Annotated in this window: 55 protein-coding genes (2 of these 55 cut by a window edge); 25 read left to right on the top strand and 30 right to left on the bottom strand. The window is 74.8% G+C overall.

What is annotated here, in order from left to right:
- A protein-coding gene (gene egtA / locus AQJ30_RS13510; protein ID WP_067233118.1) for an ergothioneine biosynthesis glutamate--cysteine ligase EgtA crosses the window boundary here: on the bottom strand, positions 1-1094 show its 5' portion. 229 nt of this gene lie to the left of the window's left edge; 1094 of the gene's 1323 nt are visible here — the first part of the coding sequence; it begins with the start codon at positions 1092-1094; the stop codon falls past the left edge of the window.
- Positions 1095-1364: 270 nt separating this feature from the next.
- Here egtA and AQJ30_RS13505 point away from each other — a divergent pair, with 270 nt between their 5' ends.
- Complete coding sequence (locus AQJ30_RS13505; protein WP_067233116.1) at positions 1365-2192, top strand: TIGR02452 family protein; 828 nt, start codon at positions 1365-1367, stop codon at positions 2190-2192.
- On the opposite strand, the gene AQJ30_RS13500 is transcribed toward AQJ30_RS13505, so the two are convergent.
- Complete coding sequence (locus AQJ30_RS13500; protein ID WP_067233114.1) at positions 2177-2623, bottom strand: type II toxin-antitoxin system PemK/MazF family toxin; 447 nt, start codon at positions 2621-2623, stop codon at positions 2177-2179. The genes AQJ30_RS13505 and AQJ30_RS13500 overlap by 16 nt on opposite strands.
- Before the next feature lie 43 nt (positions 2624-2666).
- Positions 2667-4169: an SPFH domain-containing protein gene (locus AQJ30_RS13495; RefSeq protein WP_067233112.1), complete on the bottom strand. Its 1503-nt coding sequence runs from the start codon at positions 4167-4169 to the stop codon at positions 2667-2669.
- Positions 4170-4470: 301 nt separating this feature from the next.
- On the opposite strand from AQJ30_RS13495, the gene AQJ30_RS13490 reads away from it, so the two are divergent.
- The gene (locus AQJ30_RS13490; protein WP_067233110.1) at positions 4471-5196 is read left to right on the top strand and encodes a hypothetical protein; all 726 of its coding nucleotides are present in this window, start codon (positions 4471-4473) and stop codon (positions 5194-5196) included.
- A gap of 17 nt (positions 5197-5213) precedes the next feature.
- Here the strand turns inward: AQJ30_RS13490 and AQJ30_RS13485 are convergent, their stop codons facing one another.
- From AQJ30_RS13485 to AQJ30_RS13470, 4 genes are all read right to left on the bottom strand, one after another.
- Positions 5214-5432, bottom strand: a complete 219-nt coding sequence (locus tag AQJ30_RS13485; RefSeq protein ID WP_174867886.1) for a hypothetical protein — start codon at positions 5430-5432, stop codon at positions 5214-5216.
- 25 nt (positions 5433-5457) lie between these two features.
- Positions 5458-6879, bottom strand: coding sequence for an amidase (locus AQJ30_RS13480; protein ID WP_067233109.1), 1422 nt, complete (start codon positions 6877-6879; stop codon positions 5458-5460).
- 212 nt (positions 6880-7091) lie between these two features.
- Positions 7092-7961: a dioxygenase family protein gene (locus AQJ30_RS13475; protein WP_107119576.1), complete on the bottom strand. Its 870-nt coding sequence runs from the start codon at positions 7959-7961 to the stop codon at positions 7092-7094.
- A gap of 34 nt (positions 7962-7995) precedes the next feature.
- The gene (locus AQJ30_RS13470) at positions 7996-8946 is read right to left on the bottom strand and encodes an AraC family transcriptional regulator (RefSeq protein WP_067233108.1); all 951 of its coding nucleotides are present in this window, start codon (positions 8944-8946) and stop codon (positions 7996-7998) included.
- Positions 8947-9052: 106 nt separating this feature from the next.
- Here AQJ30_RS13470 and AQJ30_RS13465 point away from each other — a divergent pair, with 106 nt between their 5' ends.
- The gene (locus tag AQJ30_RS13465; RefSeq protein WP_079084008.1) at positions 9053-10075 is read left to right on the top strand and encodes a LysR family transcriptional regulator; all 1023 of its coding nucleotides are present in this window, start codon (positions 9053-9055) and stop codon (positions 10073-10075) included.
- 68 nt (positions 10076-10143) lie between these two features.
- Complete coding sequence (locus AQJ30_RS13460; protein ID WP_067233106.1) at positions 10144-11511, top strand: carbohydrate-binding protein; 1368 nt, start codon at positions 10144-10146, stop codon at positions 11509-11511.
- Positions 11512-11594: 83 nt separating this feature from the next.
- Here the strand turns inward: AQJ30_RS13460 and AQJ30_RS13455 are convergent, their stop codons facing one another.
- Complete coding sequence (locus tag AQJ30_RS13455; RefSeq protein WP_245726924.1) at positions 11595-11951, bottom strand: polysaccharide deacetylase family protein; 357 nt, start codon at positions 11949-11951, stop codon at positions 11595-11597.
- The gene (locus AQJ30_RS13450) at positions 11873-12658 is read right to left on the bottom strand and encodes an SDR family oxidoreductase (RefSeq protein ID WP_079084006.1); all 786 of its coding nucleotides are present in this window, start codon (positions 12656-12658) and stop codon (positions 11873-11875) included. Before AQJ30_RS13450 ends, AQJ30_RS13455 begins: the two co-directional genes overlap by 79 nt.
- Positions 12659-12880: 222 nt before the next feature.
- On the opposite strand from AQJ30_RS13450, the gene AQJ30_RS13445 reads away from it, so the two are divergent.
- A complete protein-coding gene (locus tag AQJ30_RS13445) occupies positions 12881-13945 on the top strand; it encodes an MGDG synthase family glycosyltransferase (protein ID WP_067233567.1) in 1065 nt (354 codons plus the stop codon).
- 12 nt (positions 13946-13957) lie between these two features.
- Here AQJ30_RS13445 and AQJ30_RS13440 read toward each other — a convergent pair whose 3' ends face one another.
- Positions 13958-14779, bottom strand: coding sequence for a ribonuclease BN (locus AQJ30_RS13440; protein WP_107119587.1), 822 nt, complete (start codon positions 14777-14779; stop codon positions 13958-13960).
- 342 nt (positions 14780-15121) lie between these two features.
- Between AQJ30_RS13440 and AQJ30_RS13435 the strand changes: the two genes are divergently transcribed.
- Both AQJ30_RS13435 and AQJ30_RS13430 read left to right on the top strand, forming a co-directional pair.
- The gene (locus AQJ30_RS13435) at positions 15122-16306 is read left to right on the top strand and encodes a serine hydrolase domain-containing protein (protein ID WP_067233105.1); all 1185 of its coding nucleotides are present in this window, start codon (positions 15122-15124) and stop codon (positions 16304-16306) included.
- A 133-nt stretch (positions 16307-16439) separates the two neighbouring features.
- Entirely contained in the window at positions 16440-16967 is a 528-nt protein-coding gene (locus AQJ30_RS13430; RefSeq protein ID WP_067233563.1) for a hypothetical protein, read from the top strand.
- Between the two features lie 95 nt (positions 16968-17062).
- On the opposite strand, the gene AQJ30_RS13425 is transcribed toward AQJ30_RS13430, so the two are convergent.
- The 5 genes from AQJ30_RS13425 to AQJ30_RS13405 form a co-directional block, all read right to left on the bottom strand.
- A complete protein-coding gene (locus AQJ30_RS13425) occupies positions 17063-18412 on the bottom strand; it encodes an MFS transporter (RefSeq protein ID WP_079084005.1) in 1350 nt (449 codons plus the stop codon).
- A 298-nt stretch (positions 18413-18710) separates the two neighbouring features.
- A complete protein-coding gene (locus AQJ30_RS13420) occupies positions 18711-19274 on the bottom strand; it encodes a hemerythrin domain-containing protein (protein ID WP_067233101.1) in 564 nt (187 codons plus the stop codon).
- A gap of 95 nt (positions 19275-19369) precedes the next feature.
- Positions 19370-19915 carry a DUF1360 domain-containing protein gene (locus AQJ30_RS13415; RefSeq protein ID WP_079084004.1) on the bottom strand — a complete coding sequence of 182 codons (546 nt, stop codon included), beginning with the start codon at positions 19913-19915 and terminating at the stop codon, positions 19370-19372.
- Positions 19916-19985: 70 nt separating this feature from the next.
- Positions 19986-21872, bottom strand: a complete 1887-nt coding sequence (locus AQJ30_RS13410) for a protein kinase domain-containing protein (RefSeq protein ID WP_067233099.1) — start codon at positions 21870-21872, stop codon at positions 19986-19988.
- Between the two features lie 105 nt (positions 21873-21977).
- Positions 21978-22433 carry a MarR family winged helix-turn-helix transcriptional regulator gene (locus AQJ30_RS13405; protein WP_067233097.1) on the bottom strand — a complete coding sequence of 152 codons (456 nt, stop codon included), beginning with the start codon at positions 22431-22433 and terminating at the stop codon, positions 21978-21980.
- A gap of 184 nt (positions 22434-22617) precedes the next feature.
- Here AQJ30_RS13405 and AQJ30_RS13400 point away from each other — a divergent pair, with 184 nt between their 5' ends.
- On the top strand, positions 22618-24075 hold the full coding sequence (locus tag AQJ30_RS13400) for an MFS transporter (RefSeq protein WP_067233096.1): 1458 nt from the start codon (positions 22618-22620) through the stop codon (positions 24073-24075).
- An 85-nt stretch (positions 24076-24160) separates the two neighbouring features.
- Here the strand turns inward: AQJ30_RS13400 and AQJ30_RS13395 are convergent, their stop codons facing one another.
- Positions 24161-24724: an NADPH-dependent FMN reductase gene (locus AQJ30_RS13395; RefSeq protein ID WP_067233094.1), complete on the bottom strand. Its 564-nt coding sequence runs from the start codon at positions 24722-24724 to the stop codon at positions 24161-24163.
- 120 nt (positions 24725-24844) lie between these two features.
- Here AQJ30_RS13395 and AQJ30_RS13390 point away from each other — a divergent pair, with 120 nt between their 5' ends.
- Both AQJ30_RS13390 and AQJ30_RS13385 read left to right on the top strand, forming a co-directional pair.
- Positions 24845-25567, top strand: a complete 723-nt coding sequence (locus AQJ30_RS13390; protein ID WP_067233093.1) for a TetR/AcrR family transcriptional regulator — start codon at positions 24845-24847, stop codon at positions 25565-25567.
- 70 nt (positions 25568-25637) lie between these two features.
- A complete protein-coding gene (locus tag AQJ30_RS13385; protein ID WP_067233092.1) occupies positions 25638-26687 on the top strand; it encodes a LacI family DNA-binding transcriptional regulator in 1050 nt (349 codons plus the stop codon).
- A 218-nt stretch (positions 26688-26905) separates the two neighbouring features.
- On the opposite strand, the gene AQJ30_RS13380 is transcribed toward AQJ30_RS13385, so the two are convergent.
- Positions 26906-27757 (bottom strand): alpha/beta fold hydrolase, encoded by an 852-nt coding sequence (locus AQJ30_RS13380; protein ID WP_067233090.1) that lies wholly within the window; start codon positions 27755-27757, stop codon positions 26906-26908.
- 100 nt (positions 27758-27857) lie between these two features.
- On the opposite strand from AQJ30_RS13380, the gene AQJ30_RS13375 reads away from it, so the two are divergent.
- Both AQJ30_RS13375 and AQJ30_RS13365 read left to right on the top strand, forming a co-directional pair.
- Positions 27858-28277: a winged helix-turn-helix transcriptional regulator gene (locus AQJ30_RS13375; protein WP_067233088.1), complete on the top strand. Its 420-nt coding sequence runs from the start codon at positions 27858-27860 to the stop codon at positions 28275-28277.
- A 255-nt stretch (positions 28278-28532) separates the two neighbouring features.
- Complete coding sequence (locus AQJ30_RS13365; protein WP_067233085.1) at positions 28533-28955, top strand: hypothetical protein; 423 nt, start codon at positions 28533-28535, stop codon at positions 28953-28955.
- 101 nt (positions 28956-29056) lie between these two features.
- Here the strand turns inward: AQJ30_RS13365 and trxA are convergent, their stop codons facing one another.
- Complete coding sequence (trxA, locus tag AQJ30_RS13360; protein ID WP_067233084.1) at positions 29057-29458, bottom strand: thioredoxin; 402 nt, start codon at positions 29456-29458, stop codon at positions 29057-29059.
- Positions 29459-29600: 142 nt separating this feature from the next.
- Here trxA and AQJ30_RS13355 point away from each other — a divergent pair, with 142 nt between their 5' ends.
- The gene (locus AQJ30_RS13355; RefSeq protein ID WP_067233082.1) at positions 29601-31019 is read left to right on the top strand and encodes a dihydrolipoyl dehydrogenase family protein; all 1419 of its coding nucleotides are present in this window, start codon (positions 29601-29603) and stop codon (positions 31017-31019) included.
- Positions 31020-31120: 101 nt separating this feature from the next.
- Here the strand turns inward: AQJ30_RS13355 and AQJ30_RS13350 are convergent, their stop codons facing one another.
- The gene (locus tag AQJ30_RS13350; protein ID WP_067233080.1) at positions 31121-31765 is read right to left on the bottom strand and encodes a peptide deformylase; all 645 of its coding nucleotides are present in this window, start codon (positions 31763-31765) and stop codon (positions 31121-31123) included.
- A gap of 109 nt (positions 31766-31874) precedes the next feature.
- On the bottom strand, positions 31875-32240 hold the full coding sequence (locus AQJ30_RS13345) for a tetratricopeptide repeat protein (RefSeq protein WP_067233560.1): 366 nt from the start codon (positions 32238-32240) through the stop codon (positions 31875-31877).
- A gap of 121 nt (positions 32241-32361) precedes the next feature.
- Here AQJ30_RS13345 and AQJ30_RS13340 point away from each other — a divergent pair, with 121 nt between their 5' ends.
- Positions 32362-33327 carry a pirin family protein gene (locus AQJ30_RS13340; protein WP_067233559.1) on the top strand — a complete coding sequence of 322 codons (966 nt, stop codon included), beginning with the start codon at positions 32362-32364 and terminating at the stop codon, positions 33325-33327.
- A gap of 24 nt (positions 33328-33351) precedes the next feature.
- Here AQJ30_RS13340 and AQJ30_RS13335 read toward each other — a convergent pair whose 3' ends face one another.
- Positions 33352-33753, bottom strand: a complete 402-nt coding sequence (locus tag AQJ30_RS13335; protein ID WP_079084003.1) for an STAS domain-containing protein — start codon at positions 33751-33753, stop codon at positions 33352-33354.
- A 108-nt stretch (positions 33754-33861) separates the two neighbouring features.
- On the opposite strand from AQJ30_RS13335, the gene AQJ30_RS13330 reads away from it, so the two are divergent.
- Complete coding sequence (locus AQJ30_RS13330; RefSeq protein WP_067233555.1) at positions 33862-34194, top strand: helix-turn-helix transcriptional regulator; 333 nt, start codon at positions 33862-33864, stop codon at positions 34192-34194.
- A gap of 19 nt (positions 34195-34213) precedes the next feature.
- Here AQJ30_RS13330 and AQJ30_RS13325 read toward each other — a convergent pair whose 3' ends face one another.
- On the bottom strand, positions 34214-34597 hold the full coding sequence (locus tag AQJ30_RS13325) for a hypothetical protein (protein WP_067233079.1): 384 nt from the start codon (positions 34595-34597) through the stop codon (positions 34214-34216).
- Positions 34598-34709: 112 nt separating this feature from the next.
- Between AQJ30_RS13325 and AQJ30_RS13320 the strand changes: the two genes are divergently transcribed.
- Positions 34710-35321, top strand: a complete 612-nt coding sequence (locus AQJ30_RS13320; RefSeq protein WP_067233077.1) for a flavodoxin family protein — start codon at positions 34710-34712, stop codon at positions 35319-35321.
- Positions 35322-35465: 144 nt separating this feature from the next.
- Entirely contained in the window at positions 35466-36767 is a 1302-nt protein-coding gene (locus tag AQJ30_RS13315) for a zinc-dependent alcohol dehydrogenase (protein WP_067233076.1), read from the top strand.
- A gap of 131 nt (positions 36768-36898) precedes the next feature.
- On the opposite strand, the gene AQJ30_RS13310 is transcribed toward AQJ30_RS13315, so the two are convergent.
- Together AQJ30_RS13310 and AQJ30_RS13305 are read right to left on the bottom strand one after the other, a co-directional pair.
- On the bottom strand, positions 36899-37264 hold the full coding sequence (locus AQJ30_RS13310) for a gas vesicle structural protein GvpA (RefSeq protein ID WP_391879243.1): 366 nt from the start codon (positions 37262-37264) through the stop codon (positions 36899-36901).
- Between the two features lie 310 nt (positions 37265-37574).
- Entirely contained in the window at positions 37575-38435 is an 861-nt protein-coding gene (locus AQJ30_RS13305; RefSeq protein ID WP_067233073.1) for a GntR family transcriptional regulator, read from the bottom strand.
- Between the two features lie 319 nt (positions 38436-38754).
- On the opposite strand from AQJ30_RS13305, the gene AQJ30_RS13300 reads away from it, so the two are divergent.
- From AQJ30_RS13300 to AQJ30_RS13280, 5 genes are all read left to right on the top strand, one after another.
- Positions 38755-40029 (top strand): extracellular solute-binding protein, encoded by a 1275-nt coding sequence (locus tag AQJ30_RS13300; protein ID WP_067233071.1) that lies wholly within the window; start codon positions 38755-38757, stop codon positions 40027-40029.
- A 72-nt stretch (positions 40030-40101) separates the two neighbouring features.
- Positions 40102-41082, top strand: a complete 981-nt coding sequence (locus AQJ30_RS13295; protein WP_067233069.1) for a carbohydrate ABC transporter permease — start codon at positions 40102-40104, stop codon at positions 41080-41082.
- Positions 41079-41921 (top strand): carbohydrate ABC transporter permease, encoded by an 843-nt coding sequence (locus tag AQJ30_RS13290; protein WP_067233068.1) that lies wholly within the window; start codon positions 41079-41081, stop codon positions 41919-41921. Before AQJ30_RS13295 ends, AQJ30_RS13290 begins: the two co-directional genes overlap by 4 nt.
- A gap of 181 nt (positions 41922-42102) precedes the next feature.
- Positions 42103-43764 carry a beta-N-acetylhexosaminidase gene (locus AQJ30_RS13285; protein WP_067233066.1) on the top strand — a complete coding sequence of 554 codons (1662 nt, stop codon included), beginning with the start codon at positions 42103-42105 and terminating at the stop codon, positions 43762-43764.
- Between the two features lie 110 nt (positions 43765-43874).
- Positions 43875-45335 carry a cellulose binding domain-containing protein gene (locus tag AQJ30_RS13280; protein WP_067233065.1) on the top strand — a complete coding sequence of 487 codons (1461 nt, stop codon included), beginning with the start codon at positions 43875-43877 and terminating at the stop codon, positions 45333-45335.
- An 83-nt stretch (positions 45336-45418) separates the two neighbouring features.
- On the opposite strand, the gene AQJ30_RS13275 is transcribed toward AQJ30_RS13280, so the two are convergent.
- Together AQJ30_RS13275 and AQJ30_RS13270 are read right to left on the bottom strand one after the other, a co-directional pair.
- Positions 45419-45943: a hypothetical protein gene (locus tag AQJ30_RS13275; RefSeq protein ID WP_245726913.1), complete on the bottom strand. Its 525-nt coding sequence runs from the start codon at positions 45941-45943 to the stop codon at positions 45419-45421.
- A gap of 54 nt (positions 45944-45997) precedes the next feature.
- Positions 45998-46957, bottom strand: coding sequence for a DMT family transporter (locus AQJ30_RS13270; RefSeq protein WP_079084002.1), 960 nt, complete (start codon positions 46955-46957; stop codon positions 45998-46000).
- Between the two features lie 29 nt (positions 46958-46986).
- Here AQJ30_RS13270 and pdxR point away from each other — a divergent pair, with 29 nt between their 5' ends.
- A complete protein-coding gene (gene pdxR, locus AQJ30_RS13265; RefSeq protein ID WP_079084047.1) occupies positions 46987-48606 on the top strand; it encodes a MocR-like pyridoxine biosynthesis transcription factor PdxR in 1620 nt (539 codons plus the stop codon).
- A 44-nt stretch (positions 48607-48650) separates the two neighbouring features.
- Here pdxR and AQJ30_RS13260 read toward each other — a convergent pair whose 3' ends face one another.
- From AQJ30_RS13260 to AQJ30_RS13250, 3 genes are all read right to left on the bottom strand, one after another.
- Positions 48651-49499, bottom strand: coding sequence for an endo alpha-1,4 polygalactosaminidase (locus AQJ30_RS13260; RefSeq protein WP_067233063.1), 849 nt, complete (start codon positions 49497-49499; stop codon positions 48651-48653).
- A gap of 61 nt (positions 49500-49560) precedes the next feature.
- Positions 49561-50892 (bottom strand): sensor histidine kinase, encoded by a 1332-nt coding sequence (locus AQJ30_RS13255; protein WP_067233062.1) that lies wholly within the window; start codon positions 50890-50892, stop codon positions 49561-49563.
- On the bottom strand, positions 50889-51563 hold the full coding sequence (locus AQJ30_RS13250; protein ID WP_067233060.1) for a response regulator transcription factor: 675 nt from the start codon (positions 51561-51563) through the stop codon (positions 50889-50891). The genes AQJ30_RS13255 and AQJ30_RS13250 overlap by 4 nt, the downstream gene beginning before the upstream one ends.
- A 244-nt stretch (positions 51564-51807) precedes the next feature.
- Here AQJ30_RS13250 and AQJ30_RS13245 point away from each other — a divergent pair, with 244 nt between their 5' ends.
- On the top strand, positions 51808-54045 hold the full coding sequence (locus AQJ30_RS13245) for an ATP-binding SpoIIE family protein phosphatase (RefSeq protein ID WP_067233058.1): 2238 nt from the start codon (positions 51808-51810) through the stop codon (positions 54043-54045).
- 7 nt (positions 54046-54052) lie between these two features.
- Here AQJ30_RS13245 and AQJ30_RS13240 read toward each other — a convergent pair whose 3' ends face one another.
- Entirely contained in the window at positions 54053-55207 is a 1155-nt protein-coding gene (locus tag AQJ30_RS13240; protein ID WP_067233057.1) for a Gfo/Idh/MocA family protein, read from the bottom strand.
- A gap of 163 nt (positions 55208-55370) precedes the next feature.
- On the opposite strand from AQJ30_RS13240, the gene AQJ30_RS13235 reads away from it, so the two are divergent.
- Positions 55371-55494 carry the start of a LacI family DNA-binding transcriptional regulator gene (locus tag AQJ30_RS13235; protein ID WP_067233055.1) on the top strand. The gene runs 878 nt beyond the window's last position, so the window shows 124 of its 1002 coding nt (coding positions 1-124); the start codon lies at positions 55371-55373; its stop codon lies off the right edge, out of view.

The raw sequence follows: 55494 nt of genomic DNA, 5'->3' as shown, positions 1-55494 counted from the left end.
AGCCCCGCGCGGGCCGCGTCCAGCCACAGCGGGTTGTGCGGGGCGGGGCGGGGCCGGGCCCGCTCGGCGAGCGGCTTGACCGCCCGGTAGGCCGTCTCGGCGGCCTCCGGATCGTCGAACAGGGCGGTCGTCACCGCCAGCGGCACGATCCAGCCGTCCTCGCCGGGCTGCGCGTCGATCATGCGCAGTTCCAGGTGGCCGCGCGGCCTGACCGGCGGGAACAGCGTCGAGACGTGGTAGTCGAGGTCGTCACGGGTGGGGGCCCCGGTGCGGGTCCACTCCCGGAACGTCAGCCCGTCCGGCACGTCCCACGGGCCGGAGTCCCGGCGCCGGCACATCACCGGCGCGTCCAGGACATGCCGTGCCCAGGCGGTGCGGGGCTCCTCCTCCAGGGGCGGGGCGCCCGCCCGGCCGGGGCCGATCGCCGTCCACAGCAGCTGCCGCGTGGAACGCCAGCCGGTCGGCCGGTTGTCCAGCACCGGGGAGTTCGCGAAGGCGGCCACCAGGACCGCGCCCAGGGTGTGCGCCAGCCACCAGCGCCGCCCGTGCCCCAGCGGGCCGGGCTCCTCGTGCCCGGCGTCCAGGCACACCTGCACCGAGGCCGAGCTGCACATCATGGCGCGGCCGGCCGGCCCGGCGCGGTCGAGGTGGGTCTCCATCGCGTCGTAGCGGCGCTCGTGCAGGAAGCGGCGGGGCGGGTGCCAGGGATCGGTGCCTAGTCCGGCGAGGGCGAGGCCCTGGCCGCGAAGCACGGACCGGACGGCGGCCAGATCGGCCGAGACGGTCTCCACGCAGGCGGTGAGGGAGGCGGCGGGCGGCGAGCTGAGCTCCAGCTGGCCGCCGGGCTCGACGGTGAGCGCCGACTCCAGGGGCACCGTGCGCAGTGCGGCGTAGGCCGCCGCGAGTCGTTCGGGTGTGACGGGGAGCCGCGGATCACGCAGCTCCTGGACCAGCCATTCCAGTTCCACCCCGACGGTGCGGGGCGGGCCGGTCTTGAAACAGATGCCCCGGATGAGGGCCTCCACATCGGCCTCGGTGAGGACTGTGCGGTGCTCCGTACAGTCGCCCGCCGAGTCAGTCGACGCGTCGGACATGTCAGGATCCTCCTGTGGTCGCGACATGTCGCCGGCCCCCGGTCGGGGCACGGCACACTCGTCCCACCCAAACCCCTCGCGCCCGTTCGCACAAGGGTGCACAACCGCATGTTCCGGACCCGTCACCTCTGCCGGTGTCCGCCACCCGCTCGGGACGTGGACCCGAAAAACCGCGTTGCGATCCAGGACCAGCATCGCTCACGATGCGTTCATGAGCACGACGGGGGAACGGACGGCCGGGGCGCTCATGGCGTGCACGGGGGTGACGCCATGAGCGCCCGGCTCCGGAACATCGCGCAGGAGACCGAACGGATCGTGGCGGCGGGCGCCTACCGCCTGCCCGACGGGCGCGAGGTGCCCCTGCGGGCCCGGATCGAGGCGGCCCGGCACGGTACGGCCGTCTCGGGCCCGCTCCCGGTGCCCGTGCCGAAGACCGAGCCCACCGAGACGGTCGTCGAGGTCACCGGCGAGAGCAGCCTCGCCGCCGCCCGCCGGCTCGCCGACCGGCCGGTCGCGGTGCTGAACTTCGCCTCGGCCCGCAACCCGGGCGGCGGCTTCCTCAACGGGGCGCAGGCCCAGGAGGAGGCCCTGTGCCGGGCCTCCGCGCTGTACACGTGCCTGCTGCGGGTCCCGGAGTTCTACGCCCACCACCGTGCCCACCGCGACCCGTTCTACTCGGACCGGGTCGTGCACTCGCCGGCCGTGCCGGTCTTCCGCGACGACCGCGGCCGACTGCTGGAGCAGCCGTACGAGGCGGGTTTCCTGACTGCGGCCGCGCCCAACGCGGGCGTGGTGCTGCGCACGGCCCCGGAGCGGGCGGGCGACCTTCCCGGCGCCCTCGCCGTACGGGCCGAGCGGGTGCTGGAGACGGCCGCCGCGCACGGCTACCGGCGACTGGTGCTCGGCGCCTGGGGCTGCGGGGTGTTCCGCAACGACCCCGCGCAGGTGGCGGGGGCCTTCCGGGCGCTGCTCGGGCCGGGCGGACGGTTCGCCGGGACCTTCGCGCACGTGGTGTTCGGGGTGCTGGACCGCACCCCGGGTGCCGGGGTGCGCCAGGCGTTCGAACGGACTTTCGCGGAGCCTCAGCTCCAGCCGTAGCGCTCCTGCAGGCGCCGCCGGACCAGGTCGAAGCGGCCCCGGTCCAGGGCGCACGCCTCCCGGCGCATGCCCGCCTCGTGCAGGCGCAGCACCCGGTCCACCGCCACCCACGAGTCCCGGCCCGAGCGGTCCCAGGGGCCGCTGCCGATCGGCACCCACTCCCGGTCGGCGTCGTGCCGCTTGCTCGACAGCTGCACCGCGAGGACCGTGCCCGCGGCCTCCCGGGCGACGACCAGCACCGGCCGGTCCTTGCCGCGCCCGTCGTTCTCCTCGAACGGCACCCAGGTCCACACGATCTCCCCGGGATCGGGGTCGCCGTCGTGGGCGGGCGCGTACGCGGTGCGCACCCGGCCGACCTCAAGCGGGTCGGCCTCGGCGGTGGCGGTGGGGCCGTACCGGCCCGGGACGTGCTCATCTTCGTACGCGGTCACGGGGGCACTGTAGAGCGTGCCCCCGTGACCGCCCCCGACCGCCCTACTTCTCGTCCACCGGGACCCTCTGCGCCGGGGGAGGCGACGCGAGGCCGTTGAGCGACGAAGTCCCGGCGGTGGTCCGCCCGTTGCGGTCCGGCGAGCCCTCCTGGTTCATGGAGGCCAGCAGCTGGCGGGCCAGGCCCAGGCCCGTGCCGCCCATGGTGAGCGCCTTGGCGAACAGCTCGGACATGCCCTCGGCGCCGTTGAGCAGCACCATGTTGTCCACGCTGCCGAACGCCGAGGCGCCCGCCCGGACGATCTCCGGCCAGTTCTCGGCGAGTTGCTGGGCGACGACGGCCTCCTGGTTCTCGGCGAGGGCGGCGGCGCGCGCCTTGATGGCCTCCGCCTCGGCGAGGCCCCGGGCCTTGACCGCCTCGGCCTCGGCCAGACCGCGGGCCTGCGCGGCGGCCGCCTCGGCCTCACCCGTGGCGCGGGTCGCGGCGGCCCCGGCGGTGCCGCGGGTCCGGGTCGCCTCCGCCTCGGCGCCCGCGGCCGTCTTCACCCGGGTGGCCTCGGCGGCGGCCGCCAGCTCCGTCTCGCGGGCCTTGGCCTGCGCTGCCGAGATCCGCGCGTCGCGCTCGGCCTCGGCCAGGGTGCGCTTCTCGTACGCCTGCGCGTCGGCGGGCTTGCGGACGTCCGCCTGGAGCTGCTGCTCGCGCCGGTGCGCCTCCAGTTCGGCGACCCGCGTCTCCTGGACGACGACCTCCTGGCGGGCGCCCGCCTCGGCCAGCGGTCCGGCCTGGCGGGCCTTGGCGGCGGCCTTGTCGCGCTCGGCCTGGTAGCCGGCCTGGAGGATCTCGCTGTCCCGGGTGGCCTCCGCCATCCGCGCGAACGACTGCTGCTCCGCCTCCGTGGCCAGCCGGTTGGCCTCCGCCTGGGCGATGCGCGCGTCCCGCTGGACGGCCGCCGCGTGCGGCATGGCCAGGTTCTGGATGTACCCCGTCGGGTCCTCGATCTCGTGGATCTGCAGCGAGTCGACGATCAGGCCCAGCTTCTCCATCTCCGTCCCGCACGCGGCCCGGGTCTGCCCGGTCAGCTTCTCCCTGTCGCGGATCATGTCCTCCACCGTCAACCCGCCCACGATCGAGCGCAGGTGACCGGCGAAGACGTTGTGCACGCGCTCCGCCATCAGCTTCTGCTGGTCGAGGAAGCGGCGGGCCGCGTTGGCGATCGACACGAAGTCGTCGCCCACCTTGAAGATGACCACGCCGCGCACCTTCAGCGGGATGCCCTGGTGCGTCACGCAGTCCACGTGCAGCTCGGTCTCGTTCAGGTCCAGGGACAGCTTGCGCACCGCCTGCACCCCGGGCAGCACGAGCGTGCCGCGCCCCGTGACGATCCGGAACCCCATGCCTTCCTCGAGGCCCTCGGTCCGGTGTTTCGAACCGGAGATGATCAGCGCCTCGTTCGGCTCCGCGACGCGCCACATCATCTTGAACACACCGATCAGTACGAGGACGGCGGCGACCGCCACCCCCGCTACGACGCCGACGACCATCGGCATACGCCCCCTTGGGATGGTGCCCTCTCGGCACCGGACGAAGGGAGTGTGCGCCTGCCCGGGCCGCAGGTGAAGACACCGGCGGATCCTTGTCGCAACCTTGACGTCGGCATGGGGCGGGGCGGGCGGTCGTGGCGCGACGGCAACGGCGGGCGGCCGTTCCCCGGCCCCCGGCGTGGGTAGGCTGCCGGGCGCGGTGCGCCGCGCAGTGACGGGTGATCAGGGCTCGCGCCGGCGGGCCCGGGAGGGGGGACGGATGGCTCGCTGGTGGGGGAGGAAGCGGACGTCGGGGGACGCCGGAGCGGTGGACCCGGGACCGGACCCGGAGGCCGCGGACGGGGCGCTGCCCGGGCAGGCCGACGGCCCCGACGGCCCGCGGGCGGTGATGCTCCGCGTGCTCGACGACGGTGTCCTGCTGACCGGGGACGACCAAGGTGGTGCCCGCGCGGCAGTCGCCCCCCGGACGTACCCCTGGGCGGAGATCACGCACGTGTGGTTCGCCAACGATCTCGAGGGGCACCCCACGGAGGAGGACACGGTCGTCACGCAGTGGGTCTACGACCAGCGGCTGGAGTTCGCCGACGGCACGGTCGTGGCGTCCCGGCTGTCCGACCCGCCGGTCACCACCCCGGAGGCCGTCTTCCGCACCGGGCAGCTCGCCGATCATCCCCCGTCCGTCGTCTGGCCCCTGATGGCCCGCATCCACGCGCACGTCACCGACGCGCAGCTGGCCAGGGCCGAAGCGACCCTGGCGGCAGGGGGCCGGGTGGAGTTCGGCCCGCTGACGGCCGACGCGGACGGCCTGCACCACGAGGACACGCACATCCCGTGGGAGGACATCACGGTGCTGCGGTACAGCTTCGTCCATGCCAGCGTCGACGAGGACGAGCTGGGCGCGTACCTGCGGATGGAGTTCCACGACCGCCAGGCCGGAACGTACGGCTTCCCGTTCCGGTGGCTGCGGATACCGGCCCTGGACGTGCCGGACGTCGAGGTGCTGGAACGGCTCGCCGCGCGGCGCCGCGGCTGAGGAGCCCGGGGGCGGGCTCAGCTGTCGTAGGCGCCGGTGACGTAGACCGTCCGTGGCGGCAGGTACTCCACGACCATGACCACCGTGCCGGGCTCGATGCGTCCGGTGCCGGGCGCGGGGTGGGCGAGGAAGTGCTCGGCGCCGCCGCGGACCCGGACGATCACCTCGCCGACCAGTCCGGGCCCGACCGTCCCGGTCACCCGCCCCATGAGCCCGACCATCGGCGCGTCGTCCATGCCCCCAGAGTACGGCCGAAGGCGGTTACCCGGCAGGGGAGTCGGCGGCGACCGGTGCCGGCCAGTGCTCGTGCCAGCGCAGGTCCGCCTCCAGTTGGGCCGCCAGCGACAGCAGCAGCGGCTCGCCGTGCGCCGGGCCGAGCAGTTGCGCGCCCACCGGCAGGCCGTCCGCGGTGAACCCGGCCGGGACGTTGACGCCGGGCCAGCCCAGCACGTTCCACGGCCAGGCGTAGGGACAGGCCGCGATCATCGCCCGGTCGGTGGCGAACCCGCCGAGCGCCGCCATCGCGCCGATGCGCGGCGGGGGAGTGGCGGTGGTCGGCGCGAGGACCACGTCGTACGAGGTGAAGAACCGGCCGATACGCCGGTGCAGGACCGCCTCCGCGCGCCGCGCCGCCCGCAGCGGGGCTCCGCCGAGCAGCCGGCCCAGCCGCGCGGCGTCCCGGGTGCGCCGGTCCAGGAGCGCCGGGAAGGGTGCCTCGGCGACGTACTCGGCGATCCCTGCGGTCGCCCGGGGCACGAAGGCCAGCCCGATCCGCCCGTACGGCGGGTCGGCCTCCTCGACGGTGTGTCCCAGGGCGGCGAGCCGTTCGGCGACGGCGACGACCCGGGCCCGCACGGCGGGGCTCAGCCGGGCGGGCACCGCCGTGAACGGCGGCTTCAGAGCGAGGGCCACGCGCAGCCGGCCCGGGTCGCGGCCGGCCGCCGCACGGGCGTCGACGGCGGGCGGCCGGTGCGGGTCGTGCGGGTGGTTGCCGCTCGCCGCGTCGAGCAGGAGGGCGGCGTCGGCGACCGTACGGGCGAGGGTGCCGTTGACCGTGATGCCGTGGAAGGCCTCGCCGCGCGGCCAGGTGGAGACGCGGCCGCGCTGCGGCTTGACGCCGACCAGGTGTGTCCACGCGGCCGGGATGCGCACCGAGCCGGCCCCGTCCGAGCCGAGCGCGGCCGGGACGAGCCCCGCCGCCACCGCGGCCGCCGACCCGCCGGAGGAGCCGCCGGGAGTGTGCCCGGGGTGCCACGGGTTGCGGGTCGCGCCGAACGCGGGCCCCTCGGTGAACGGCCACTGGCCGAGCTCGCAGGTGTTGGTCTTGCCGACGATCACCGCACCGGCCGCGCGCAGCCGCCGTACCGCCTCACCGTCCTCGGCGGCGGGCGGGTGGGCGCCGGCGCAGCCGAAGGCGGTGGGCTCGCCGGCCACGTCCATGTCGTCCTTCACGGCGACCGGCACCCCGAGCAGCGGACGGCGCCCTCCGGCGGCCAACTCCCGGTCGGCGGCGTCGGCTTCGGCGAGGGCGGCCTCGGCCCGCACGATCCGGAAGGCGTTCAGGGTGCCCCGGCTGCCCTCGATCCGGGCGAGCGTCCGCTCGACGAGTTCCCGCGAGGACACCTCGCCCTCGGCGAGCGCACGGGCGGTCTCGGCCAGCCCTGCGGCACGGTCGGGCGTCATGCGGGCACCTCCGGGACGACGGCGTCTACCGCACAGTAACCTCTGGCGGTCCGTCGCGGGAGGCCGCGCGGCGGGGACGCGCGAGACCGGTGGGGACTGCCGACGAGCGCTGGGCGCGGGCCCCGAGGGGGGCGGACGGCGGTCCGCCCCCCCAGGGCCCCCCGGTGCGGTGGTCCTCGGTGCGCGGGCGGTGGTGGCTGCCCGGTGGCTCGTCAGGCCGCTCGCCACAGGGCCGGGACGGCCGGCGGCTCCCAGCCCGGCTGGGCCGTGTGCGCCTGGAGGCAGACGTAGGCACGGCCGGCGTAGGTGACCCGGTCGCCCGCGCGGTAGGCCGTGCCGACGGCCCAGGTCCCGCCCGGCGACGGGGAAGGGCCGGGGCCGGGACCGGGGCCGGGGTCCTGCGGGACGTCGAGGACGAAGTCGAACGCCGCCTCCCGGCCGCCGCCCGCGTCCCGGACGGTCATCAGCAGCCGTGCGTCGAAGATCGTGTCGGTGTTGTTGCGCGGCTCGCCGGGGAAGTAGAGCTGCGTCGTCAGCACCGGACGGCCGGGCGCCTGCAGCTTGACGTGCAGGTGGCGCGTGCGGCCGGGATACAGGCCCGGCACGATGGTGGTCAGCGCGAACGAGCCGCGCGAGTCGGTGAACTGGTGCCCGCGCAGCCGGAACCCCGTGTTGTCGTACGCGCCGTTGGCGTCGGCCTGCCAGAAGTCCAGCAGCACGCCGGCCACCGGCAGGCAGGCGCGGCCGAAGACGTAGCCGCTCACCGTGAGCGGGGTGCCGGGCATGCCGGGCTCCAGCAGACTGGTGCGCTGGGGGGAGTTGGGCTTGAAGTAGGGGCCCTCGATCTGCTCCGGCGTGGGGTGGTCGCCGTCGTCGCAGGGCGGCGTGAGCTGTGGGGCCGTACCGCTCCCCGTCAGGGTGCGGGCGAGGGCCGGGCCGCCGGCCAGGGCGACGGGGATCGCGGCGGTCGCGGCGAGCGCCGCGCGCAGCACCGTCTTGCGGCGCACGAGCCGGGCCGAGCCCGTGTCGGGCCCGGCCCCGGGGTCGTCCGGGCCCGCGCCGTGCCTGCCTGCTCCGTCCATGTCTCCTCCTCGTGGGGGGTGGTGGGCAACGAAACTAGGCGCGCCCGGACGGGGCTTCGAGGGACTGGTGGTGGCGGCTGTGGTGTTTTCGGAAGGCCCCCGGGCTGCTCCCGGTCTCCCGCCGGAAGAACCGCCCGAAGTAGGCCGGGTCGCTGAACCCGGTGCGCGCGGCGACCTGCCGGACCGACAACCGGGTGTGCGCCAGCAGCTGTTGGGCCCGGTACACGCGCGCCTCGATCAGCAACCTGCCGGGCGGGCGGCCGGTGGCGGCCCGCACCGCCTGGGTGAGGTACCCGGGCGTGACCCCCAGCCGGTCGGCGCACTGCCGCACGCTCCACCCCGCCGCCCCCGACCCGGCGACCAGCTCCGTGAACGCCTCGGCCACGGCGGCCGAACGGCCCTGGGCGCGCGGCCCTGCGTGGTGGTCGGCCCGGTGCCCGGCGGGGCCGGGGAGCCGGGCGGCGCGCAGGACGAGCACGTGCAGCAGGGACCGCAGCACGCTCTCGTGCCCCGCCGCGCGCTGCCGGTGTTCCGTGAGGAGTTCGGCGAACAGGCACCCGATCGCCCGGTCGTGCTCCGCGTCCAGCGGGAACGGGCAGCGCGTGCCCAGCTCCCGCAGCACCTCCCGGTCGCCGGGGTGGTCCACCAGGAAGTCGTCGGTGAACAGGGCGAGCGACCCCTCCGGGCCCCGGCCGCCCTCCCAGTGGTGCACCTGCCCCGGGAGGACCACGGTCAGCTGCGGAGGACGCACCGGCCACCGCGCGAGGTCGACGACATGGGCACCCGAACCGGCGGTGACGTGCACCAGCTCGTAGAACGTGTGCCGGTGCGGCCGGTCCCAGCGGGACAGCGGCCCCACCTCCTCGAAGGACCCCGCCGCGAACGGAGGGGCGTCCGGGCCGGCCACCTCCAGCCGGTGCAGCGCCACGTCCCCCGCGCCGGGGGGCGGGCTCGGAACCCCTGGTAAGACCGTGGTGCTGCGCATCGGACGCACTCCTTCCTCGGACACCGGCCGGGTCGCGCACATCCGTTCCCGCTCTGGTCTGCACCAACCCCTTGCCCCCCGCCCCGCGGCGTCGCAAGCTCCCTGCATGGAGCTGGAGTTGCGGCATCTGAGAACCATCCGGGCCATCGCCGACGCGGGCAGCCTGACCAGGGCGGCCACCGCGCTCGGCCTCGCCCAGCCCGCCCTCAGCGCGCAGCTGAGGCGCATCGAACGGGCCCTGGGCGGCGCCCTGTTCGAGCGCGGCCGGCACGGCGTGCGCACCACCGCCCTCGGCGAGCTGGTGCTGGAACGCACCCGCGTCGTGCTGCCCGCGGTGAGCGAACTCCAGCGGGAGGCCGCCCGGTTCGCCCGCACCCGGCGCGTCGGTCAGCGGCTGCGCCTCGGCGGCACCCACGGCCCGCTGCTCGGGGCGCTGGTCGACCGGCTGGCCGACGCCGCACCCGGCACCACCGTGACCACCTGCGCCTCCTGGTCGGAGCGGGAACTGGCGGAACTGCTCGCCGAGGGACGCCTGGACTTCGCGCTCACCGGCACCTGCGGCTCCGCCCCGCCGCCCGACCCGCCGCACCTCGTCTGGGAGGAGATCGCCGTCGACCCCGTCTTCGTGATGCTCGCCGACGGCCACCCGCTGGCCGCCGAGCGGGAGGTCGACCTGGCCGCGCTCGCCGACGAGGAGTGGGCCTGCGTCCCCGGCGACGGCTGTTTCGCGGACTGCTTCACCGCGGCCTGCGCCCGCGCCGGGTTCTCCCCGCGGCGCATGTACGAGACGGACACCGCGTCCTGCGTGCACCTGGTGCAGGTGGGCCGGGCGGTGGGCCTGTGCCGGGCCACGTTCCCGCCGACCGCCGGTCTCGCCATCCGTCCGCTCGCCGGGACGCCCCTGATGTGGCGGCACCTGCTCGGCCGCCACCCCGCCGGGCAGCGCCAGGACACCGCGGACACCGTGCTGACCCAGGCCCGCGAGGCACACGCGGGCGCGGCGGCCCGCAGCGACAGCTACGCCCAGTGGCTGGCCGGGCGCCGGCCGGGCGCAGCGGACGACGTCCGCCGACCGGTGCCGCCGCCCCCTCCGGCGGCTTCCATAACGCGGGGGCAGGGGGTCGGCTGACGTCTTACGGAGCGCGGCGGAGCCTTCCTACGGTGGCGCCACCCCACCGAACCCGAGGAGAACTCCCCATGCTCCATCGACAGTTCAGGGCCGCGTGCGCCGCCGCCACGGCGACGGGCGCCCTGCTCGTGGCCGGGCTCAGCGGCTCCGCGAGCGCCCTGCCGCCCTCCTCGTCCGGCGCCGCCACGGCGGCGGAGACCCTGCGCACCGACGCGGCCCCGCCCGGCCTCCTCGCCGCGCTCCAGCGGGACCTCGGCCTGGACCGGCGGCAGGCCGAGGCCCGGCTGGCCCACGAGGCCGAGGCGGGCGCCGTCACCGGCCGGCTGCGGGCCGCCGTCGGCGCGCACTACGCGGGCGCCTGGGTGAGCGGCACGCTGTCGGACACCCTGACCGTGGCCACGACCGACCCGGCCGACGTGCGCGCCATCCGGGCCGGGGGAGCGGACGCCGTGGTCGTGGACCACTCGCTGTCCGCGCTGGACGCCGCCAAGGCGCGCCTCGACCGGGCCGCCGCGCGGCACGGCACCACCGCCGCGCCGGTGTGGTACGTCGACGTCCGCACCAACACGCTGACGGTGGAGGCGATCAGCGCGGAATCCGCCCGCTCCCTGCTGCGCGCGGCGCACGTCGACACCTCCCTCACCCGGATCGTCCGGACCACCGAACGACCGCGCCCGCTCTACGACCTGCGCGGCGGCGACGCCTACTACATCGGCAGCGGCAGCCGCTGCTCGATCGGCTTCCCGGTGACCCGCGGCACCCAGCAGGGCTTCGCCACGGCCGGCCACTGCGGACGCGCCGGCAGCACCACCACCGGCTCGAACCGGGTCGCGCAGGGCACGTTCCAGGCGTCCGTCTTCCCCGGCAACGACATGGCGTGGGTGGCCACGAACGCCAACTGGACGGCGACGCCGTACGTCAACGGCTCCAGTGCGCAGGTCGCCGGGTCCACGCAGGCCGCGGTCGGCTCCTCGGTGTGCCGCTCCGGCTCCACGACCGGCTGGCACTGCGGCACCGTGCAGCAGCTCAACTCCAGCGTGACGTACCAGGAGGGCACCGTCGCCGGCGTCACCCGCACCTCGGTGTGCGCCGAACCGGGCGACTCGGGCGGCTCGTTCATCTCCGGCAGCCAGGCGCAGGGCGTCACCTCGGGCGGCTCGGGCAACTGCACGAGCGGCGGCACGACCTACTTCCAGCCGATCAACCCCATCCTCCAGAACTACGGCCTCACCCTGAAGACGACCACCTCCGGCCCCAGTGACCCGGGCGACCCCGGCGACCCCGGTGACCCGGGCGGCACCTGGGCGGCGGGCACCGTCTACCAGGCGGGCGCGACGGTGACGTACGGCGGCGCCACCTACCGCTGCCTGCAGACCCACCAGGCCCAGCCCGGCTGGGAGCCCCCGAACACGCCGGCGCTGTGGCAGCGGACCTGACCTGCCTGCCCTACGCCGGCGGAAGGCGGCCCCGGTTCCCAGACCGGGGCCGCCCGGCGCGTCCGCGACACCGGCGTCGGTCGTCAGTCCGTGCCGTGCTCGGCCAGCGGCCCCGCCCGCAGGCCGGCCTCCCGGCAGTCGCCCACGATCCCCGGCAGGGCCGCGAGGGTGGCGTGCCAGCAGCCGGGCGCGGAGACCAGGTCGGTGTCGTGCAGCAGGAGGGTGCCGCCGCCGCGCAGCTCCGCCGCGGCCGTCGCGCGGACCGACGCGGCGGTCGCCCCGGCCGTCCAGTCCCGGGCCCAGGCCGTCCACAGCACCGGGCGCAGCCCCGCGCTCCGGGCGGTGGCCCAGCGGCCGGCGGTCAGGATGCCGTAGGGCGGGCGGTACCAGCGCGGGGACCGGCCGGTGGTCCCGCGCACGGCGGCGGCCGCCCGCGCCAGGTCCCGGCGGTCGCGCAGCGGGGACGGCAGCCACGGCCGGTCGTGGGACCAGCCGCCACCACGCCGGGCACCACGTGGGTGACGCGGACGCCGGTGGGCGCCAGTTCGTAGCGCAGGGCGTCGGCGAACGCCCCGAGGGCGGCCTTGGCCGCGGAGTACACGGCCTCGTCGCGCACGGCGACCACCCCCGCCAGCGACCCGATGAGCACCACCCGCCCGCCGCCCGCCGCGACCATGTGCGGCACGACCTGCCGCACCAGGCGCAGCGTGGCCCGTACGTCGACGTCGGTCACCTCGTCGAGGTCGGCGGCCGGCATCGAGCCGAACGCGCCGGCCCACCCGATCCCGGCGTCGGCCACCAGCAGGTCCACCCGGCCCCAGCGGTCCAGCGCGAACCGCGTCAGCCGGGCCGCGGCACCCGGCCGGGTCAGGTCGGCGGCGAACGCCGTGCCCGACGCCGGGCCGGCGATCCGCGCCAGCCGCGCCTCGTCCCGCCCGCTGAGCACCAGCCGCCAGCCGCCCTCCGCGGCGAGGCGCCGCACCACGGCCGCGCCGATGCCCGAGGAGGCACCGGTGACCAGGGCCGTACCCCGGTACCCGGACGCCCCGGCCCCGGCGGCGGGCGCGATACCGGGACCGGGCGCCGGCAGCGGCGTGGACGGGGCGACGGCGGGTGCGGAGCGGGGGCCGGACATGGCATGCGACATGACGTCATCCGAGGGGCCGGGGCACGATGCCGGGAGGGGCCGACGGGGCGGCCCGGCTGCATGGAGCATCCCGGACCGGATGCACCCAAACGCCCAGCAGAGGTGGCGTTTGGGTGGCGTACGGCAGGAGAACCGGAACCCGTGCGCACGTCTCCCTCCGCGTCCCACGGACGTACGGCCGTACCCGGCGCGCCCCGGCGGATCCTGGTGCTCAGCGCGAGCATGGGGGCGGGCCACGACGCCGTGGCGGAGGAGCTCGCCCGCCGCGCCCGCGCCGACGGCCACGAGCCCCTGGTGGCCGATGTCCTCGGCCTGCTGCCCTACGGCCTGGGCTCCGCGCTGCGCGGCTCGTACCAGGCGTCGGTGCGGCACTTCCCGTGGGCCTACGGCGCCGTCTACGACACGTTCCTGCGCAGCGGTCCCGGGCACCGCCCCAGCGGGGTGCCGCTCGCCCGCCTCGCCGGGCACCGCCTGACGGAGCTGGCGGACCGGTTCGAGGCCGACGTCGTGGTGTCGGTGTTCCACCTCGCCGCCCAGCTGACCGGGCACCTGCGGCACCGGGGCGCGCTGCGCGTGCCGAGCGCGGTGTTCGTCCTGGACTTCGCCGTCCACCGGCACTGGGTCCACCCCGGCAACGACCAGTACCTGTGCCTCACCGAGGAAGCGGCCGAGGAACTGCGCCGGGGCGTGGCGGCACCGGTGCGGGTGACCGGCCCGGTGGTGCCGGGCGACTTCCTCGCGCCGGCCCCCGGTGCGGCCCACTGGCGGCGCACGCTCGCCCGGCACGTCCCCGGCCGGCCGCCCGTCCTGCTGTCCGCCGGCGCCTGGGGAGCCGCGTCCCGGCCGTCGGCCACCGCCCGGCTGCTGGCCCGCACCGGCTACCTGCCGGTCGTGCTGTGCGGGCACAACGACCAGCTGCGCAGCGCCGTCACCGCCGTCCCGGGCGCCCTCGCGCTGGGGTGGGTCCGCGACCTGCCCGGCCTGATGGGCGCCGTGCACGCCCTGATCGACAACGCGGCCGGGCAGACCGCCGTCCAGGCCCTCGCCGCGGGGCTCCCCGTGATCGGCTACCGTCCGCTGCCCGGCCACGGCGAGGAGGGCGTGCGGCGCATGGCCGGGCTCGGGGTGTCGGCGTTCGCCCCCGACGAGGCCGGGCTGCTGTCCGCACTGGAAGGGGTGCTGGAGGCGGGTCCCGAGCGGGACCTGCGGCGCGACCGCGGCCGTGCCCTGTTCCGCGGCGACCCGCTCGCCCCGGTCCTGGCGCTGGCGGAGTCGGCGGTGGTCTGATCCGGCCGGCCCTCAGGAAGCCCGTTCCCGCGTCGCGTCGCTCGGCTCGTCCTCCCGCCGCGCGTCCCGGTGGTCGTCGAACCACTTGCCGACCAGGGCGCCGCCGTACACCACGAAGCCCACCCCGATGAGCCAGGACTCGACGATGAGGACCGTGCCCACCGCGCCGTAGCTGATCGCGTTGGTGACGATCAGCGGCGCGAACACGAAGTGCGAGAAGGCGCGCAGGCCGCCGAGGCCGACCATGGTGGCGAGCGCGCCCGGCAGCAGTTTCAGCCAGGTCACCTGCCCGCCCAGCAGGAAGCGCTGGCCCCACCAGAAGAACAGCACCCCGGTGACCGAGGTCAGCGCGACGCGCGCCGTGCCGTGCAGGGCGGTGCGGGTCTGCACCTCCTGGTAGAGGTAGGCGGTCAGCACGCACATCCACATGGCCTGCCGCCAGATCCGGTGCCACGGGCCGGGACCCAGGCACCAGATGCGCTCGTAGCCGTTCTGCACGCTCGCCGCGAAGGACACGCCGAACACCGCGAGCGCCAGACCGCTCCACACGCTGGTGCTGCTGACCACCTCGCGCGACGGACTGACGATCTCCGTCAGGAGCCGCGCGGACCGGCCGGACAACCCCATGCCGTCCGCCAGCCAGGGCGCGAAGCCGCCGCGCCGCAGCGGGTCGGCGGCGGCCACCACGATCAGCAGCGGCGCCAGCGTCACCAGGGCGAGCGTGGCGAACCCCATGGCACGGTGCATCAGCTCCAGTCGGCGCCCCTGCCGCAGCAGCGAGCCCACGCCGAGCCGGTGCCACCCGTGCCCGAGCTGTCGCAGCTGCCGTTTCACGAGGCGCTCCTCCACAGGGCCGCTCCGGTGCACCGGGTGCACGACCGCCGGCACGCCGACCGGACCGGCGTTCCCCTACCAGCATCCGGGGCGCGGTCGCCGGGCGCCCGTCGCCCGGGCGACGTCCCCTTCCCGCCGCCGGCCGTCGGCCCGCCCGCGCGCCTTCCCGCCACCGCCGCGACGGCCGCCCCGGACACCCAGGACCCGGCCGGTGAGCGCGCGTTGGGCCGTATGCAGCAGTGTGCGCGGCGGGCGTTCGGCGTGCCGGGTGAAGCTGGACGCCGGTCCGGCGGCACACCGCGCCACCCGGACGTTCCCCGCCCCGTCCCCGGGAGAGCCCGCATGCCCGCACGTTCCCCCCTCCTCCGCCGGCCGGCCGGCCTCGCGCTGGTCGCGGCCGGCCTGGCCGTGCTGTCCACGGCGGCCGCGGTGGCCATCGCACCCGCGTCGCCGTCGCCCTCGCCCTCCGCGCGCACCCTCCAGCAGCAGCTCGACGACCTGGTCGGGGCGCCCGGCGGACCGCCCGGGGTCATCGCCGTCCTGCGCGACGGCGGACAGAACCGGGTGCTGCGGTCCGGCGTCGCGCAGACCGGGACGCAGCGCGCGCCCGGCGCCGACGACCACATGCGCATCGCCAGCGCGGCCAAGGCGTTCAGCGGGGCGGTCGCCCTGTCCCTGGTCTCCCGCGGCGACCTGGGGCTGGACGACACCCTGCACCAGCGGCTGCCGAAGCTGCCGAAGGCGTGGGGAGCCGTCACCCTGCGGCAGCTCCTGAACCACACCAGCGGCCTGCCCGACTACATCCGCGCCCCCGCGTTCCAGAAGATCGTGACCGCCGACCCGCACCACCGCTTCGACTCGCGCCGGCTCCTCGACTACGTCGCCGACCAGCCCCTGCGCTTCCAGCCCGGCGCGCGGTACCAGTACTCCAACTCCGACAACATCGCCGTGGCCCTGATGGCCGAGGCCGCCACCGGGACCCCGTACGAGAAGCTGCTGGACCAGCGGGTGTACGGGCCGCTCGGGCTGCACGACACCAGCCTGCCGCAGGACTACCGCATCCCCACGCCCTACCTGCACGGCTACGACGTCGACCCGCCCGCCGCACCACAGGACGTCAGCGAGCTGCTCAGCGCCTCCGGGATCTGGGCCTCGGGCGGCATCATCTCCACGCCCTCCGACGTGACCCGCTTCGTCCGCGGCTACGCGGGCGGCGCGCTGTTCGCCCCCCGGGTGGCGAAGGAGCAACGGCGCTGGGTCGCCGGCGCGTCAGAACCGGCCGGGCCGGGGCGCAACGACGCCGGCCTCGGCCTCTTCCGCTACACCACCCGCTGCGGCGTCGTGCTGGGCCACACCGGCAACATGCCCGGCTACACCCAGCTGATGGCGGCCACCCCCGACGGCCGCCGCTCCCTGACCTTCAGCACGACCACGCAGATCAACGAGGCCCAGAAGCCGGACCTGCTGAAGCGGCTGCGGACCGTCCAGGAGAACTTCGTGTGCGCCCTGCTGCACGGCTCGTCCTGAGGCGGAGCGGGACCGGACGGTGTGGCCGAGGACACTGAGGGACGCCGGTCACAGCGGGGTTCCCGGGCCCGGCAGGGGCGGCTAGCGTGTGCGGACCTCCCTGTTCTCCCGCTCGACCCCCGGACGGCCGGCCGTGCTCGCAGACCTCTCCCCGCTCATCGCGGCGACCACCCAGTGGCTCGTCCGCGCCTACCCGGCGTCCGGCGGCGCCCTGGCCGCCGCCCTGTGCGAGGTCCAGGCCCGCCAGGCCGTCACCGTCGCCGCGTGGCTGCGCTACCCGACCGCGATGGACGCCGCACTCGTCGGCATGGCGGGCCCCGGAGGCTGCGCCCGCCTGGACTGGGTCACCGGCGCCGGGACGGACGAGGACACCGACGAGGACGCCGTCGCCTGGCGCACCTGGGTCGACGAGGTCGTGGCGAGCTGGGCCGCGTGCCTGCTCGGCGACCCGGACCTCGCCGAGGAGGCCGTCGGCGCCCTGCACGACGGCGGCCACGCGCGCGGCCTGCCGGTGGAGTTCCGGCGCCTGCTCGCCCCGGACGCCGGCGACCGCGCGGCGGCAGCCCTCCTGCGCCACCCCGACCTGCTCGCCCCGGTGGCCGACCTCCACCACGCCCAACTCCGCACCCGCCTGACCCCGGGCCAGGCGCTCATCGCCTGACGACGGGGCTCGGGCACGGAGAACGGCAGCAGAAGACGTACGCCGCCGCGCCCGCTCACCCGCGTGCTCGGCCACCCCGCCCGGTCCGGCCGCCCTCACGCCGCCGTGCTCAGTGCCCCCCGGTCCGCGACGTCGCCGTCGAGGGTCGGCAGGAGGACCGGGGTGTCGGTGGTGCGGCGGGTGCGGGCGAGGTGGCCCGCGGCGATCGTGCCGGAGACGATCAGGCCGCCCAGCACCAGGGCACCGCGTGCCCCGGCCAGTTCCATCAGCAGACCCAGGGCGGGCGGGCCGCCCAGACTCCACACCGTGCCGATGCTGCTCCACACCCCGAGCACCCGGCCGCGCAGCCGGGCGGGCGGGTCGGTCTGGAGGACGGCCGTGCCTGCGGTGTCCGAGACGGACTCCACGACGGCCATCGGCAGCACCAGCACCAGCAGCACCGCCAGCGACGGTGACAGCCCGGCGGCCACCTGGAGCAGACCGCCCGCGGCGGCCAGGCACCCCACCAGCCGGACGGAGGGCCTGCGCAGCCGCGCGCCGAGCACCGCGCCGACGATCCCGCCGGCCGCGAGCACCGTGGACACCGTGCCGAACGACCCGGCGCCGCCCGCCAGCGGCCCGGTGACCAGCACGGCGAGCGTCAGCCCGTAATTGCGCCCGAAAACGGCGCTGATCCCGGTGATCCCGGCCAGCGCGACCAGCCGGGGCCTGCGCGCGAAGAACACCAGCCCCTCGCGGACGCCGAGGCCGGGCCGCGGGGCGCCGGACGCCGGGGCGGGCCGGACCGCGGTCGCGCCCCGCGCCGGGCGCAGGAAGGGGATCACCGAGGCCACGAAGAGGAACGACAGGGCGTTCGCGCCGTACGCCGCGGCCGTGCCCAGGAAGCCGACCGTGACACCGGCCAGCGCGGTACCGACCAGCCGGCCCGCGTTGTGCACCAGCGCGCCGACGCCGATGGCGGAGGGGACGTCCTCGACCGGCACCAGGTCGTTGCCGAGCAGGGCGCAGGCCGGTCCGTCGACGGTGGCGATGAGACCCGTCACGGCGGCCAGCGCCAGCAGCGAGGTCATGTCGAGCCGGTCCACGGCCACCAGGACGGCCGTCACCAGGGCGACCCCGCCGAGCAGGGCCTGGCTGACGGCGGCGGTCAGTTTGCGCGGCCAGCGGTCCACGGCGGTGCCGCCCAGCAGGCTCACGAACAGCGCCGGGGCGGCCTGTACGGACATCGACAGGCCGGTCGCGGCGGCTGAGCCGGTGATCTGCAGGACCAGCAGGTTCTGCACCGTCAGCTGCATCCACGTGCCGGCGTTCGACACGAAGTTGGCGACGGACCACCAGCGCATGCCGCGGTGGCGCAGGGAGCGCCACGGCGAGCGGGACGCGGGCGGCTCCGGCCGGGCGGCGGTGTGCGGGGCAGGGGAGGGCGGGGGAGGGGCAGCAGACACGGTCCGGTTCTCGACAGCCAGGCGGGGTGGGGACGGGCGGAACCGAAGAGACACCGGCTGCGCTGCGCGGCCGTTCCGGCCCAGTCGTTCAGGGCGCGGACCATCGTGGCAGAAGGGGCCGCCGGTGCCGGCGTGACGCACGCCGCACCCGTCCGGACCTACGCGCCAACGCCCGTCGGGCGGAGCGCGGTTGGAACACCGAGTGGCCTTGCTCACAAGGGGGTTTGAACCGGACCGACCCGGGCACGGGCGAGGGCCCCTCACCCGCGGTGAGGGGCCCTCGCCCGGTGCGGCCGCGTCAGTCCGTCTTGCCGCGACCCGAGAGCGCGTCGCGCAGCCGGTCCACCAGACCGGCTCCCGGTGCCAGCATCTTGTTGGCCGGCGGGTGGTCCGGCGCGGCCGGGTGCGGCCGGGTCGGCGCGACCTTCTTCGCCTGGCGCACCTTGTCGCCCAGCTGGTCCAGCGCCTCGGGAGGACAGGAGGCCCGCAGCCGCACGAAGAGGTTCCCCTCCTCGTCGGCGACGTGCGCGCGGATCTCCGCCATGAGCCGGGTGACGAGACGGTCGAACTCCGGGTCGTCCGCCTCGCAGCCCTCCAGGTCCTTCATCAGCTGCTCGGCCTCGGCGTGGTCCTCGAGCTCCTTGTCGGCCAGCGCGTCGCCGCCCGGGACGTGCTCGCGCACGGCCGGGTACAGGTACATCTCCTCGGCGACCGAGTGCCGCACGAGCTCCATGACCGCCTGCTCGGCGTGCACCTTCCGCTTCTTGTCACCGGAGGGCAGCGCCTCGATCTTGCCGAAGAGCTCCTCGACCTCACGATGATCGGTCATCAGCTCGTCGATGACGTTCCCGCCGTGTCCCATGCCCTTTCACCTCCATGCCGGTCGCGGCGGCCCCTGGCGGGCGCGCCGCGGCCTGTCGAGTGCCCCGCTCCCGGACGGTCACACGGTGCCGTCGTTCAGCTCTCGGTGGTCTGCTGCGTCCAGGTCCACGCGTAGTGCAGGAAGTCCGACACCGTCAGGGCGCCGAGGCCCGCGCTCGCCAGCCGGGTGGCCCGCGGCGCGGCGGCGTACCCGCACACCAGGGCCCCCATCACCCAGGTGGCGGTGCAGAAGGGGCACGCCACCAGGTCGCCCACCGCGCGCCGCACCCCGGTGCCGCGCGGCTCGTCCATGACCTCGGCGGCCTCACCCTGGTCCGCCCGGCGGGTGAACGGCGCCCGTACGAAACTGGTGATCTTGGCCCGGGTCAGCACCCGGGACATCTTGTACGTCGCCGTGCCGAGCAGGGCGACGTCCCACGGCGGCACCCGGTCGGGCAGCCGTACGCCGCGCCGCCTGGCCACCGCGGTGAACGTGCCGATCCCCGCCGTGAAGATGCCGGCGAGCACGGCGTACCCGACGAGGGGCGTCGCGTCCGCGGCGCCGTACCCCTCGTCGCCCTCGTGGCTGTCGTGGGCGTCGCGGTGGTCGGGGGCGTCCTCGTGGACGGCATCGGTCGTCATGGCACCTCCAGGAGCGTGTTCGGCGTCCCCGGGTACCCCGCGCCCCTGCGGCAATCGCCCCTGATCGGAGTCATTCGGCGGCGCGCAGCGCCACCCAGGTCCCCCGGGTCACGACGCCGTCCGCCGTGAGGCCCCGGTCGCCCTGGAAGGCGCGGACCGCCTGCTCCGTGCCGGTGCCGAACTCGCCGTCCGGATCGGTGCCGGCGACGCCGTAGCCGCGCGCGGTGAGCATGCACTGCACCTGCCGGACCTGCTTGCCGGTGTCGCCCGGGCCGGTGCGTCCGCTGCCCTCGTAGGAGGTGCAGTCGGTGTTCCAGGGCTGGGCCGCCGGCGCGGACGCCGGGGCGCTGGTCGCGGGTGCGGGTCCGGTGGGGTCCCCGGTGGTCGCCGCGGGGGACGCGGTGCCCGTCGGTGCGGCGGTGGCGTGGGCCGGCCCGGTCGGCGGGGCCGGCTGCCGCCCCGGCCCCTCCGACCCGGTGACGGCCTGCCCGCCGGGCTCGCCGGCGACGGACGCGCCGTCGGAGACGCGGGACGCGGACGGGGACACGCCGCCCCTGCGGGCGCCGCCGGGCAGGGCCCCGGACGCCGTGGCGACCGCGCCCGGCGCGTGGGCCGTCGCCGGACCGTCCTCGCGGGTCAGCACCAGGACTCCGGCGGCGACGGCGGACAGCGTGACGCCGGCGGTGACGGCCAGCGTCTGCCTGCGGCGCAGCCGCCGGGCCCGTAACGCCGCGGGGGCCACATCGGCGGACGGCGCGGAGGTGGGACCGGGCTGCCCGGAGCCGGGGGAGTGCGCACGCTCCCGGCCCTGCGGACCTCCGTGCGCCTCCGCCGCCTGCCGGTCCTGCGGACGCCCGTACGGCCCCACCCCCTGCCGGTCCCGCGGACGCCCGTCCGCCCCCGGCACCGGCCCGCTCACCTCCGCCGGCAGCAGTCCGGCCCGTGCCCGCACCCCCGGCGGCCACAGCAGCGCCGCCCGTGCCACGGGGAGCCGGTGCAGGGTGTCGTACGCCCGTTGCCGCGCCAGCACCCGGCTGTGCACGGGCTCGGGCCAGCCGGCCACCGGGACGTGCGGCTCGGCCGCGTCGACGAGGTCCTGCGGGGTGGGCCGGTCGGCGGGCTCCTTGGCCAGGCAGCGGGTCAGCAGGGCGCCCAGGTCCGGGTCGCCTGCGCGGACCGCGCCGATCACGTCCGGGTCGGGCTCCTCGAAGGCCACCCGGTGCATCACGTCGACGCCGGTGCCGTCGCCGAACGGGCCGCGCCCGGCCGCCGCGTAGACCAGTGACCCGGCGAGCGAGAACACGTCGGAGGCGGTGTCGCAGTGCCCCGTGCGCAGGTACTCGGGGGACATGTAGGCGGGTGTGCCCACCCGGTTGCCGGTGCCGGTGACGGCGCTCGCGTCGACGGCCTTGGAGATGCCGAAGTCGATGACGTGGGCGCCGTCGGGGCAGAGCAGGACGTTGGACGGCTTGAGGTCCCGGTGCACGACGCCGGCCGCGGACAGGGCGAGCAGCGCGCGGCCGAGGTCCGCGAGCAACTGCCAGACGGCGGCGCCCGCCAGCGAGCCGTCCTCGCGGACCACGGCCGCCAGGTCCACGCCGGGCAGGTACTCGGTGGCCATCCACAGCAGGTCGTCGTCCAGGCCGGTGCCGCACAGCCGGGGCGCGTGGGGCGGGCCGACGCGGGAGTGCACCGCCGCCTCGTGGGCGAAGCGCCGCTGGAAGCGGGTGTCCTCGGCGTACTCGGGACGGATCACCTTGACCGCGTACAGTCCGGGCTCGTCGTCGGCGGACCGGGCCAGGTAGACGCGCCCCATGCCGCCGCTGCCCAGCAGGGCGAGGGGGACGTGGGGGCCCACCCGGACCGGGTCGCCCGGCCGCAGGGGAGCGGCGCCGGTCTGCCGGAGGGCCGCCGATTCGTGCGCGGTGGGGCTCGGTGGTGTGGTCCGGTCGGACACGGAACTCCCGAAGTGATGTTCGCCGTACGCAAGTTCGCTCGCAGAAGGGTCACGAGGCTAGCCCAGGAGCGGCCCTTGGTCAGGCGTTCGAACGGTTCCGGTGCTTCAGGGGCGTGGCCAGGGACGGCCGCCGATGCGCTCGATGCCGTGGTTGAAGCGGCGCAGGTAGCCGGCGAAGGCGGCGATGTCGTCGTCGGACCAGTCGGCCATCACCTGGTCCAGCACCTCGACGATGCCCTCGCGCTCCTCGTCCAGCAGGCGTGAACCCTCCGCGGTGATGCGGAACTTGCGGGCCATCCCGCCGCCCGGGTCCGCGATGCGCTCCAGCAGTCCGGCGCGGGTCGCGGCCGCCGTCTGCCGGTTGAGGGTGGAGGCGTCCAGGCCGAAGGCGTCGCTGAGTTCGCCGATCGTCATCGGGCCCTGGACGCGGATCCGGCTGAGCAGGATGTAGGCGCTGCGCTCCAGCACGCCGTCCTGGCGCCGCCCCCCGCGCCGGCTGAGGAAGGTGTGGCGGCTGAGCAGCATCTGCTCGTACTCGACGTCGTGCGTCGGCCTCTCCATGCGCGGGCCTCCTGTTCGCGGTGCGCCTCCATCCTTGCACACGGGCGTGCATCAGCCACATGGCATGCGTCGTACATGTCGCATGTAGGATGCACATCCTTCGCGGTCCTTCCCCGGTCCACCGGCCACCGGGCCACCGGCCACCGGTCGGCCGATCCACCGACAGAGAGTCGAGGAGTCCTCCATGGACGCCCCCCAGCCCACCGCGCGCACCGGCGGCGTGGTCGCCACGCTCGCGCTGGCCGGCACCACGGCCGCGATCATGCAGACCCTGGTCACCCCGCTGATAGCCGAGCTGCCGCAGATCCTCGACACCTCGCCGTCGAACGCGGCCTGGGTCATCACCGTCACCCTGCTGGTGGCCGCGGTCTGCGTACCGATCTCCGGGCGGCTCGGCGACCTCGCCGGCAAGCGCCGGATGCTGCTGGCCTGCGTCGTGCCCCTGGTCGTCGGCTCCGTGGTGTGCGCCCTGGCCTCCGGGGTCGTGCCGATGATCGTCGGACGAGGGCTCCAGGGCATGGGCATGGGCATGGTGCCGCTGGGCATCGCCCTGCTGCGCGACGTCGTCCCGGCGGAGAAGCTCAGCTCCTCCATCGCCCTGGTCAGCGCCTCCATGGGCATCGGCGGCGGCCTCGGTCTGCCCATCGCCGCCGCGATCGCCCAGTACGCCGACTGGCGGGTGCTCTTCTGGGGCTCGGCCGGCCTCGCCGCCGCCATCGGGGTGCTGATCTGGTTCCTGGTCCCGGACGTGCCGGCCGGCGCCAAGGGGCAGCGCTTCGACCTCGCGGGCGCGCTCGGCCTCGCCGTCGGCCTGGTGTGCCTGCTGCTCGCGGTGTCCAAGGGCGCCGACTGGGGCTGGGGTTCGGCCACCACGCTCGGCCTGTTCGCCGCCTCCGTGGTCGTCCTGCTCGCCTGGGGCCTGTGGGAGGTGCGCACCAGCGATCCGTTGATCGACCTGCGCACCACGGCCCGTCCCCGGGTTCTGCTCACCAACGTCGCCTCGGTGTTCGTCGGCTTCGGCATGTACGCGAGCATGCTGGTGATGCCGCAGCTGCTGCAGTTCCCCGAGGCCACCGGCTACGGCCTGGGCCAGTCGATGCTGGCGGCCGGCCTGTGGATGGCGCCCGGCGGCCTCACGATGATGGTCGTCTCACCGCTGGGCGGGAAGCTCACCAACGCCCGCGGTCCGAAGGTCACCCTGGTCTGCGGCGCGCTCGTGCTGGCCGCCGGGTACGCGCTCGCGCAGGCCCTGATCGGCACGGCCTGGGGCGTCATGCTCGTCACCCTGGTCACCAGCGGCGGCGTGGGCCTGGCCTACGGGGCGATGCCCGCCCTGATCATGGGCTCGGTCCCGCTGTCCGAGACCGCCGCCGCCAACGGCTTCAACACCCTGATGCGCTCGCTCGGCACGTCGATCGGCTCGGCCGTCATCGGGGTGATCCTCGCTCAGATGACCACCAGCATGGGCGGGTACACCTTCGCCTCCGAGACCGGCTTCCGCACCGCGCTGCTCGTCGGCGGCGGTCTGGCGCTGGTCTCCGCGGCGATCGCGGCCGTCATCCCCGCCGCACGGACCGAGCCGCTGCGGCACGCGCCGGATCCGGCCGGTGAGCCCGGCGGGGCCCCGGTGGCGCGGGCCTGAAGAGGGAGCCCGCACACGAAGGAGCACGAAGAAGAGGGAGGGTGCCGTAGGACGGCACCCTCCCTCTTTGCTGCGTCGGCGGGGGTCAGGCGGCGACGGCCTCGCCCGCGTGGCCGTGCAGGCGCGCGACGACCTCGGTCAGCTGCGCGGCGACCTCGGCGTCGTCGACCGGGTGGGTCTCGGCGAAGCGGGTCACGGAGCCGGGGATCGAGAGCTTGATGTCCTCGATGACCTTGCCGCCGGCGATGCCCACGGCCTTGCGGGTCTCGTCCTGCGCCCACACGCCGCCGTACTGGCCGAAGGCGGTGCCGATCACGGCGACGGGCTTGCCGCCGAAGGCGCCGGCACCGTACGGGCGGGACAGCCAGTCGATGGCGTTCTTCAGCACGGCGGGGATGGTGCCGTTGTACTCGGGCGAGAAGAAGAGGAAGGCGTCGGCGGCCTGGGCGGCCTCACGCAGCTTGGCGGCGGGGGCCGGCACGGCGCCCTCGACGTCGAGGTCCTCGTTGTAGAAGGGGATGTCGGCCAGGCCCTCGAAGAGCACCACCTCGGCGCCCTCCGGAGCGAGCTTGACGGCCGCCTCGGCGAGCTGGCGGTTGTGCGAACCGGCGCGGAGGCTGCCGACGAGCGCGAGGATGCGAACAGACATGGGGGTACTCCCAGGGAGGCTGAAACATTGCGGTAACGATCCGGACCGAGGTCCGTTTAATTTCTAGCACTGTAACCGGACCGCGGTCCAGTTTGATACCCGGTGCTTTACGCTGTCTTCATGTCCGCCGCGCTGCCGCCCTTCCCGCACACCGAGGAGCCCTTCGGCCGAACCGAGTTGCTCCAGCTCGACACCGCCGCCCACGAACCCAACGCGTGCCTGCGGGCCGACGCCGCCCGCAACCGGGCCCGGCTGCTGGACGCCGCCGCCCGGCTGGTCGCGGAGCACGGCGCGGCCGGGGTCACGATGGAGGCGGTGGCCGCCGCGGCGAACGTCGGCAAGGGCACCGTCTTCCGCCGCTTCGGCGACCGTACCGGCCTGCTGACCGCGCTGCTGGACCACTCCGAAAAGAAGTTCCAGGCCGCCTTCCTCGGCGGACCGCCCCCGCTCGGTCCCGGCGCGCCGCCCGTGGAGCGGCTGCGCGCGTTCGGCTGCGCCATGCTGCGGCGCTCGGCCGAACAGCTCGACCTGCAACTGGCGGCCGAGCCCAGCGCGGACCGCCGGTTCGCCTCGCCCCCGCTGCGGGTACTGCACGGCCACGTCGTCCTGCTGCTGCGCCAGGCGGTCCCGGACGCGGACACCGAGCTGGTCGCGCACACGCTCATGGGGTACCTCAACCCGGTCCTCATCCACCACCTCACCCGCCAGTGCGGGATGCCGCTGGAGCGGCTGGAGGACGGCTGGACCGACCTGGTCGACCGCGTGACCGCACCGGCGTGCAGCACCCCCGCCGCACCGGCGCGCAGGACCTCCGCCGCACCGGCCCCTGGGGTCAACTCCTGACCTGGCAAAGGCGGTTGACGGACGGAGGTTGACGCCCCCGGCCGCGGGGGAGCGGCGGGCCTCTGCCAGGATGCGGTACGTCATGGTGCAGATTCCCGACCCGCCCGCGCCGCCGTCGTCGCCGGCGTCGCGCCCCGTGCCCACGAGCGCGGACGTGGCCCGCCTGGCCGGCGTCTCGCGCGCCACCGTCTCCTACGTCCTGAACAACGCAGGCGCCGTACGCATCAGCGAACCCACCCGCCGCCGCGTCCACGAGGCCGCCCGCGAACTCGGCTACGTCCCGCACGCCGCCGCCCGCAGCCTGCGCGCCGGCCACAGCCGCATGGTCCTGATGCCCGCCCCGCCCGTGCCCGCCGGCCCGCTCTACAGCCAGTTCGTGCACGACTTCCAGCAGGCCCTCGGCCGCCTCGACTACACCGTCGTCCAGTACGGCGCCAGCGGGCTGCGCGGTGACGAGGCGGCCCGCGCCTGGGCCGAGCTGCGGCCGGTCGCCGTACTGGTGCCGGGACCCGGCATCGGCCCGGAGGGCGTCGCCGTCCTCAAGCGGTCCGGCGCCCGCGCGGTCGTCACGCTGGGCTGCGACCGGGTCGAGGGCGCCCACGCCCTGCTGCTCGACCACGAGACGGTCGGCCGGGCCGCCGCCCGGCACCTGTACGACCGCGGCCGGCGGCGCGTCGGCGTCGTGGTGCCCCGGGAGCGGAGCCTGGACATGTTCTCCCGGCCCCGGCTGGCCGGGGCCCGCGCCGCCCTGGACGGCACCGACGCCACCGTCACCGAGCTGTCCCTCGCCTACACCGAGGAGTCCGCGCGCGCCCTCGCGGCCCGCTGGCGCGAGCTCGGCCTGGACGCCGTGTTCGCGTTCAACGACGAGTACGCCGTGCTGGTGCTGAGCGCCCTCGCCGAGCGGGGCGTCCGCGTCCCCGAGGACACGGCCGTCATCGGCGCCGACGACCTCCTGCTGGGCAGGCTGGTGCGCCCCCGGCTCAGCACCGTCCACATCCGGCTGCCCTCCGGCCGGGACCTCGCCGAACTCGTCGACCGCGCGGTCCGCAACCCCGGCACCCCGCCCGAGTCCAGGGAACTGCTCGCGGCGACGGTGGTGGGACGGGAGTCCAGCTAGGCCGTGTCTTTCGGATCAGCCCGACTCGGAGCGACGGCGCCTTGACAGTGCCGGTGAGCGGGGCTTGGTGCGTGCAGCTGCAAGGCGGAGGAGGGAGTCGACGCGGAGCGTCGGGGACCGACGACAACGCGGCAGATGTGCGTGCCAAGCCCTGCGGCCCCGGGGTGATCCGAAAGACACGGCCTAGGCGTGGGGTGGTGCGCGGGTCGCCCGCCTGGTCACTCCGCTCGCGCGTCCTCACCGGCCAGGAACGGGCGCAACAGGGTGAGCAGGGCGCGCGGCCGGTGCAGCGGGATGATGTGGCCGCAGTCCTCGATGACGTGTCCGGTGAGATCGTCGGTGAACGGACGGAGCTGGCGTTCCAGCGCGGCGCCGACCGGCCGGGCGCCCAGCGCCATCGTCGGCACCGTCAGGCGGGCGGTGGCGACCGCCCGCTCGATCTGCGCGGCGCTCTCGGGCAGGGCCCGGTAGTACGAGAACGCGCAGCGCAACGCCTCACGGCCGGTGTACGCGCGGACGAAGGCGTCCCGGAGGGCGGGGCGCACCCCGTCGCCGAGCGTCCCGGCTTTCAGGAACCAGTCGACGTAGGCGTCCTCGTGGCCCTCGAGGACGGTCTCCGCGAGGCCGGGCGCGGCGGAGTGGAAGCCGAACCACCACGGCGGCCCGTCGGCGAGGAAGTCCTCGGCGCCGGGCAGCCTGCCCAGCAGGGACTCCATGACGACCAGGCGCCGCACGAGACCGGGGCGGTGCAGGGCGAGCAGGAAGGCCGGCGCCGTGCCCGCGTCGATGCCCACCACCGCGGCCGAGGACACACCGAGCGCGGTGAGGAGCGCCGCGGCGTCCTCGGCCAGGCCGGCCGCGTCGTACCCCGAGGCGGCCCGGCCGCTCGCGCCGAACCCGCGCAGGTCCGGCGCGATGACGCGGTGGCGGCCGGACAGACCGGCCATGACGTCCGTCCACACCTCCCAGGTGTGCGGGAAGCCGTGCAGCAGCAGGACGGCCGGGCCCGACCCGGCGAGGGCGACGTTCAGTTCGACACCGTTGGCGGGGACGCGTCGCAGCTCGGGCATGGCGGGGCTCCAGGGCAGTGAGGAATGGTGACCACGTCACGCTAGGGAACTAGGCTGGTCCGCCCAAGACGGCACTTTCCCCTCAGGTGGTGAGCCCCAGGTGACCACGTCGAAGGCCGACGGACGTGACCAGCGCCCCGGAGAGCGCGGTGACCTGCTGGATCCGCTCTGCCCGACCCGCCGGTTGCTCGACCGGATCGGCACCAAGTGGACGTCGATGGCGGTCAAGGTCCTGGCCGAGGAGGCCCCGGGCGAGCTCCGTTTCGCGGAACTGCGGCGCCGTGTCCCGGGCATCTCGCAGAAGATGCTCTCCGTCACTCTGCGGAGCCTGGTCCGCGACGGCCTGGTCGCGCGCCGCGTGGAACCCACCGTGCCACCCGCCGTCCACTACCGGCTCACCGCACTCGGCCTGTCCCTCGAGACACCGCTCGCCGCGCTGCGCCTCTGGGCCGAGACGCACATGCCGGAGATCGACCGCAGCAACCAACTCGCCGACGCGTCACCCCCCCACCCACGGTGAGCCGACCTGATGTTGCTCGAGCCGAGCCCACACGGATTGGTCTGCAACATTCCCGTCCGCCATCGCGTCGGTGAGGTGTAGGTCGGCGTACGGCTCCGAGGGGTGGGGATGTGGGCAGGTCGCGGTCAGGACCGGGGTGGCCAGCCCGTTGAAGCCGAACCCGCTCGTCTTCAGCCGGACGGCCGACATGAGAGATGACCCGGGTGGCGCCCCGGGCCCTTCACCCGCGGCCTCACCGTGCAAGGGAGCTACACCATGATCCGCCCGGAAACCGCCTGGGTCCTCTTCGCTGCCGGCCTGATCTTCCTCGCCTCACTGGTCCTCGGGGTGTGGAAATGGCAGCAGTCGATAGCGTCCGAAACCGGGACAGCACACCGATACGTCAACGTGGCTCACAACGCTGGACTGATGTACGCCCTCGCGACAACGGCCATCGTGGCACCGCTCGTCCAGTTCTCCGGCTGGCCGTCCGCAGTGAACATCACCGCCGCATCAGTGATCATCGGAATGTTCATCGTGACGATCTCGAACTACGTACGGCTCGGGATCGAGGGGCGAACCGACAACCAGATGCGCGACCGGAGATCCAGCCTCCGTGGTGTACGCGAGGCCCTGATCATCGGTGAGATCGGCGGCACCGCCGTCCTGCTGGCCGGCTTCGCCTCGGCCCAGCTGTAGGTGAACAGGGCGCAGCGCATCGCCCTGAGGGCTCGGCACCGAAGACCCGGCGGGCGATCTTGTCGTCCGCCGGTCGCTCGCCTTCCGAAAGAAACGACGTCTTACTCGGCGGTCCCGGACGCCTCGGCGGTCCCGGACGCCGCCTGCTGCTCGGCGATCTGCTTGCGGACCTCGTCCATGTCCAGCTTGCGGGCCTGCCCGATGACGTCCGTGAGCGCGGCCTCGGGCAGCGCGCCCGGCTGGGCGAAGATCGCGACCTGGTCGCGCACGATCATCAGCGTGGGGATCGACTGGATGCCGAAGGCCGCGGCCAGCTCGGGCTGCGCCTCGGTGTCCACCTTGCCGAACACCAGGTCGGGGTTGTCCTCGGCGGCCTTCTCGTAGACCGGGGCGAACTGACGGCACGGCCCGCACCAGGCCGCCCAGAAGTCGATCAGGACGAACTCGTTGTCCGTGACGGTCTGGTCGAAGTTCTCCTTGGTGAGCTCCACGGTGCTGCTCATGACGTCATTCCCTCTTCCCGGTGCTTCCTGCCAGGTGCGTCCTGGCAGGGCGAAGCCGTCCGCACAACGCGGCCGGCGGATCGCGTATTCCGGGCCCCTACCCGTGTGGCCGGGCAGCACACCCACCCTCCAGACTGACCCCATGACGGAAACGGAAACCATCGCTTACGACGTCGTGGTGCTCGGCGCCGGCCCCGTGGGCGAGAACGTCGCCGACCGCACCCGCGCGGCCGGTCTGTCCACCGCGGTCGTGGAGAGCGAGCTGGTCGGCGGCGAGTGCTCCTACTGGGCCTGCATGCCGAGCAAGGCGCTGCTGCGCCCAGCGATCGCCCGCGCCGACGCCCGCCGGGTGCCGGGCCTAGGCCAGTCGGTCCAGGGCCCCCTGGACGCCGCCGCGGTCCTCGCCCACCGGGACTACGAGACCTCGCACTGGAAGGACGACGGCCAGGTCCAGTGGCTGGAGGGCGTCGGCGCCGACCTGTACCGCGGGCAGGGCCGGCTGACCGGCCCCCGCACGGTGCGGGTCGGTGACACGGTCCTCACCGCCCGCCACGCCGTCGCCGTCTGCACCGGCAGCCGCGCCGCCCTGCCCGACCTGCCCGGACTCGCCGACATCACCCCCTGGACCAGCCGCGAGGCGACCAGCTCGCAGAGCGTGCCGGGCCGGCTCGTCGTGGTCGGCGGCGGTGTCGTCGCCGTCGAGATGGCCACCGCCTGGCAGGCCCTCGGCTCGCGGGTGACCCTCCTGGTCCGCGGCAAGGGCCTGCTGCCGCGGATGGAGCCCTTCGCCGGGGAGCTCGTCGCCGAGGCGCTGAGCGAGGCCGGGGCGGACGTGCGCACCGGCACCTCCGTCGCCTCGGTCGCCCGCGCGGACGACGGTTCGGTCGTCGTCACCACCGAGGGCGGCGAGCGGATCGAGACCGACGAGATCCTCTTCGCCACCGGCCGCGCCCCGCGCACCGACGACATCGGCCTGGACACGGTGGGCCTGGAGCCGGGCTCGTGGCTGGACGTCGACGACAGCCTGCGCGTCACCGGCACCGACTGGCTGTACGCGGTCGGCGACGTCAACCACCGCGCCCTGCTCACCCACCAGGGCAAGTACCAGGCCCGCATCGCGGGCGCCGCCATCGCCGCCCGCGCCTCGGGCGTGCCGCTGCTGGAGACCGACCCGTGGGGCGCCCACGCGGCCACCGCCGACCACCACGCCGTCCCGCAGGTCGTCTTCACCGACCCCGAGGCAGCGTCCGTGGGCCTGTCCCTGGCGGAGGCCGAGCAGGCCGGCCACCGGGTGCGCGCCGTGGACGTCGACCTGGCATCGGTGGCCGGCGCGGGCCTGTACGCCGACGGCTACAAGGGCCGCGCCCGGATGGTCGTCGACCTGGAGGAGGAGATCGTCCGCGGGGTGACCCTGGTCGGCCCCGGCGTCGGTGAACTGATCCACTCCGCCACCATCGCCGTCGCCGGCCGCGTCCCGGTCAGCCGCCTGTGGCACGCGGTCCCGTCGTACCCGACGATCAGCGAGGTGTGGCTGCGCCTGCTGGAGGCGTACCGGGGCTAGAACCGGTGACCGGTGACCGGCCCCGGACCACGGCCGACCGGAGCGGATCCCCGGCCGGGACCCGCTCCGGACCCGGCCGTGCCGGGGGTCCGGGGCGGGTCTCACGGCAGGTCGAAGCCCAGTTCCCGGGCGGCGCGCTCGGGGGTCGGCTGGCTCCAGCGTTCCACCACGGCGTCCTGCGACGACAGCGAGCGCGTCTCGGCGCGGTCGAGGTAGAGCGTGCCGTCCAGGTGGTCCGTCTCGTGCTGGACGATGCGGGCGGGCCACCCGGTGACCAGCTCGTCCAGCGGACGGCCGTGCTCGTCCGCGCCGGTCAGCCGCACCTCGGCGGGCCGGGCCACCACGGCCTGCCACCCCGGCACGCTCAGACAGCCCTCGAAGAACGCGGCCCGCACGGTGCCGACGGGCTCGTACGACGGGTTGACCAGGACCCGGAAGGGCAGCGGCACCCGGCCCCGGGCCACCCGCACCTCCTCCGGGACCGGTGCCGGGTCCTCGACGACCGCGATCCGCAGCTCCACGCCGACCTGCGGCGCGGCGAGGCCGACGCCCGGGGCGGCGCGCATCGTCACGCGCAGGGCCTCGACGAAGCGGGCCAGGAGCGCGGGGTCCAACTGGCCGTCGTAGCGCACCGTCCCGGCGCGCAGCACGGGGTCGCCGGCCGCGACGATCGGCAACGGACCGGCCGTGGCGAGGAGTTCCTCGACGCGCTCGGCAAGGGGCGGACGACTGCGGGGAGATGCCATCCGGTCAGGATGCCACGGCGGTGGGGCGGGGACGAACGGACGACGGGCCCGGCTCCCCGAAGGGAACCGGGCCCGTGCGCCCAGGGGATGGCGTGTCGATCACGCCCGCTCAGACCCGCGCGGACGCGGTGTCGAACTCGCCCGCCAGCGCGGCGGCGATCCGCAGGTGCGACTCCGCCTCCTCGGCGCGCCCCTGGCGCTCCAGGGTGCGGCCGAGCAGCAGCCGGGCGTAGTGCTCGACCGGGTCGCGCTCGACGAGGACGCGCAGCTCGGCCTCGGCGCGGCGCAGTTGGGCCGAGTGGTAGTAGGCGCGGGCCAGCAGCAGCCGCGGCCCGGTCTGCTCCGGCACCTCGGCGACCAGCCCGTCCAGGACGCGCGCGGCGGCGGTGTAGTCCTTGGCGTCGAAGAACATCCGGGCGCGCTCCCAGCGCTCCGCCGGCTCCCCGTGGGCGTAGTACGTGGTGTCGTATGTCATGTCCACTCGTGACCTCCTTCGATGCGCTCAACCCGACCGGGTAGTTGAAAATTCCACAGTCCGGGGGTGGCGGCCGGGGACGGACCTGACGGGCGGTGTGCGGCGGAGCTAGGTTGTGGGCATGAGCAACCTTGACCGGCAGCCGGTGCCCGCCGCGTGCGGCGGCCGCGGATTCGTCGTCGCCGAGCCCGTGCGCGAGCTCCTCAGTCCCCGCACCGTGCAGCTGGGCGAGTCGACGGAGGTCCGCCGGCTGCTGCCCAACCTGGGCCGCAGGATGGTGGGCGCCTGGTGCTTCGTCGACCACTACGGTCCCGACGACATCGCCGACGAGCCCGGCATGCAGGTTCCCCCGCACCCGCACATGGGCCTGCAGACGGTGAGCTGGCTGCACCAGGGCGAGGTGCTGCACCGCGACTCCACCGGCAGCCTCCAGACGATCCGCCCGCGCGAACTCGGCCTGATGACGTCGGGCCGGGCGATCAGCCACTCCGAGGAGAGCCCGAAGGCGCACGCCCGGTTCCTTCACGGCGCCCAGCTGTGGGTCGCCCTGCCGGACCCCCACCGCCACACCGACCCGCACTTCGAGCACCACGCAGACCTGCCGGTCGTCACGGCGCCGGGCCTCGAGGCCACGCTCGTCCTGGGCTCGCTGGACGGGGCGACGTCACCCGGGACGACGTACACCCCGATCGTGGGCGCCGACCTGACCCTGGCCCGCGGGGCGGACGTACGGCTGCCGCTGGAGCCGGACTTCGAGTACGCGGTGCTGTCCATGGCGGGCGAGGCCCACGTGGACGGCGTACCGGTGCTGCCCGGCTCGATGCTGTACCTCGGCTGCGGGCGCACCGACCTCCCGATCCGCGCCGAGTCGGACGCGGGCCTGATGCTGCTGGGCGGTGAGCCGTTCGAGGAGGAGCTGATCATGTTCTGGAACTGGATCGGCCGCACCCAGGAGGAGATCGAACAGGCCCGCCACGACTGGATGACGGGCACGCGCTTCGGCGAGGTCAAGGGCTACGACGGCGCTCCGCTGCCGGCCCCGGAGCTGCCGGCGACACGGCTGAAGCCGCGGGGCCGGGTGCGCTGACCCGGCCGGCCGCGCGGGAGTCCGTCACGCCACGGCGTCGTCGACCGTGTCCCGGACGTCCAGGTAGCCGTCCACCCCGGTGATCTCGCAGATCTGCCGGACCTGCGCGGACGGCGCGGCCAGGCGCAGCCTGCCCGACCGGTGGGCGCGGATCAGCAGGGTCAGGAACGTCGAGTCGGCGAAGGTGACGCCGGAGGCGTCGAGGACGACCACGGGGTACTCCCGCGCCGCCCTGTCCAGCGCCCGCGCCAGGGGCGCGACCGAGTCCATGTCGTAGGCGCCGCCCGGGGCGATCACGCACGCCCCGCGCCGCTCGTACTGCGGCACGCCGGACCCGTCGGGTCCCTGTCCGCCGGTCCGCTCCAGCAGTGGCGTCCCGCCCGCGGGGTTCGTAAGGGTGGCCGCAGCGGCCTCGTCCCAGGGCACCGTCGGCTCCTCCCTGTGGCTCCCTCACGGGAGTGCCAGTCGTCGATTGCATGAAATCTATGTCATGTAAATCGATTCTTGCAAGGTTGGTCCCCTAGAATGCCGCTCATGGTTGGAGTGCCCGCACCACACACCGGATGGACCTTCATCACCAGCCACGCGCGCGTCCTGGCTGCGATCGCCGACAATCCGAACGTCCGCGTCCGTGACATCGCCGCGCGCTGCCGGCTCACCGAACGCGCCGTCGCGCGGATCATCGCCGACCTCGAACAGGACGGCTACCTCTCGCACACCCGCGAGGGGCGCACGAACACCTACCGCATCGACCCGGACAGGGTGCTCCGGCACCCGGCGGAGGCCGGGCTCACGGTGGCGTCGCTGCTCTCCCTGCTGGTACAGGACGAGTCCGAGCGCACCGGGACGCCGAGCGGCCAGGTCTGACGGGGCGCCCGTTCAGGCCTCAGGCCCGCACCGGTCGCCCCGGTCCCGCGGCCAGGCCCGCCACCGTCACGGCGGCCCAGCCCAGCGCGCTGACGACCGCCCCGGCCCGCCGCAGCCGACCCCGCAGCGCCCGGCCGAAGAAGAGCGCGTCCCCCACGTCCGAGGCGATCCGCACCGCACCGGCCGCGGTGAGGGCGGGCCCCTGCGGCGCGAGGACCATCGCCAGACCCACGGCCGCGTCGCGCCAGGCCATCGAGCGCAGCACCAGGGCGGTGTGCGGGGTGACTTCGCCGTACGCGTCGACCAGACCGGCGGGCCGGGCGAGCAGCGCCGGCCGGTACGCCGTCGCGATCCCGTAGGCGAAGGTCGCCGCTCCCTGGATTCGCAGTCGCGCGGTGCGCATCGCCGCCTCCTCCACCCGTCGGTCCGCCGAGCCCCGTCCCGCGCGAGTACCCGGCTTCGGCCGCCTGAGTGCACCGCGGGGACGGCGCGCCCCGACGGGGTACCCCTGGGGCATGAAGGCACTGGTGATCAACTGCACGCTCAAGAAGTCCCCCGAGCCCTCCAACACCGCCGCGCTGGCCCAGGTGGTCGGGGACTGGCTCACGGAGAACGGCGGCGTCGAGGTGGAACACGTCCGGGCCGTCGACCTGGACCTGCACCCCGGCGTGGTCAGCGAGGCCGTCGCCGCCGGGGACGACTGGCCGGCCGTCCACGACAAGCTGCTGGGCGCGCAGATCCTCGTGATCGCGTCCCCCACCTGGCTCGGCCGACCCTCCTCGGTGGCCCAGCGGGTCCTCGAACGCATGGACGCCATGCTCTCCGAGACGGACGACGACGGGGTCCCCGTCGCCTACAACCGCGTCGCCGGGGTCGTCGTCACCGGCAACGAGGACGGCGCGCACCACGTGATCAGCGAGATCAACGGCGCCCTGTGCGACCTCGGCTACACCATCCCCGGCCAGTCGTGGACCTACTGGCACCTCGGTCCCGGCCCGGGCCCGGACTACCTGGACGACCAGCGCGGCCACGACTGGGCCCACAAGACCGGCCGCGCGATGGCCGCCAACCTGTACGGCACCGCACGCGCGCTGGCCGCGAACCCGCTGGGCGCCCCGCCCTCCTGATCGTCCGCCCCGGGTCCTACGAAGCTCGGGGGCGGCCCCTCCGTTTCGGCCCGGTGCCCGGGGAAACCCCGGGAACGACCGCCGGGCCGGCCGGACCGCGCGGAGCGCCCCCGGCCGCCGGGACCCGCGAGACGGAGGGCCGGAATGAAAGCTGTCGTGTGGCACGGGCTGGGGGACATCCGCCTGGACGACGTGCCGGAACCGAAGATCCAGGACCCGTACGACGCGATCGTGCGCATCACGACGTCCGCGATCTGCGGCACCGACCTCCACTTCGTCCGCGGCACCATGCCCGGCATGCAGGAGGGCCGGATCCTCGGACACGAGGCGGTCGGCGTCGTAGAGGAGGTCGGGCCGGGGGTGCGCAACCTGCGTCCCGGTGACCGGGTGGTGGTGCCGTCCACCGTCGCCTGCGGCACGTGCAGCTACTGCCGTGCCGGTTACTACGCCCAGTGCGACAACGCCAACCCCGGCGGGTCGCGGGCCGGCACCGTCTTCTTCGGCGGCCCCGAGGCGGCCGGGGGCCTGGACGGGCTGCAGGCCGAATACGCCCGCGTCCCGTACGCCCACGTCGGGCTGGTCCCGCTGCCCGACACCGTCGACGACGCCCAGGCCATCCTGCTGTCGGACATCTACCCCACCGCATGGTTCGGGGCGCGGCTGGCGGAGATCGGCGCGGGCGACACCGTGGCGATCCTCGGCGCCGGTCCGATCGGACAGGCCGCCATCGCCTGCGCCCGTCTCCAGGGCGCCGGACGGATCATCGTCGTCGACGGCGTGGGGGACCGGCTGGAGCTGGCCCGTGACCAGCACGCCGAGACGGTCGACTTCAACGCCGAGGACCCGGTCGAAGCCGTTCTGGAGTTGACCGACGGCATCGGGGCGGACCGGGTGATCGATGCCGTGGGCGTGGACGCGCAGCGCCCGTCCCGCGGGCCCGCCGCCGATACCCTGCGCGACCAGGGCGAGCAGTTCGATCACGAACGGGACGAGGCGGCCCCGGAGAACAACCCGAACGGCCGGACGTGGGTACCCGGCGACGCCCCCACGCTGGCGGCCCGCTGGGCCGTGCAGATGGTGGCGAAGGCCGGCACCGTCGGCACCGTGGGCGTCTACCCGCCGCAGGTGCAGCACTACCCGTTCGGCGAGGCGTTCATGAAGAACCTCACGCTCAAGATGGGCAACTGCAACCACCGCCGCTACGTGCCCGACCTGGTCTCCCTCGTGGCTTCGGGCCGACTCGACCCGACGCCGCTGATCACCCGTTGGGTCGGGACCGGGGACGCCCTGGACGCGTACCGGAACTTCGACCGCCGCGAATCCGGCTGGACGAAGGTCGCCCTCGGTGTCGCGGACGGCGGTTCCGTGGCACCCGGCATGGGCGAAGCGGCCGGGACGGGAGCGGCGACCACGGCGGGTGTGCAAGGCGGCACGCAGTCCGAGTAGGCCCGACCGGACGGGAGCGAGCCCGTCCTTCCCTCCCGGCCGGGGGACCCCGGCGGGGGAGCGGTGGAAGGACGGGCTCGCCGGCGGTCGGGGCCCTGGGGGTCAGGGCCTTGGCGGGCCGGCCGGTGGTGCTACGAGGAGCTCTTCTCCTCGCGCGCCTGGTGGAACGCGTCCGAGATCGTCTGCGCGGCGCCGGAGAGGGCTCCCTTGGTCTTGCCCCGGGCACCGCCCTCCATCAGCTTCTCCGGCAGTTCGGTCAGGCCGGCCGGCTTGCGCGGGCCCGCTTCGAGGTCGAGGCGGTTGCACGCCTCGGCGAAACGCAGGTACGTGTCGACGCTGGCGACCACGATCCGTATGTCGATCTTGAGGATCTCGATGCCCACCAGGGAGACCCGCACGAACGCGTCGATCACCAGACCCCGGTCGAGGATCAGTTCCAGGACGTCGTAGAGGCCGCTGGAGCCCCCGCCGCCGCCCTGCTGCCGTGCCACGGTCACTTCGATCAGCCTCCTGCCGTCGAGTCAGCCACCCTGTAGGGGCGGCTTCCCTCGGACGGCGGGTATATCCGTCTCGCACGGGATCGACCCGGGGCGGTCCGGCCCGACCGGGCAGGTGGCGGCGGTGCCCCGGGCGTCCCGAGGGGCCCGTCCGCCTGGTGCGGGGGCGGGGCTCCGCTGTGCTGGACCTGCCCGGGTGAGCCCGGTCCGCGCGGCGCCCCGCACCAGCCGCTGCCACCCCTGGACGCCCCGGAGCGGACCCGTCCGTCCGGCTGCCGCTACGCCCGAGCTGACCCGCCCGCGGCCGCCGCTACCCCTGGACGTCCCCGAGTGTCGAGGCCGTGACCGGCGCGCCGTCGGCGAAGTCTCCCGGGGGGATGCCGGGGTGGTGCCCGGCGGACGGCCCGGCGGGCTCCGCGTCCGCGGTCAGCCGCAGGCGGGAGACGATGCGGTAGCGGTCCCCGCGGTACAGCGAGTGGACGTACTCGACGGGCCGGCCCGTGGAGTCGGTGGTGAGGCGTTCGAAGAGGAGGGCCGGGAAGAGCTCGGGCACGTCCAGCACCTCCGCCTCCGCACGGGTGACCACCGTCGGCTCGATCGCCTGGGTCGCCTCGCTCACGTGCACGCCGTGGTGGGTGCGCAGGTGCTGGTAGAGATCGCCCTGCTCCAGTTCGCGGGCGGTGAGGCCGGGTACGGTGGCGGCCGGGATGTGCAGGTGCTCGATGGCGATGGGGGCACCGTCGACCAGCCGCAGCCGGGCCACGTAGAAGATCTCGGCGGCGGGGGAGAGGCGCAGTTTGCGGCCCACCCGGGCGCCCGCCGGCATCGTGGTGAACTCCAGCAGCCGGCTCGTCCAGGTCCCCGAGGCCTGCGGCACGCTGAGCGACTGCCGGTCCTGCACGAGCTCCTGGGTGATCTTCTCCGGCGCCACGAAGACACCCCGGCCGTGCTCGCGCACCAGGACGCCCGCGGTGACCAGTTCGTCGACCGCGGCCCGCAACGTCGGCCGTGACACGCCGAGTTGGGCGCACAGGGTCCGCTCGGAAGGGATGGCGTCCCCCGGGCTGCGCTCCTCCGCCATGGTCAGCACCGCGTCACGGACCCGCTCCCGCTTGAGGACCCCGCCCGTCGTCCGCGCCGCCGCGCCCGCCCCTGGTTCGTTCTCGGCCATCCGCACCGTCCCCTTCCCCCGCCCGTCCCGCGCCCATGCCGTGCGGGTGCATCTGACCAGCTTCCGTGATGCGACCACAAGAGACCACTGGTAAAGCACCAGTTTACGGCGGAGGTGCCCCGGTGTGCCGGACGTTCTGCTCCCGGACGCCCTAAATCCCGTGCCCGCGAGGGGGGTTGACGGCCACATTGGTCCATGCCATTTTCTTCCACCACCAACAGGTTACTTGTCCAGTGGCGGCCAGTGAGGCAACTGGTCAAGTCTCCGGGGCGTCGTTCCCCCTGCCCCGCGCCATCCCTGAGCGTCTTCGAGGTGAACCGTGAAGTTCCGCCTGCTCGCCGGTGCGTCGTCCTCCCTCCTCCTGCTGACCACCCTCCTCACCGCCTGCTCCTCCGGCTCCGGCTCCGGCGGGAGCGACGGCGACGGCGACTCCGAACTGACCGTCTGGCTCATGCGGGACAGCGTCTCCGCCGCCTTCCAGAAGGAGTTCACCGACGCCTTCACCGCCGCGCACCCCGACATCCACCTGACGGTGCAGATCCAGGAGTGGGACGGCATCGGCCAGAAGGTCACCGCCGCCCTGGCGAGCAACGACGCCCCCGACGTCATCGAGGTCGGCAACACCCAGGTCGCCCAGTACGCCCAGAGCGGGGGACTGGTCGACCTCACCGGCAAGAAGGCCGACCTCGGCGGCGGCACCTGGCTCAAGGGGCTCGCCGAGCCAGGCGCCTGGGAGGGCAAGCAGTACGGCATCCCCTACTACGCCGCCAACCGCGTCGTCGTCTACCGCAAGGACCTCTTCCAGCGGGCCGGCGTCGACCCCGCCGCCATCAGGACCCGGCAGCAGTGGATCACCGCCACCCGCAAGCTCAACACCGGGGACCAGCAGGGCATCTACCTCACCGGGCAGACCTGGTACGCCCTGGCCGGGTTCATCTGGGACGAGGGCGGCGACCTCGCAGTCCGGGACGGCGGCACGTGGAAGGGCGCCCTGGACACCCCCGAGGCGCTGGCCGGCATGCGGTTCTACAAGGAGCTCCAAGCGCTCGGCAAGGGACCGAAGGACGCGGACGAGGCCAACCCGCCGCAGGCCGAGGTCATGGCCGGGGGCAAGGTCGCCCAGATCATCTCCGTCCCCGGCGGCGCGAACGTCATCGCCCAGCACAATCCCCGGCTGAAGGGGAAGCTCGGCTTCTTCCCCGTCCCGGGCAAGACGGCGGACAAGCCCGGCGCGGTCTTCACCGGCGGCTCCGACCTCGTCGTCCCGGCCGCCTCGCGGCACCAGGACGCCGCCTACACCTTCATCAAGGAACTCACCGGCGACACCTGGCAGAAGAAGCTGGCCCTCGCCATGAGCTACGTGCCGAACAAGACCTCCCTCGCTTCCGCCGTCGCCTCCGACCCCGGCGCGGCCACCATGGCCGTCGGCGCCGCCGAGGGCCGCGCCACGCCCAACACGCCCGGCTGGGCGGCCGTCGAGGCGGAGAACCCGATCAAGGACTACATGACGGCCGCGCTCACCGGCCGGGACATGCGGCAGGCGGCCGCCAAGGCCTCCGCGGAGATCACCCGGGCGATGAACACCGCGTCGTGACCCGGCGCCCGCGCCGCCGCGCCCCGTCACCCCGCCCCGCCGTCCCCCACGCCCCGTACGAGAGGAGGAGCCGTGCCGACCACCGAGGAACGGACCCGGCCGCGGTCCCGGCCGGCCCCGGCCCCCGCCCCGGCGTCCCGCCGCCGTGACGGTGGCCGCGCCCACGGCCGCTCCGGACCCTGGCCCTACCTGCTGGTCGCGCCGACCGTCCTCGGCATGGCCTACCTGCTGCTCTACCCGCTCGCCCGGGCCGTCCTGATCTCCTTCCAGGACTTCCGGCTGCGCCAACTCATCTCCGGGGACGCGCACTTCGTCGGCCTGGCGAACTACCGGGCCCTGCTCACCGACCCGCGGTTCTGGACGGTCGTACGCCGCACCTTCCTGTTCATGGCGGTCAACGTCGTCCTGATCATGGTGATCGCGCTGCTCGTCGCGCTGATGACCGAACGGCTCGGCCGGGTGTGGCGCGGCCTCGTCCTCAGCTCGCTCGTCCTCGCCTGGGCGATGCCGGTCGTCGCGGCGACCACCGTCTTCCAGTGGCTGTTCCACTCCGAGTTCGGCATCGTCAACTGGACGCTGACCTCGCTCGGCGCCCACTCCTTCGAGCGCTACCCGTGGTTCGCCCACGGCACGGCCGCCTTCGTCATCCTCGTCGTGCTGGTGGTGTGGCAGTCCGTACCGTTCGCCGCCATCACCCTCTACTCCGCGCTCACCACCGTCCCCGCCGAACTCCAGGAGTCGGCGCGCCTCGACGGAGCCGGCGCCTTCAGGATCCTGCGCTCGGTCACCCTCCCGCTGATCCGCCCCATCGTGATGCTGGTGCTGTGCCTCGAAGTCATCTGGACGTTCAAGGCGTTCGTGCAGATCTGGGTGATGACGAAGGGCGGCCCCGGCGACGCCACCACCATCCTGCCCGTCTACGCCGTGCAGACCGCCCTCTCCCAGCAGCGCTACGACCTCGGCTCGGCGGCCTCGATGATCACGGTGGTCCTGATGTCGGGCGTGCTCGTCCTGTACTTCCGCCAGATGTTCCGACAGGAGGACGAGCGGTGAGCAGCTTCCGTCCGTCGAGGCTGCGGCGGCTCCCGCTGCACGCCGGCGCCGCCCTGACCGTGCTGGTCTGCCTCTTCCCCGTGTACTGGATGATCACGACCGCGCTCAAGCCGTCCCGTGACATCCAGTCGTCGGAGCCGCACCTCGTGCCGCACGCCTGGACGTTGGAGCACTTCCGGACCGCCGTGGACGCACCGGGCTTCGCCCAGTTCTGGCGCAACAGCCTGCTGGTCACCGCCGGTGCCGTGCTGCTGTCCCTCGTCGTCGCCCTCGCCGCGGCCTTCGCCGTCGCCCGGATGCGCTGGCGGGGCCGCCGGCAGTTCGTGCTCGCCGTCTTCATCGCCCAGATGGCGCCGTGGGAGTCACTGATCATCCCGGTCTACATCATCGCCCGCGACACCGACATGCTGGACCGGCTGACCACGCTGACGCTGGTCTACTTCATGATCACCCTGCCCTTCACCGTGATCGTGCTGCGCGGGTTCATCGCCACCATCCCGCCCGAACTGGAGGAGGCGGCACAGGTCGACGGCTGCACCCGGCCGGGCGCGTTCCGCCGTGTGGCGCTGCCGCTGCTCGCCCCGGGCCTGATGGCCACCTCGCTGTTCGGCTTCATCACCGCCTGGAACGAGTTCGCCTACGCCAACTTCCTCATCATCAAGAACCAGGACCAGCGCACCCTGCCCGTCTGGCTGTCGTCCTTCCAGAACACCTTCGGCACCGACTGGGGCGCCACCATGGCCGCCTCCACCCTCTTCGCGCTCCCCGCCCTCGCCGTCTTCCTCCTCCTCCAGCGCCACGTCACGTCAGGACTCGCCTCGGGCGCGGTCAAGGGCTGAACCCGCACCGCGCGTGGCGGCCGGGGGCCTTGCACCCGCGCTCACCGCCCGCACCCGCGCTCACCGCCCGCACCCGCGCTCACCGGCCGCCCCCGCGCTCAGCCCCCCCCCCGGCGCTCACCCACCGCCCGCGCGCCCCGCCCGCCGTCCCCCCGGCGCCCCTCCCGGAAGGCCAACCCCCGTGCCCGCACCCCGCCGCGACCAGGCCCTGCTGCCCCGGCCCACCCGAGTCTCCCTGCGCTCCGGCCACTTCACGTTCGACGCGACCACCGCCCTGCACGCCACCCCCGGCGCCGAGGCCGCCGCCGACCTGCTGCGCGACCTGCTGAGGCCCGCCACCGGCCTGCCCTTACCGCCCTCGCCGTCCGGGACCGTCACCCTCGCCGTCGACGCCGGACTGCGCGGACTCGGCCCCGAGGGGTACGGCCTGACCGTCTCCCCGCACTCCGTCCTGCTCCGCGCCGCCCACCCGACCGGGCTGCTGCGCGGGGTGCAGACCCTGCGCCAACTCCTGCCGGAGGAAGCCCTGGTGCCGGTGACCGGCGGCCGGCCCGCGCCCGCGACGGAAGGAGGGCTACAGGGAGGGCGAGGGCGAGAGGGGGAACGAGGCCGCGTACGGGCCCACCCGGCCCGCTGGGACTTGCCCTGCACCGAGATCACCGACGTCCCGCACCGCTCCTGGCGCGGCCTGATGATCGACGTCGCGCGCCACTTCCACCCCGTCGACACCCTGCGCCGCCACGTCGACCTGCTCGCCCTGCACAAGCTGAACGTCCTGCACCTGCACCTCACCGACGACCAGGGCTGGCGGATGCCCGTCGCCGCCTACCCCCGCCTCACCACGGTCGGCGCCCACCGCGCCGGCCCGGACACCGCGGCTCCCCCCGGCACCTCGCGCCGCGGCCCCGTCCCGCACGCCGGTGCCTACACCCGCGCCGACCTCACCGGGCTGGTGGACTACGCCGCGCGCCGGGGCGTCACCGTCGTCCCCGAGATAGAGATGCCCGGCCACGTGCGCGCCGCCCTCGCCGCCTACCCGCACCTCGGCAACCGTCCTGACCGCGTCCTGGACGTGTGGACCCGCTGGGGGGTGTGCGACACCGTGCTCGGCGTCCACGACGCCGTACTGGACTTCGTGCGCGCCGTACTCGACGAGGTGATGGACGTCTTCCCCTCGCCGTACGTGCACCTCGGCGGTGACGAGTGCCCCACCACCGAGTGGCAGCACAGCCCCACCGCACGCGCGCGGATCGCGGCGGAGGGCCTGTCCGGGCCGGCCGACCTGCACGGCTGGCTCCTCGGACGGGCCGGTGCGCACCTCAGGGAGCGCGGCCGCCACCCCGTCGCGTGGGCCGAGACCGGCACCGTCCTCCCGCCGGGCTTCACCGCGATGAGCTGGCGGGCGACCGCGCACGCGGCCGAGGCCCTGGCCGGGGGGCACGACGTCGTCCTCACCCACCACCGCACCACCTACCTGGACTACGCGCAGGACGACGAGCCCGGCGGCCCGCCCGTCCAGCCCGGACCCGTCGTCGACCTGCGCACCGTCCACCGCGGCGACCCCGACCCCAGGACGTCCGCGCCCGGGGCGGGACGCGTCCTCGGCACCCAGGCCCAGCTGTGGACCGAGTTCGCCCCGACCGCCGCCGACCTCGACCGACTCGCCTACCCCCGGCTGTGCGCCCTCGCCGACCGGGCCTGGTCGGGGCCCACGCCCTGGCCCGACTTCACCCGCCGGCTGACCGCGCACACGCGACGGCTGGACGCGCTCGGCGTCCGCCGCCATCCCACACCCGCGGCGCCGTCGGAGGCCACCGCGGCCCGCACAGCACCCTCCCCCTGACGTCTCCCGACATCCCCTGGACGGGAGCACATCCGGACGGAACCACCCACCCCGGATGTGATCCCCCGTCCGACCCCACTGGATGACCCCACCACGGAGAGGACCCGACCGTGACCCGTCACGACCACCACCCGGCGGCCCAGCCCCGCCGCACCACCCGGCTGCGCGCCCTCCTCGCGACGGCCGCCGTCACCGCGCTGGGTGCGGCCGCCCTCGCGGCCCTGCCCGCCACCGCCAACGCGGCGGGCGGCCTGACGGTGCAGTACCGCACCAGCGCCACCGGCGCCACGGCCGACCAGAGCGAGCCCTGGTTCAAGGTGAAGAACACCGCCACCACCGCGCTGCCGCTCAGCGAGGTCAAGCTGCGGTACTACTTCAAGGCCGACGCGCCCGGCGCGACGTACCGCTTCGCCTGCTCCTGGGCGGCCAAGGGCTGCGCCAACATCACCGGCACCTTCGGCACCCTGACCGCTCCCACCGCCACCGCGAACCGCTACCTGGAGGTCGGCTTCACCTCCGGCGCGGGCTCCCTGGCGCCCGGCACCGACACCGGCGACATGCAGCTGCGGTTCTACCAGTCCACCTGGCAGCCGCTGCGGCAGAGCGACGACTACTCCTTCGACGCGAGCCGGACCGCGTACGCCGACTGGACGAAGGTCACCGCGACCCGCGCCGGCAGCCTGGTCTGGGGCACGGCCCCGGCCGGCAACACCCCGACCGACCCGCCGACCACCCCGCCGCCCACCACACCCCCGCCCGGCGGATCCGGCACGCTGTGGGACGACTTCAGCTACACGTCGTACGCCGACCCGAAGATCTCCGCCAACGGCTGGTCCGTACGCTCCAACTCCGGCGGCCCCGGCGTGCCCGGCGCCACCTGGGACCCCTCCAACGTCACCTTCGCCACCAGCGCGGGCAACACCGTCATGACGCTGGAGACCTCGACGGCGGGCACGGCCGGCACCACCGAGCAGGCCGAAGTCCTCACCAAGGCCACCAAGTTCCAGAACGGCACCTACGCCGCCCGCGTCCGCTTCAACGACGCCCCGCGCTCCGGCCCCGACGGCGACCACCTCGTCCAGACCTTCTTCACCATCAACGACCTCAAGGCGCCGATGGCCGACGACTACGCCGAGTACGACTTCGAGTACCTCCCCAACGGCGGCTGGGGCGAGCCGTCGAACATCCTCTACACGACGTCCTGGGAGACCTACAACCCCGACCCCTGGCAGGCGGTCAACCAGCACACCGAGGCCCGGCAGAGCTACGCCGGCTGGCACGACCTGGTCCTCACCATCGACGGCTCGTCCATCACGTACTTCATCGACGGGCAGCTGTTCGGCACCCACGACGCCGCCTACCTGCCCGAACGCCCCATGTCCATCAACTTCAACCAGTGGCTGATCGACCTCACCGGCCAGACGTCGACCACCCCGCGGGCCTACGAGCAGCAGGTCGACTACGTCCTCCACGTCAAGGACCAGGTCCTGACCCCCGCCCAGGTCAACGCCAAGGTCGCGGCGTACAGGTCGACGGGGACGGCGTTCGAGGACACGGTGCCGGCGGCCTGACGGAGCCGACGTCCTGACGGGGGGCAGATCACCACCCGGGGCGGGCGTGCGACGACCACGCCCGCCTCCGGCGCACGGCCCCCTCAGTGACCGGCCAGCAGCTTCACCGCGACCACGACCAGCCCGATGAGCGTGTTCAGGGCCGCGGTGACGGCGGCGCGCAGCGGGCCCGAGCCGATGCGCCGGCCCCCGAGGTACCCCCAGGCCGCCAGCGCCGCGACCTCGGTGCCGATCGCGACCCACAGGGCCGTGCGCAGCGCGAGCACCCCGGCCGCGGACAGGCTGATGAGCACGATCGGTCCGACGGCCACGGACAGCAGGGGACTGCTGGTGAACAGCACGTGCCGCACGTCGTCGCGGTGGAGGCGGCGCCCGTGGGCGACGGGCCGGGCCTGGAGGTCGGCCACGAGCGTCGCGGACCACAGGCCGAGCGCGGTCACGGCGACCGCCAGGACGGCCCCGGTGTGGTCGACGTGCCGTCCCTCGACCAGGCCGATGAGGACCGCCAGCACGGTGAGGGAGGCGTAGATGCGTTCCTTGAGCCGCTCGCTCAGCACCGACGCGGGTTCCTCGGACACGGACTCGGCGCCCGGCTCCCTCTCGCTCACATCGACTCCCTCGTCGTGATCACCGCCAGTCACGATAGGCGGGAGCGCGGGAGGTCAGCGCCGGGTCGGTGCCGTGGAGGGCGCGTCGGCGGGCGGTGCCTGGACGGAGGGCGCGTCGACCGACACCACATCGATGCCAGGGGCACGACGCGTCCACAGCCCCCCGACCACCCCCCCGATCACCACCGCGATCCCCAGCCACACCGTCGCGCCCGGCACCCCCGTCCCCGCCACCGTCCCCGCCCCTGCCGCCGCGAGCGGGGCGAGGCCCGTGAGCAGGCCCGCGCGGCCGGCGCCGACCGTGCGTACGGTCGAGTACCAGAGCACGAAGGCGACCGCCGTGACCAGCAGCGCCAGGTAGCCCACGGCCGCCCACTGCGTGCCCGTCAACTCCCGTGCGGCCGTGGGGCCTTCGTACGTCACGCCGAGCACGGCGAACAGCACCGCGGCCAGCCACGACGCGTGCACCGACACCCCCCACGGCGTGTGCCGGCCGAGCACCGGCACCGCCAGCAGCGTGAACGCCGCCTCGCAGCCCAGGGCCAGCGCCGCCCAGCCCACCCCTGCCGCGTCCGTACGGCCCGTGCCCTCCACCAGCACCGCGCCCGCCACCACCACGGGCGCCGCCAGCAGCACCTGCCGGCTCGGGGAACGCCGTTCCAGCAGCGGGCCGAGGACCCCGAGGACCACCGGCACCGACGCCACCGCGACCGCGATCACCGCGGGCTCCGCGTGCGCGACCCCCCGCACCACGGCGACGTTGAACAGCACCAGCCCCGTCACCGCGAGCCCGGTCAGCCACAGCCACTCCCGGCCGCGCGGCCGGACCGGGCGGGCACCGGCGAGCCGGGCGAGGAGCAGCAGGATCAGGGTCGCGGCCGCGTAGCGGACGGCCTGGGCGGTGAACAGCGGGGCGTCGACGAGCGCGTGCGAGACGCCGACGCTGCTGCCGACCAGCACCATCCCGACCATGCCGGGGACCAGGGGTGCGAAGGAAGCGGAAGGGGTGTCCATGCCTCCACCCTGGCTCCACAATGGACGCCATGGGCAGGTCCAGAGAGTCGTCGGTCGAGGGGTCCAAAACCGCCGTGCCGGACGCGACGGTGAGACCGGCCGGTGCGGCCGCCGGGGCCGGCGGCCGTCCGGCACGGCCCGGCGCCGCCCTCGGCTCCGACTTCCTCCAGCTCGACATCGCCGACGCACCCCCGGGCGGGCTGACCGCCTGGCTCGCCGACCGGCTGCGGTCGGCCATCGCCGACGGCCGGCTGCCGGTCGGGACGCGGCTCCCCGCCAGCCGCGTCCTCGCCGAGGAGCTCCGGGTCACCCGGGGCGTGGTCACCGAGGCGTACCGGCGCCTGTCCGAGTCCGGCCAGATCGCCGGCCGGGGCAGGGGCGGCACGGTGGTCGTCGCCGCCCCGGCGCGCCCGGTTCCTCCCGCGACCGAGGGGGGCGATGCCGGGCAGGTGGGACGGTCGGAGGCCGAGGGAGCCGTGGCGGGTGGCGCCTTCTTCACCGCCCCGCCCCACCGCGACGGCCTCGTCGACGCCCTGCGCGGCCTGCCCTGCCGGATCGACCTCTCCCCGGGCGTGCCCGACCTCGCCGCCTTCCCCCGTACCGCCTGGCTGCGCGCCGAACGCGCCGTCCTCGCCGCCGCCACCCCGGCCGACTTCGGCTACGGCAGCCCCCAGGGCGCGCCCGCGCTGCGGCGGGCCGTCGTCGGCTGGCTGGCCCGCAACCGCGGCATCCGCGCCGACCCGGACGAGGTCGTGGTGGTCGCCGGGGTGGCGCAGGCCCTGGGGCTGCTCGCCCAGCTGCTGCGCGCCGACGGCGTCGACCGCGTCGCCGTCGAGGACCCCGGCTCGCTCGGCGCGCGCCAGCAGCTGGAGTACGGCGGCCTCACGACCGTCCCCGTCCCCGTGGACGCCGGCGGCCTCGACGTCGACGCGCTGCGGGCCGGCGGCGCCCGCGCGGTGCTCATGACCCCGGCGCACCAGTTCCCCACCGGAGTGGTCCTCGACGGCGAACGCCGGCGCGAGCTGCTGCGCTGGGCGGCCGGGGGCGGCGTCGTGATCGAGGACGACTACGACGCCGAGCACCGCTACGACCGGCCCCCCGTGCCCGCGCTGCGCTCCCTCCTGCCCGACGCGGTCTGCTACGCGGGCAGCATCTCCAAGCTGCTCGCCCCCGCGCTGCGCGTCGGCTGGCTCCTGGTCCCGCCCCACCTGCGCGACGCCCTGGTCACCGCCAAGCGGTACGCCGACCTCGGCAACGGCGTCCTCACCCAACTGGTCCTGGCCCGGCTGATGGACTCGGGCGAGCTCGAACGGCACCTGCGCCACGTCCGGCGCCGCCACCGCAGGCGCCGGGACGTGATGCTCCGGGCCGTCGAGGCGCACCTGCCCGGCGCCCGCGTCCACGGCGCGGCCGCCGGCCTGCACCTCCTGGTCACCTTCGCCGACGGACCCGGCAGCCGCGTCCCCGACACCGCCCTCGCCGCGGCCGCGCTCGCCCGGGGCGTGAAGGCCCACCCCCTGTCCTGGCACCGCCTCACCCCCGGCCCGCCCGGCCTGGTCCTCGGCTACGCGGCGGGCGCGGCCCACGAGATCGAGGAGGGCATCACCCTCATCGGCGAGGCGCTGCGCGCACTGCCCGCGGCCGCCTGACACGGCCGCCGCCTGCCCACCACGGGCGGGCGGAGGGACTCACCTCAGCAGGTCCGGAACGTGTGACCACCGGCTCCGCGAGGGGCGACGTCCAGGTCGCGCTGGACGATGCCGAGGCGAGCGCCGAAGCCCGCGCAGGCCCGGCTGAAGCCGCGATCGCTGTACTCGATCACGAAGACGCGGTCCGCGTAAGCCTTGGCGTAGTCGCCGCACTCGTCGTACGCGCCGCATTCCTCGGCGACGGCGAAGTCGAAGCCGATCTTGGTGCTGTCCGGCAGCATGTCGACGGTGTTCTTCTGTCCGACGGCGAGCCCCGCGGAGTGGGCCCGGGTGGCCAGGAGCTTGGCGAAGGCCGCGTTGTCCGCCTTGGTCAGGCGACCGCCCGAACGCTCGTAGGAGTCGAGGTTGTCCGGCTCCACGGCTTGGAAACCGCTCTTGGCGCAGCCGTCCACCCACGCGCCGACGACGTCGGCGAGCCGGGAGCGCTTGTCCGCCGTCGACGTGTCCAGAAGGGCCTCGTCCCAGTCCTCGTCGATCACCGGACGCTTGTTCTTGTCGAGCAGGACCAGGTCGGGGTGGTTCTTCTGCCACCAGCCGAGCGCGTCGGGCTGCGCCTGGAACGCGTTGACGTAACAGACGTTGTACAGGCCGCCGACGGGCCGGGCGGACCGGTCGCGCGACACGGCGGTCACCCCCTTCCCGGGGGTGTACGGGCCGCCGATCTGATAGTCGAACGCCGCGTTGGCCGTGGGAGGCACCACCTTCGGCGCGGGAGCGGCCGCGAAGACGTGGGAGAGGGTCACGCCCACTCCCAGGGCGGTGACGGCGCCGACCACCCCGGCAACGGCGGTGCTCCTACGGCGGAGGAAAGGTACAGCGGCATGGTTCGGCACACGTGCTCCTGGGCGAAGTGGGGACGGACGGACACATCCTGGTCCGGGAACCGTGAGGGAATCATGAGGAGGGATCACGGTCGGCGGAACGCCGTCGTGTCCCGGGGCGTCCCGTCCGCCTCTGGGCCGGACCGAGCACGAGCGCGAAGACCGAACCGCCGCCGGGCCGCCTGCGCACCGTTACGTCTCCGCCGTGGGCGGCAGCGACGTCCCGCACCAGTGACAGCCCGATGCCGGTGCCGCCGCCGGGGGAGCGGTACCGGACCAGCAGACCGGGCAGGCTCTCCGGGTCCAGTCCGGGGCCCCGGTCAGCCACCGTCACCGTCGTACCGTGGACGGCTATGTCCACCTGGGCCCGCTCCAGCGGGTCACCCGGGGTCCGCCCGTGCCGCAGTGCGTTGGCGAGCAGGTTGCGCACCGCTGTCCGCACCAACTCCGGGTCGGCGGTCACCACCGACGGTTCGAGCAGCGGTCTCACCGTGTGCCGGGAGGGCGGCAGCTCCTCGCAGACCTGCTCGACGAGCTGGTCCAGGCGCAGGGGGACGGGACGAGACGTGTGCCCGGCCTGCAGGCGGCCGCGGGTGAGGATGTTCTCGACGACGTCCGTCATCCGGTCCGCGGCCCGCCGCAGGCGCGGCAGGTGCGCGTGCAACCGGTCCGGGTCGGCGTCCGCGAGATCGACCGAGCCCCGCATCACGGCCACCGGCGTGCGCAGCTCGTGTGCCGCGTCGGCGAGCAGCCGTTCCTGGGCGTCGAGTGCCTCCGCGGCGGGACGCATACTGCGCCCGGACAGCACGTGCCCCGTCACCGCCGCCAAGAGCACCAGGAGAGCGGAGCCGGACAGGACCGCCATCACCAGCCGGTGGTGTTCGGAGCGTCCCTCGGCGGGGTCGCCGACCACCACCACCGCGCCCGACGTCCTCTGCGTCGCATCGTCGTAGAAGGGCACCGCCAGCAGGTACACCGGCTGACCGGCGTGGGTACGGCCTCCCGCACGTACGGTGTCGTCGCGGGCCATCGCGCTGCGCGCCACCCGGTCGACCGCATCGGCCCCGACGTCCGTCGCGGGACCGCGGGAGACGAACACCCGCTTGAGTCCGTCGCGGCGGGACTGGAGCACGATCACCTGGCGACGGCCACTGGTCGCCTCGTCGTCGTACAGACCGTCGAGCTGGATCCCGGCGTCGGTGTAGTACACGAGCGAAGCGGCCACCGCCGCCCGCCGGCGCATCTCCTCGTACTCGGCCGCCTGCCAGGACCGTCCGTCCGTGCGGATCACCAGCCAGGACAGCGCTCCCACCCCGGCCAGCGTGATCAGTGTGTACGCCAGGGTGAGCCGCCGCTGCAGACGGCTCAGGCGCCGGCGGGCCGGGGACGGCCGTCCGTCCGTCATGACGGATCCGTACGGTCCGTGAGCCGGAAGCCGTGACCGCGGACGGTCCGGATCAGGGCCGGCTCGCCCAGCTTGCGCCGCAGGCCCGTCATGACCGCGTCGACGACGTTGGAGACGGGGTCGGCCATCTCGTCCCAGCAGTGCTCGATCAACGCGGTACGGGTGACCACCTCGTCCGGGTGCAGCAGGAGGTGGTGCAGGACCGCGTACTCCTTGGGCGTCGGATACAGCAGGACGCCGGCGCGACGCACCTCGCGCCTGACCTCGTCGAGCTCGACGTCGGCGTAGCGCAGCACCACGGGCAGCCGCTCCGGTGCCCGGCGGACGAGACTGCCGACACGCAGCACGAGCTCCACCATGGCGAACGGTTTCGCCAGGTAGTCGTCCGCTCCGGAGTGGAAGCCGTCCACACGGTCCGCGACCTCGTTCAGGGCCGTGAGACACAGGACCGGTGTCGTCCAGCCGCGTCGGCGGCGCTCCTGGAGCGGCAGCAGCGTGTCGCCGGACGGCACGATGCGGTCGAGCACGACGCAGCTGTAGGGCACCAGATCGAGCATGACGTCCGCCTCGGGCCAGTCGGACGCGGTGTCGACGGCGTACCCGGCGTCCCTCAGGCCCGCCGAGATCACCTGCCGCAGGTCTTCCTCGTCCTCGACCAGGAGTACGCGCATGGCTCCGATCTCGTCCTTCGGCTGGAGAGGGTTGCAGGAGAACTGGACTGACCGGGCACACCGCCCGTCAGGCCGTGGACCAACCGGCCGGGGGACCACCTGGTCGGCGCCAATCCACTCGGATGGTACTCAAAGACCGGCATCCAGCCATCCGCCCTCCTCGCCGCAAGCCACACCCCCGCCCGACCCCACCCCGGCCGCCCCTCGCCTGGCCCGTCCCGCCGATCGGCGTACCGTCGTTCTTGTGGACGTCACCGCGGACAGCCTGGTGGCCCGGGCCGCGCGCGAGCTGAGCGCCGATGCGGACGAGCTGGTCGCCGACGTGGAGCGGGGCCTGCGCCGGGAGGTCCCCGAGCTGTGGGCCGACCCGGAGATCGCCCGGGTGACCACGCGGAACATCGCCGAGCACATCGCCGCGGCGCTCGACGGGCTGGAGCACGGCGTCGAGGCGGACCGCATCCCGCCGCCCGCGGCCGACCTCGACCGGGCACGCCGGCTCGCCCGCGGCGGGGTCTCCGTCACCGCCGTCCTGCGTGCCCACCGGCTCGCCCAGGCCATCGCCCTGGACCGGGTGCTGGCCGCCCTGCCCCGCCTGACCAGCGACCCGGAGCTGATCAGCGCCGCGGCACGCCGGCTGACCGAGGTGGCCACGGGCTACGTGGACCGCAGCTCCGAACGCGGCGTCGTGGCCTACCAGGAGGAGCGGGACCGGCGGCTGCGCTGGCGGCTGTCCGTGGTGAACGACGCCGGGCTCCGCATCGGCACCACCCTGGACATCGCCCGTACCACCCAGGAGCTGGCCGACTTCGCCACCGAGCACTTCGCCGACCGGGCCTGCGTCGACCTGCTCGACGCGCTGCTGCACGGCCGCGACCCGGACCGGCAGCCGCCCGTCCTCCGCCGCATCGCCCAGCGCGCGAGGACCGGCGCCCACACGGACAGCGCGTACGCCGCGCGTCGCACGGACGGGCCCGACCACCCGCGCGGTCCGGACGGCGACCCGCCGCCCCCGGCCGTCGCCCCCCAGCAGCTCCACACCTACCCGGAGGACTCCCCGCCCGCCCGGGTCCTCGCCACCGGGCAGCCCGCGCGGCTCCCCGCCGACGGGTCCCCGGGGGAGGGCCACTCGACCCTGGTCGTGCCCCTGCGGGCCCGGGGCGTCACCCTCGGCGTGGCCCAGTTCTCCCGCGACGGCAGTCCCGAGCCGTACGACGGCGAGGACCTGCTCCTCGCGCAGGAGATCGCCACGCGGGCGGCCGTCGCCGTCGACAACGCCTGCCGCTACACCCACGCCCGCGCCACCGCCCTCGGCCTCCAGCGCAGCCTGCTCCCGGCCCGCACCCCCGAGCAGTCCGCCGTGGACGTCGCCTACCGCTACCTCCCGGCCGGCGACCGGCTCGGCGTGGGCGGCGACTGGTACGACGTCATCCCGCTGTCGGGGGCGCGGGTCGCCCTGGTGGTGGGCGACGTCGTCGGGCACGGGGTCCACGCCGCCGCCACCATGGGCCGGCTGCGGACCGCGGTGCGCACCCTGGCCGACATCGACCTGCCGCCCGACGAGCTGCTCACCCACCTGGACGACGTGGTCCTGCGCCTGTCCGCCGAAGCGGCGACCGACCCCGACGACGACGCCGCGGAGATCGGCGCGACCTGCCTGTACGCCGTCTACGACCCCGTCAGCTGCAGCTGCATCCTGGCCCGCGCGGGTCACGTCCTGCCCACCGTCGTCACCCCGGACGGCGTCCACCGCGCCCTGGACCTGCCCCCGGGACCGCCCCTCGGGCTGGGCGGCCTGCCGTTCGAGGCGCTGGAGGTCCAGCTGCCCGAGGGCAGCCTGCTCGCCCTCTACACCGACGGCCTGATCGAGGCCCGCGACCACGACGTCGAGGCCGGTCTGACCCGCCTCCGGCAGGTGCTCGCCCGGCCCGCCCGCTCCCTGGACGCCGCCTGCGACACGGTGCTCGACACCCTGCTGCCCGAGCGGCCCGCCGACGACGTCGCCCTGCTCCTCGCCCGCACCCGCGCCCTGGGGGACGACCGGGTGGCCGGGTGGGACCTGGCCGCCGACCCCGCCGAGGTGTCCCGGGCCCGCTCCCGGGTCGCCGCACAACTGCGCCGGTGGGGCCTGGAGGAACTGGAGTTCACCGCCGAACTGGTCGTCAGCGAACTGGTCACCAACGCCATCCGCTACGGACGGCCCCCCGTCCACCTGCGTCTCGTCCTGCCCGACCCGGAGCCGCCCGCCGGGCCGGGTGCCGGCCGCGGCCGGTCCCTGCTGTGCGAGGTCCGCGACGCGAGCAGCACCGCCCCCCACCAGCGCCGGGCCCGTAGTTACGACGAGGGCGGCCGGGGCCTGCACCTGGTGGCCCAGCTCGCCGAGCGCTGGGGCACCCGCCAGACGCGCGTCGGCAAGACGGTCTGGGCCGAACTCAACGACACCGCGGGCGCGTTCCCCGCCTTCGGCGACCTCAGCGCGATCTGACCGCCCCTCACCGCAGGTCCACCCACGTCCGCCGCCGCGCCGAGCGGGTCATGGCGTCCAGCGCCGTCGCGCTCGCCACGGCGTCGGCGAGCGTCGGCCCGTACGGCGTGCCCTCGCTGACCGAGCGCAGGAAGTGGTACGCCTCGATCACCTTCAGGTCGTCGTAGCCCATGCTGTTGGCCGCGCCCGGCTGGAAGGCCCCGTACTCGCCGTCGCCCGGGCCGACGTACACGGTGCTGACCGGCTGGTCCTGGTAGGCGGTGCCGCGGCTGACGCCGAGCTCGCCCATGCGCCGGTAGTCCCAGAACAGGGCGCCCGTGGTGCCGTGGACCTCGAAGCCGTACGCGTTCTGCTCGCCGACCGAGACGCGGCTGGCCTCCAGCACGCCGCGGGCACCGGAGGCGAAGCGCAGCAGGCAGCTGACGTAGTCGTCGTTCTCCACGGGGCCCGGTGCGCCGCCGGTCGCGCGGGAGTGCCCTGCGGTGGCACCCACCGGGCGGGCCCGCTCGGGCACGAACACCGCGGTGTCGGCGGTCAGCGACACGATCTCGCCGAGCAGGAAGCGGGCCAGGTCCACGCCGTGCGAGGCCAGGTCGCCCAGCACCCCGCTGCCGCCCCGCCGGCGTTCGTAACGCCAGGTCAGCGCGCCGTCCGGGTGGGCCGCGTAGTCGCTGAACAGGCGGATGCGCACGTGGGTGACGGTGCCGATGTCCCCGGCGGCGACCATCCGGCGGGCGGTCTCGACGGCGGGCGCGTTGCGGTAGTTGAAGCCCACCGTGCCCTGGACGCCCGCCGCGCGGACGGCGTCGGCGACCGCGCGGGCGTCCTCGGCGGTCAGCCCCACCGGCTTCTCGATCCACAGGTGCTTGCCGGCCTCGGCCATGGCGACGCCGATCTCGCGGTGCAGGAAGTTCGGGGCCGTCACGCTCACGGCCGCCACCCGCGGGTCGGCGGCCACCTCCCGCCAGTCGCGGGTCGCGGACGCGAAGCCGTACCGCCCCGCCGCCTCCTCGGCCCGCCCCGGCACCTCGTCCGCGACGACGACCAGTTCCGGCCGCACCGGCAGCTGGGGGAAGTGGTGGGGCAGACGGCCGTACGCCTGCGTGTGGACACGTCCCATCCAGCCGAAGCCCACGACGGCGACGCCCAGCGTGTTCCCCATGACAGCCCCTTCGTCGACGGCCGGCCCCCTCGGCGACCGCTCGCGACCACCGGGCCGGACCCGCTTTTGGACCGATCCAAAACCTGCGGCACACGATGAGCGGCGTCCCCACCAGGTGTCAAGGGTCTTTACAGTGCGCCGCGCACTGTGGAACGGTCCAGCCATGACCGCCCCGACCATCCGCGACGTCGCCGCGCGCGCCGGCGTGTCGAAGTCCCTGGTCTCGCTGGTCCTGCGGGGGTCGGACAGCGTGCGCCCGGAGAAGCGGGCGGCCGTCCTCGCCGCCG

Source organism: Streptomyces longwoodensis (assembly GCF_001514125.1).
Taxonomy (GTDB): Bacteria; Actinomycetota; Actinomycetes; order Streptomycetales; family Streptomycetaceae; genus Streptomyces; species Streptomyces longwoodensis.
The sequence above is the reverse complement of the archived record's forward strand: the minus strand, read 5'-3'. Positions and strand labels throughout refer to the sequence as shown.

Bases quoted from the DNA above. Each gene is read 5' to 3' on its own strand.
- AQJ30_RS13365 (WP_067233085.1), top strand. From the start codon at position 28,533: ATGATCCGCCCGGAAACCGCCTGGGTCCTCTTCGCTGCCGGCCTGATC.
- pdxR (WP_079084047.1), top strand. From the start codon at position 46,987: ATGGGCAGGTCCAGAGAGTCGTCGGTCGAGGGGTCCAAAACCGCCGTG.
- AQJ30_RS13380 (WP_067233090.1), bottom strand. From the start codon at position 27,757: ATGCCCGAGCTGCGACGCGTCCCCGCCAACGGTGTCGAACTGAACGTC.
- AQJ30_RS13495 (WP_067233112.1), bottom strand. From the start codon at position 4,169: ATGCCGATGGTCGTCGGCGTCGTAGCGGGGGTGGCGGTCGCCGCCGTC.
- AQJ30_RS13240 (WP_067233057.1), bottom strand. From the start codon at position 55,207: ATGGGGAACACGCTGGGCGTCGCCGTCGTGGGCTTCGGCTGGATGGGA.
- AQJ30_RS13475 (WP_107119576.1), bottom strand. From the start codon at position 7,961: ATGGACGGAGCAGGCAGGCACGGCGCGGGCCCGGACGACCCCGGGGCC.
- AQJ30_RS13320 (WP_067233077.1), top strand. From the start codon at position 34,710: ATGAAGGCACTGGTGATCAACTGCACGCTCAAGAAGTCCCCCGAGCCC.
- AQJ30_RS13315 (WP_067233076.1), top strand. From the start codon at position 35,466: ATGAAAGCTGTCGTGTGGCACGGGCTGGGGGACATCCGCCTGGACGAC.
- AQJ30_RS13355 (WP_067233082.1), top strand. From the start codon at position 29,601: ATGACGGAAACGGAAACCATCGCTTACGACGTCGTGGTGCTCGGCGCC.
- AQJ30_RS13250 (WP_067233060.1), bottom strand. From the start codon at position 51,563: ATGCGCGTACTCCTGGTCGAGGACGAGGAAGACCTGCGGCAGGTGATC.
- AQJ30_RS13405 (WP_067233097.1), bottom strand. From the start codon at position 22,433: ATGGAGAGGCCGACGCACGACGTCGAGTACGAGCAGATGCTGCTCAGC.
- AQJ30_RS13350 (WP_067233080.1), bottom strand. From the start codon at position 31,765: ATGGCATCTCCCCGCAGTCGTCCGCCCCTTGCCGAGCGCGTCGAGGAA.
- AQJ30_RS13435 (WP_067233105.1), top strand. From the start codon at position 15,122: ATGCCCGCACGTTCCCCCCTCCTCCGCCGGCCGGCCGGCCTCGCGCTG.
- AQJ30_RS13325 (WP_067233079.1), bottom strand. From the start codon at position 34,597: ATGCGCACCGCGCGACTGCGAATCCAGGGAGCGGCGACCTTCGCCTAC.
- AQJ30_RS13465 (WP_079084008.1), top strand. From the start codon at position 9,053: ATGGAGCTGGAGTTGCGGCATCTGAGAACCATCCGGGCCATCGCCGAC.
- AQJ30_RS13390 (WP_067233093.1), top strand. From the start codon at position 24,845: ATGTCCGCCGCGCTGCCGCCCTTCCCGCACACCGAGGAGCCCTTCGGC.
- AQJ30_RS13420 (WP_067233101.1), bottom strand. From the start codon at position 19,274: ATGGGACACGGCGGGAACGTCATCGACGAGCTGATGACCGATCATCGT.
- AQJ30_RS13485 (WP_174867886.1), bottom strand. From the start codon at position 5,432: ATGGACGACGCGCCGATGGTCGGGCTCATGGGGCGGGTGACCGGGACG.
- AQJ30_RS13345 (WP_067233560.1), bottom strand. From the start codon at position 32,240: ATGACATACGACACCACGTACTACGCCCACGGGGAGCCGGCGGAGCGC.
- AQJ30_RS13255 (WP_067233062.1), bottom strand. From the start codon at position 50,892: ATGACGGACGGACGGCCGTCCCCGGCCCGCCGGCGCCTGAGCCGTCTG.
- trxA (WP_067233084.1), bottom strand. From the start codon at position 29,458: ATGAGCAGCACCGTGGAGCTCACCAAGGAGAACTTCGACCAGACCGTC.
- AQJ30_RS13415 (WP_079084004.1), bottom strand. From the start codon at position 19,915: ATGACGACCGATGCCGTCCACGAGGACGCCCCCGACCACCGCGACGCC.
- AQJ30_RS13450 (WP_079084006.1), bottom strand. From the start codon at position 12,658: ATGTCGCATGCCATGTCCGGCCCCCGCTCCGCACCCGCCGTCGCCCCG.
- AQJ30_RS13480 (WP_067233109.1), bottom strand. From the start codon at position 6,879: ATGACGCCCGACCGTGCCGCAGGGCTGGCCGAGACCGCCCGTGCGCTC.
- AQJ30_RS13270 (WP_079084002.1), bottom strand. From the start codon at position 46,957: ATGGACACCCCTTCCGCTTCCTTCGCACCCCTGGTCCCCGGCATGGTC.
- AQJ30_RS13460 (WP_067233106.1), top strand. From the start codon at position 10,144: ATGCTCCATCGACAGTTCAGGGCCGCGTGCGCCGCCGCCACGGCGACG.
- AQJ30_RS13400 (WP_067233096.1), top strand. From the start codon at position 22,618: ATGGACGCCCCCCAGCCCACCGCGCGCACCGGCGGCGTGGTCGCCACG.
- AQJ30_RS13505 (WP_067233116.1), top strand. From the start codon at position 1,365: ATGAGCGCCCGGCTCCGGAACATCGCGCAGGAGACCGAACGGATCGTG.
- AQJ30_RS13395 (WP_067233094.1), bottom strand. From the start codon at position 24,724: ATGTCTGTTCGCATCCTCGCGCTCGTCGGCAGCCTCCGCGCCGGTTCG.
- AQJ30_RS13385 (WP_067233092.1), top strand. From the start codon at position 25,638: ATGCGGTACGTCATGGTGCAGATTCCCGACCCGCCCGCGCCGCCGTCG.
- AQJ30_RS13470 (WP_067233108.1), bottom strand. From the start codon at position 8,946: ATGCGCAGCACCACGGTCTTACCAGGGGTTCCGAGCCCGCCCCCCGGC.
- AQJ30_RS13340 (WP_067233559.1), top strand. From the start codon at position 32,362: ATGAGCAACCTTGACCGGCAGCCGGTGCCCGCCGCGTGCGGCGGCCGC.
- AQJ30_RS13445 (WP_067233567.1), top strand. From the start codon at position 12,881: ATGGGGGCGGGCCACGACGCCGTGGCGGAGGAGCTCGCCCGCCGCGCC.
- AQJ30_RS13305 (WP_067233073.1), bottom strand. From the start codon at position 38,435: ATGGCCGAGAACGAACCAGGGGCGGGCGCGGCGGCGCGGACGACGGGC.
- AQJ30_RS13330 (WP_067233555.1), top strand. From the start codon at position 33,862: ATGGTTGGAGTGCCCGCACCACACACCGGATGGACCTTCATCACCAGC.